The sequence below is a fragment of the Cohnella yongneupensis genome, from assembly GCF_042655785.1.
GTDB lineage: Bacteria > Bacillota > Bacilli > Paenibacillales > Paenibacillaceae > Cohnella > Cohnella yongneupensis.
Map to the genome: position 1 here is coordinate 1 of NZ_JBHSNC010000048.1, position 57,031 is coordinate 57,031.

General features: G+C 54.9%; 57 protein-coding genes, 1 rRNA gene and 1 riboswitch (1 of these 59 cut by a window edge). Of the genes, 12 read left to right on the plus strand and 46 right to left on the minus strand.

Features of this window, described 5'->3' with window-relative positions:
• Together ACFPQ4_RS15500 and ACFPQ4_RS15505 are read right to left on the minus strand one after the other, a co-directional pair.
• A 16S ribosomal RNA gene (locus ACFPQ4_RS15500) occupies positions 1-63 on the minus strand; the annotation flags it as partial.
• Positions 64-432: 369 nt separating this feature from the next.
• Complete coding sequence (locus ACFPQ4_RS15505) at positions 433-1,320, minus strand: nucleotidyltransferase-like protein (RefSeq protein WP_378112777.1); 888 nt, start codon at positions 1,318-1,320, stop codon at positions 433-435.
• A gap of 207 nt (positions 1,321-1,527) precedes the next feature.
• Between ACFPQ4_RS15505 and ACFPQ4_RS15510 the strand changes: the two genes are divergently transcribed.
• Positions 1,528-1,917 (plus strand): DUF2614 family zinc ribbon-containing protein, encoded by a 390-nt coding sequence (locus ACFPQ4_RS15510; RefSeq protein ID WP_378112778.1) that lies wholly within the window; start codon positions 1,528-1,530, stop codon positions 1,915-1,917.
• Between the two features lie 60 nt (positions 1,918-1,977).
• Here ACFPQ4_RS15510 and ACFPQ4_RS15515 read toward each other — a convergent pair whose 3' ends face one another.
• The 8 genes from ACFPQ4_RS15515 to gatC form a co-directional block, all read right to left on the minus strand.
• Positions 1,978-3,720: a glycosyl hydrolase family 18 protein gene (locus ACFPQ4_RS15515; RefSeq protein WP_378112779.1), complete on the minus strand. Its 1,743-nt coding sequence runs from the start codon at positions 3,718-3,720 to the stop codon at positions 1,978-1,980.
• A 131-nt stretch (positions 3,721-3,851) separates the two neighbouring features.
• On the minus strand, positions 3,852-4,283 hold the full coding sequence (locus ACFPQ4_RS15520; protein WP_378112780.1) for a Fur family transcriptional regulator: 432 nt from the start codon (positions 4,281-4,283) through the stop codon (positions 3,852-3,854).
• A gap of 85 nt (positions 4,284-4,368) precedes the next feature.
• A complete protein-coding gene (locus ACFPQ4_RS15525) occupies positions 4,369-4,962 on the minus strand; it encodes a DUF6677 family protein (RefSeq protein WP_378112781.1) in 594 nt (197 codons plus the stop codon).
• Between the two features lie 28 nt (positions 4,963-4,990).
• Positions 4,991-5,692 carry an MgtC/SapB family protein gene (locus ACFPQ4_RS15530; protein ID WP_378112782.1) on the minus strand — a complete coding sequence of 234 codons (702 nt, stop codon included), beginning with the start codon at positions 5,690-5,692 and terminating at the stop codon, positions 4,991-4,993.
• A 108-nt stretch (positions 5,693-5,800) separates the two neighbouring features.
• Complete coding sequence (locus tag ACFPQ4_RS15535; protein WP_378112783.1) at positions 5,801-6,259, minus strand: GNAT family N-acetyltransferase; 459 nt, start codon at positions 6,257-6,259, stop codon at positions 5,801-5,803.
• A 79-nt stretch (positions 6,260-6,338) separates the two neighbouring features.
• Complete coding sequence (gene gatB, locus ACFPQ4_RS15540; protein WP_378112784.1) at positions 6,339-7,772, minus strand: Asp-tRNA(Asn)/Glu-tRNA(Gln) amidotransferase subunit GatB; 1,434 nt, start codon at positions 7,770-7,772, stop codon at positions 6,339-6,341.
• 12 nt (positions 7,773-7,784) lie between these two features.
• A complete protein-coding gene (gene gatA, locus ACFPQ4_RS15545; protein ID WP_378112785.1) occupies positions 7,785-9,245 on the minus strand; it encodes an Asp-tRNA(Asn)/Glu-tRNA(Gln) amidotransferase subunit GatA in 1,461 nt (486 codons plus the stop codon).
• Between the two features lie 26 nt (positions 9,246-9,271).
• On the minus strand, positions 9,272-9,559 hold the full coding sequence (gatC, locus tag ACFPQ4_RS15550; protein WP_378112786.1) for an Asp-tRNA(Asn)/Glu-tRNA(Gln) amidotransferase subunit GatC: 288 nt from the start codon (positions 9,557-9,559) through the stop codon (positions 9,272-9,274).
• 96 nt (positions 9,560-9,655) lie between these two features.
• Here gatC and ACFPQ4_RS15555 point away from each other — a divergent pair, with 96 nt between their 5' ends.
• Complete coding sequence (locus ACFPQ4_RS15555) at positions 9,656-10,726, plus strand: EAL domain-containing protein (RefSeq protein WP_378112787.1); 1,071 nt, start codon at positions 9,656-9,658, stop codon at positions 10,724-10,726.
• Between the two features lie 310 nt (positions 10,727-11,036).
• Here the strand turns inward: ACFPQ4_RS15555 and ACFPQ4_RS15560 are convergent, their stop codons facing one another.
• The 14 genes from ACFPQ4_RS15560 to uptA form a co-directional block, all read right to left on the minus strand.
• A complete protein-coding gene (locus ACFPQ4_RS15560) occupies positions 11,037-11,420 on the minus strand; it encodes an ATPase (RefSeq protein ID WP_378112788.1) in 384 nt (127 codons plus the stop codon).
• Between the two features lie 146 nt (positions 11,421-11,566).
• The gene (locus ACFPQ4_RS15565; RefSeq protein ID WP_378112789.1) at positions 11,567-12,784 is read right to left on the minus strand and encodes a M24 family metallopeptidase; all 1,218 of its coding nucleotides are present in this window, start codon (positions 12,782-12,784) and stop codon (positions 11,567-11,569) included.
• A gap of 86 nt (positions 12,785-12,870) precedes the next feature.
• A complete protein-coding gene (locus tag ACFPQ4_RS15570) occupies positions 12,871-13,353 on the minus strand; it encodes a hypothetical protein (protein ID WP_378112790.1) in 483 nt (160 codons plus the stop codon).
• A 30-nt stretch (positions 13,354-13,383) separates the two neighbouring features.
• Positions 13,384-13,809, minus strand: a complete 426-nt coding sequence (locus ACFPQ4_RS15575) for a hypothetical protein (protein WP_378112791.1) — start codon at positions 13,807-13,809, stop codon at positions 13,384-13,386.
• The gene (locus ACFPQ4_RS15580; protein WP_378112792.1) at positions 13,806-13,952 is read right to left on the minus strand and encodes a hypothetical protein; all 147 of its coding nucleotides are present in this window, start codon (positions 13,950-13,952) and stop codon (positions 13,806-13,808) included. Before ACFPQ4_RS15580 ends, ACFPQ4_RS15575 begins: the two co-directional genes overlap by 4 nt.
• Positions 13,953-13,976: 24 nt before the next feature.
• Complete coding sequence (locus tag ACFPQ4_RS15585) at positions 13,977-14,126, minus strand: hypothetical protein (protein ID WP_378112793.1); 150 nt, start codon at positions 14,124-14,126, stop codon at positions 13,977-13,979.
• 23 nt (positions 14,127-14,149) lie between these two features.
• Positions 14,150-15,043 carry a hypothetical protein gene (locus ACFPQ4_RS15590; protein WP_378112794.1) on the minus strand — a complete coding sequence of 298 codons (894 nt, stop codon included), beginning with the start codon at positions 15,041-15,043 and terminating at the stop codon, positions 14,150-14,152.
• A 23-nt stretch (positions 15,044-15,066) separates the two neighbouring features.
• Entirely contained in the window at positions 15,067-16,002 is a 936-nt protein-coding gene (locus ACFPQ4_RS15595) for a hypothetical protein (RefSeq protein ID WP_378112795.1), read from the minus strand.
• Positions 15,996-17,405, minus strand: coding sequence for an ATPase, T2SS/T4P/T4SS family (locus ACFPQ4_RS15600; protein WP_378112796.1), 1,410 nt, complete (start codon positions 17,403-17,405; stop codon positions 15,996-15,998). Before ACFPQ4_RS15600 ends, ACFPQ4_RS15595 begins: the two co-directional genes overlap by 7 nt.
• The gene (locus ACFPQ4_RS15605; RefSeq protein WP_378112797.1) at positions 17,402-18,238 is read right to left on the minus strand and encodes a hypothetical protein; all 837 of its coding nucleotides are present in this window, start codon (positions 18,236-18,238) and stop codon (positions 17,402-17,404) included. Before ACFPQ4_RS15605 ends, ACFPQ4_RS15600 begins: the two co-directional genes overlap by 4 nt.
• Positions 18,235-18,954 carry an SAF domain-containing protein gene (locus ACFPQ4_RS15610; RefSeq protein ID WP_378112798.1) on the minus strand — a complete coding sequence of 240 codons (720 nt, stop codon included), beginning with the start codon at positions 18,952-18,954 and terminating at the stop codon, positions 18,235-18,237. The genes ACFPQ4_RS15605 and ACFPQ4_RS15610 overlap by 4 nt, the downstream gene beginning before the upstream one ends.
• A gap of 175 nt (positions 18,955-19,129) precedes the next feature.
• On the minus strand, positions 19,130-19,756 hold the full coding sequence (locus ACFPQ4_RS15615) for an MBL fold metallo-hydrolase (protein ID WP_378112799.1): 627 nt from the start codon (positions 19,754-19,756) through the stop codon (positions 19,130-19,132).
• Positions 19,757-19,769: 13 nt separating this feature from the next.
• Entirely contained in the window at positions 19,770-20,336 is a 567-nt protein-coding gene (locus ACFPQ4_RS15620) for a thioredoxin family protein (protein ID WP_378112800.1), read from the minus strand.
• A gap of 15 nt (positions 20,337-20,351) precedes the next feature.
• Positions 20,352-20,963, minus strand: coding sequence for an undecaprenyl phosphate transporter UptA (uptA, locus tag ACFPQ4_RS15625; protein WP_378112801.1), 612 nt, complete (start codon positions 20,961-20,963; stop codon positions 20,352-20,354).
• A 168-nt stretch (positions 20,964-21,131) separates the two neighbouring features.
• On the opposite strand from uptA, the gene ACFPQ4_RS15630 reads away from it, so the two are divergent.
• The 3 genes from ACFPQ4_RS15630 to ACFPQ4_RS15640 all read left to right on the plus strand — a co-directional run bounded on the left by ACFPQ4_RS15630 (position 21,132) and on the right by ACFPQ4_RS15640 (position 26,418).
• Positions 21,132-21,587: a cupredoxin domain-containing protein gene (locus ACFPQ4_RS15630; RefSeq protein ID WP_378112802.1), complete on the plus strand. Its 456-nt coding sequence runs from the start codon at positions 21,132-21,134 to the stop codon at positions 21,585-21,587.
• A gap of 148 nt (positions 21,588-21,735) precedes the next feature.
• Positions 21,736-22,041 carry a dehydrogenase gene (locus ACFPQ4_RS15635; RefSeq protein ID WP_378112909.1) on the plus strand — a complete coding sequence of 102 codons (306 nt, stop codon included), beginning with the start codon at positions 21,736-21,738 and terminating at the stop codon, positions 22,039-22,041.
• A gap of 378 nt (positions 22,042-22,419) precedes the next feature.
• Positions 22,420-26,418 (plus strand): endo-1,4-beta-xylanase, encoded by a 3,999-nt coding sequence (locus ACFPQ4_RS15640; protein ID WP_378112803.1) that lies wholly within the window; start codon positions 22,420-22,422, stop codon positions 26,416-26,418.
• A gap of 68 nt (positions 26,419-26,486) precedes the next feature.
• Here ACFPQ4_RS15640 and ACFPQ4_RS15645 read toward each other — a convergent pair whose 3' ends face one another.
• The 8 genes from ACFPQ4_RS15645 to yyaC form a co-directional block, all read right to left on the minus strand.
• On the minus strand, positions 26,487-26,669 hold the full coding sequence (locus tag ACFPQ4_RS15645; protein ID WP_378112804.1) for a hypothetical protein: 183 nt from the start codon (positions 26,667-26,669) through the stop codon (positions 26,487-26,489).
• Positions 26,670-26,830: 161 nt separating this feature from the next.
• Complete coding sequence (locus ACFPQ4_RS15650) at positions 26,831-29,065, minus strand: O-antigen ligase family protein (protein WP_378112805.1); 2,235 nt, start codon at positions 29,063-29,065, stop codon at positions 26,831-26,833.
• A gap of 137 nt (positions 29,066-29,202) precedes the next feature.
• Positions 29,203-29,904: a PilZ domain-containing protein gene (locus ACFPQ4_RS15655; protein ID WP_378112806.1), complete on the minus strand. Its 702-nt coding sequence runs from the start codon at positions 29,902-29,904 to the stop codon at positions 29,203-29,205.
• A 109-nt stretch (positions 29,905-30,013) separates the two neighbouring features.
• A riboswitch (cyclic di-GMP riboswitch) is annotated at positions 30,014-30,101 on the minus strand.
• A 96-nt stretch (positions 30,102-30,197) separates the two neighbouring features.
• On the minus strand, positions 30,198-31,853 hold the full coding sequence (locus ACFPQ4_RS15660) for a histidine kinase N-terminal 7TM domain-containing diguanylate cyclase (protein ID WP_378112807.1): 1,656 nt from the start codon (positions 31,851-31,853) through the stop codon (positions 30,198-30,200).
• Between the two features lie 160 nt (positions 31,854-32,013).
• Positions 32,014-33,201, minus strand: coding sequence for a class I SAM-dependent methyltransferase (locus ACFPQ4_RS15665; protein WP_378112808.1), 1,188 nt, complete (start codon positions 33,199-33,201; stop codon positions 32,014-32,016).
• On the minus strand, positions 33,198-33,860 hold the full coding sequence (locus tag ACFPQ4_RS15670) for a DUF6483 family protein (protein WP_378112809.1): 663 nt from the start codon (positions 33,858-33,860) through the stop codon (positions 33,198-33,200). Before ACFPQ4_RS15670 ends, ACFPQ4_RS15665 begins: the two co-directional genes overlap by 4 nt.
• Positions 33,861-33,862: 2 nt before the next feature.
• A complete protein-coding gene (locus ACFPQ4_RS15675) occupies positions 33,863-34,624 on the minus strand; it encodes an alpha/beta fold hydrolase (RefSeq protein ID WP_378112810.1) in 762 nt (253 codons plus the stop codon).
• 20 nt (positions 34,625-34,644) lie between these two features.
• Complete coding sequence (yyaC, locus tag ACFPQ4_RS15680; RefSeq protein WP_378112811.1) at positions 34,645-35,175, minus strand: spore protease YyaC; 531 nt, start codon at positions 35,173-35,175, stop codon at positions 34,645-34,647.
• Positions 35,176-35,334: 159 nt separating this feature from the next.
• On the opposite strand from yyaC, the gene ACFPQ4_RS15685 reads away from it, so the two are divergent.
• Positions 35,335-35,556, plus strand: a complete 222-nt coding sequence (locus ACFPQ4_RS15685; RefSeq protein WP_378112812.1) for a DUF1128 domain-containing protein — start codon at positions 35,335-35,337, stop codon at positions 35,554-35,556.
• Positions 35,557-35,780: 224 nt separating this feature from the next.
• Here the strand turns inward: ACFPQ4_RS15685 and ACFPQ4_RS15690 are convergent, their stop codons facing one another.
• From ACFPQ4_RS15690 to ACFPQ4_RS15705, 4 genes are read right to left on the minus strand one after another with little or no spacing between them, the layout of a single operon-like run.
• A complete protein-coding gene (locus ACFPQ4_RS15690) occupies positions 35,781-36,713 on the minus strand; it encodes a hypothetical protein (RefSeq protein WP_378112813.1) in 933 nt (310 codons plus the stop codon).
• 42 nt (positions 36,714-36,755) lie between these two features.
• On the minus strand, positions 36,756-38,315 hold the full coding sequence (locus tag ACFPQ4_RS15695) for a UDP-glucose--hexose-1-phosphate uridylyltransferase (RefSeq protein ID WP_378112814.1): 1,560 nt from the start codon (positions 38,313-38,315) through the stop codon (positions 36,756-36,758).
• An 11-nt stretch (positions 38,316-38,326) separates the two neighbouring features.
• On the minus strand, positions 38,327-39,316 hold the full coding sequence (gene galE, locus ACFPQ4_RS15700; RefSeq protein ID WP_378112815.1) for a UDP-glucose 4-epimerase GalE: 990 nt from the start codon (positions 39,314-39,316) through the stop codon (positions 38,327-38,329).
• 3 nt (positions 39,317-39,319) lie between these two features.
• Positions 39,320-40,495 carry a galactokinase gene (locus ACFPQ4_RS15705; RefSeq protein WP_378112816.1) on the minus strand — a complete coding sequence of 392 codons (1,176 nt, stop codon included), beginning with the start codon at positions 40,493-40,495 and terminating at the stop codon, positions 39,320-39,322.
• Positions 40,496-40,669: 174 nt separating this feature from the next.
• On the opposite strand from ACFPQ4_RS15705, the gene ACFPQ4_RS15710 reads away from it, so the two are divergent.
• The gene (locus tag ACFPQ4_RS15710) at positions 40,670-41,563 is read left to right on the plus strand and encodes an AraC family transcriptional regulator (RefSeq protein ID WP_378112817.1); all 894 of its coding nucleotides are present in this window, start codon (positions 40,670-40,672) and stop codon (positions 41,561-41,563) included.
• 418 nt (positions 41,564-41,981) lie between these two features.
• Here ACFPQ4_RS15710 and ACFPQ4_RS15715 read toward each other — a convergent pair whose 3' ends face one another.
• From ACFPQ4_RS15715 to ACFPQ4_RS15725, 3 genes are all read right to left on the minus strand, one after another.
• Positions 41,982-43,001 (minus strand): asparaginase, encoded by a 1,020-nt coding sequence (locus tag ACFPQ4_RS15715; RefSeq protein ID WP_378112818.1) that lies wholly within the window; start codon positions 42,999-43,001, stop codon positions 41,982-41,984.
• Between the two features lie 127 nt (positions 43,002-43,128).
• On the minus strand, positions 43,129-44,151 hold the full coding sequence (locus ACFPQ4_RS15720) for a glycosyltransferase family 2 protein (protein WP_378112819.1): 1,023 nt from the start codon (positions 44,149-44,151) through the stop codon (positions 43,129-43,131).
• A gap of 10 nt (positions 44,152-44,161) precedes the next feature.
• Positions 44,162-45,982 (minus strand): phospholipid carrier-dependent glycosyltransferase, encoded by a 1,821-nt coding sequence (locus ACFPQ4_RS15725; RefSeq protein WP_378112820.1) that lies wholly within the window; start codon positions 45,980-45,982, stop codon positions 44,162-44,164.
• Between the two features lie 229 nt (positions 45,983-46,211).
• On the opposite strand from ACFPQ4_RS15725, the gene ACFPQ4_RS15730 reads away from it, so the two are divergent.
• Complete coding sequence (locus tag ACFPQ4_RS15730) at positions 46,212-47,435, plus strand: NAD(P)/FAD-dependent oxidoreductase (RefSeq protein WP_378112821.1); 1,224 nt, start codon at positions 46,212-46,214, stop codon at positions 47,433-47,435.
• A gap of 74 nt (positions 47,436-47,509) precedes the next feature.
• Here ACFPQ4_RS15730 and ACFPQ4_RS15735 read toward each other — a convergent pair whose 3' ends face one another.
• Positions 47,510-47,965 carry a hypothetical protein gene (locus ACFPQ4_RS15735; RefSeq protein WP_378112822.1) on the minus strand — a complete coding sequence of 152 codons (456 nt, stop codon included), beginning with the start codon at positions 47,963-47,965 and terminating at the stop codon, positions 47,510-47,512.
• A gap of 372 nt (positions 47,966-48,337) precedes the next feature.
• Here ACFPQ4_RS15735 and ACFPQ4_RS15740 point away from each other — a divergent pair, with 372 nt between their 5' ends.
• From ACFPQ4_RS15740 to ACFPQ4_RS15750, 3 genes are read left to right on the plus strand one after another with little or no spacing between them, the layout of a single operon-like run.
• Positions 48,338-49,381: a nucleotidyltransferase family protein gene (locus tag ACFPQ4_RS15740; protein ID WP_378112823.1), complete on the plus strand. Its 1,044-nt coding sequence runs from the start codon at positions 48,338-48,340 to the stop codon at positions 49,379-49,381.
• Complete coding sequence (locus tag ACFPQ4_RS15745) at positions 49,378-50,559, plus strand: glycosyltransferase family 4 protein (protein ID WP_378112824.1); 1,182 nt, start codon at positions 49,378-49,380, stop codon at positions 50,557-50,559. The genes ACFPQ4_RS15740 and ACFPQ4_RS15745 overlap by 4 nt, the downstream gene beginning before the upstream one ends.
• Positions 50,549-51,799: a hypothetical protein gene (locus ACFPQ4_RS15750; RefSeq protein ID WP_378112825.1), complete on the plus strand. Its 1,251-nt coding sequence runs from the start codon at positions 50,549-50,551 to the stop codon at positions 51,797-51,799. Before ACFPQ4_RS15745 ends, ACFPQ4_RS15750 begins: the two co-directional genes overlap by 11 nt.
• Positions 51,800-52,275: 476 nt before the next feature.
• Here ACFPQ4_RS15750 and ACFPQ4_RS15755 read toward each other — a convergent pair whose 3' ends face one another.
• From ACFPQ4_RS15755 to ACFPQ4_RS15780, 6 genes are all read right to left on the minus strand, one after another.
• Positions 52,276-53,079 (minus strand): hypothetical protein, encoded by an 804-nt coding sequence (locus ACFPQ4_RS15755; protein WP_378112826.1) that lies wholly within the window; start codon positions 53,077-53,079, stop codon positions 52,276-52,278.
• A gap of 9 nt (positions 53,080-53,088) precedes the next feature.
• Positions 53,089-53,430, minus strand: coding sequence for a hypothetical protein (locus tag ACFPQ4_RS15760; protein WP_378112827.1), 342 nt, complete (start codon positions 53,428-53,430; stop codon positions 53,089-53,091).
• On the minus strand, positions 53,431-54,177 hold the full coding sequence (locus ACFPQ4_RS15765; RefSeq protein WP_378112828.1) for a hypothetical protein: 747 nt from the start codon (positions 54,175-54,177) through the stop codon (positions 53,431-53,433).
• Between the two features lie 99 nt (positions 54,178-54,276).
• Positions 54,277-54,771, minus strand: a complete 495-nt coding sequence (locus ACFPQ4_RS15770) for a hypothetical protein (protein WP_378112829.1) — start codon at positions 54,769-54,771, stop codon at positions 54,277-54,279.
• 358 nt (positions 54,772-55,129) lie between these two features.
• Positions 55,130-55,975 (minus strand): RluA family pseudouridine synthase, encoded by an 846-nt coding sequence (locus ACFPQ4_RS15775; RefSeq protein WP_378112830.1) that lies wholly within the window; start codon positions 55,973-55,975, stop codon positions 55,130-55,132.
• Positions 55,976-56,100: 125 nt separating this feature from the next.
• Positions 56,101-56,433 carry a hypothetical protein gene (locus ACFPQ4_RS15780; RefSeq protein ID WP_378112831.1) on the minus strand — a complete coding sequence of 111 codons (333 nt, stop codon included), beginning with the start codon at positions 56,431-56,433 and terminating at the stop codon, positions 56,101-56,103.
• 419 nt (positions 56,434-56,852) lie between these two features.
• Here ACFPQ4_RS15780 and ACFPQ4_RS15785 point away from each other — a divergent pair, with 419 nt between their 5' ends.
• Positions 56,853-57,031, plus strand: the start of a protein-coding gene (locus ACFPQ4_RS15785) for a hypothetical protein (RefSeq protein WP_378112832.1). The gene runs 184 nt beyond the window's last position; only the first 179 of its 363 coding nucleotides appear in the window; it begins with the start codon at positions 56,853-56,855; its stop codon lies off the right edge, out of view.

The following is a 57,031-nucleotide window of genomic DNA, read 5'->3' on the forward strand; positions in this document are numbered from 1 at the left end:
GACTTGCATGTATTAGGCACGCCGCCAGCGTTCGTCCTGAGCCAGGATCAAACTCTCCATAAAGGGATTCGACGTTAGTCGAGATCCAAGTATCGAAGAGCCTTTCGGCTCAATCTGTATTGCTGGTTTGTCTTCCTCGAACCGAGGTTCGTCTCAGACGTTTTATTACCGTAAATTTCGCTCGATGTTCAGTTTTCAAAGGGCAAGTTTGTTTTGTTTCTTTTTGTCATCCGCGCTAACGGCGACTTTTATAATATATCACAGCTGACTACTCGATTGCAACAGGTAATTTCTTACTTATTCTCAACCGGTTCGTTTCACCGCGTCCGCATTGCGTTTCTTTCGTAGCTCGTTTTCAGCGGCGAGAATTAATTTATCACAGATCGGTATGCGAAGTCAACGTTTAATTCGACATTTATTTCGATTGTTTTATTATCGGTCGGACGACTTATAACAAAGCTCCAAAAGCCCCGATCCGCGAGTGCGCAACGGTCTTGCGATTTCGAGCAGACAACCCCGCTTCGTTAGCTTCTGAAGTAGTAGAGAAATATCGATGGATAAGCCGACAAGATCAGGGTGCAGCAGCAATTGTGCCGGCAACCACGGCTCCTGACGCGACGAAATGATCCGAATGAGCAGCGCGCATGAGGACTCCATTTTCGTAAGGACCGAAAACTCGCACGCAAGCAGCACCAGCTGAACCCGTTGTTCGAGCGTCTCTTGACTGGTCGTCAGCTCTTCAAACAGCTTGTAAACGCCCGGGTTGACGCTACGCAATTGCTCCCAGACCGTTAGCTCCGGATGCATGCCCGCTTCGATGAGCGCGATATGCGCCCAATAATGAAGGGAAGATAAAATGTTCGAGTAGGCATCAAGCACTTGCCCGTCCCTGATATCCTGCTTCGCTTGCAAATACGTCCGCACGAACTTAGAAAATTCGCAAAGCAGCTTTTGTTCGCGTAACAGCGGAGACCACTCGATTAATCTGCTCCGCAAACCAGACAAATACTCGCCATGGTCTATGAGGATCTCCCCTTGTGAAAGTGCTTGCACGACATTATGGTTATCTCCGCTTAGCAGCCAGCCTTCGAATCGCGCAGGCGTAACCCGTCGAACTTGAATGCGGGCGCTATCGCGTAGCAGATGCTCGATCTCGTTTCCCGGCTCCACTTCGTTCATTATTAGGATGGCCAGCCGATCCATGCCGTCGATCATCGGCTGGTACGAAAAAGGATTAGTCAGGAGCAACAAACTTATTAACCCCTCTTCGTTGCCGAACCACTCTGTATAGAACAGCCCCTTATTATCCAATCGGACCATCTTATTCACGCCTCTCAAAGTGATTCGGACCCGCCCGACGCTAACCGTTGGCCTGTCCGCTCAATGTACGCTATAATAGAATATCGATATGGTCTAGTTCTACAACGCCCCTCTGGTTTCCTGCCTGCGGGACGGCAACGGACAAACTTCGCGTTAATGCGCGCGCATTACTGATTACGTTCTACTAATGGATGGGAGTTATTCGGGATGAAATGGAAAGCAAGCAAAATTTCGACGATGCGTACTTGGGGACTGCTACTCATACTAATTGGTATGGGCATAATGATTTTCGGCACGAGCGGTATTTTGTTGTTCGGTAGCGTCGGTAAAATTATCGCCGCCGTGTTCATGGTGTTCGGCATGATCAGTTGTTTCGGAAGCATGGCGGTTTACTTCTATGTAGGCATGCTTTCCACTAGCGCTCCCGTCATCGAGTGCCCGGAATGCGGCAAACGGACGAAGATGCTCGGCAAGGTCGATCGCTGCATGTATTGCCACACGATCCTATCCATCGATCCGGTGCACGCTAGCGATGAAGATTTGAATGAGCCGTCCGATCAAGCTCCGAACGCGGTGCCGTCTACGACTTCCTCTTAATGCTTAATAAACCCGCATAACGCAAAACCTCCGCCGATCGGCGGAGGTTTTCTTTATTCCTTAAGGACGGCTTTGCAGGCTTTCATCCAACGCGCCCCATATATCCGGCGTTTCGAATCCGCGGCGCCACGTCGCAATGCCTGCCAGATTGTATTTTTTCGCAATTTCGGCGCGCGCCCGAATCGATGTCGCATCCTCGATCCATATCCGCTTCAGCGCTTCGCCCTCCTTATACTCCACATAGTTCTGTCCCGTCTCTTCGTCAAGCCGAGGCTTAAGCTTATTATCTTTAATGATCTGTTGTACCGCGTCCATCCCTAACGCTTTGGAGCTCACCTTCGTATTGCCCTTGCCATCCGGCTCTTCCGTCCATAACCGCGCATAGAGCGGCGAGCCCATTATGATTTTTCGCGAGGGTACGCCGGCTTCTTCAATGATGCGTTCGATTGTATTTTCCGCCCACGGAAGCGAAGATACCGAACCCGAAGTCGGACTGGTAGCCCAATGCTCGTCGTACGACATGACCATCATGAAATCGACGGTTTCGCCAAGCCGCGCGCGGTCGAGGAACAGAGACCACATCTCGGTCGACGATATAGGCGTAACGTCGATCGATACAACGAGGTTATGCTCGTGCAAAAGCGGCGTCATCTCGCGCACGAATTGAACCAGATTGTCTTTATCCTTCGTGTAGACGTTCTCGAAATCGATGTTGATCCCTTGAAGTTTAAAAGACTGGGCATACGCGATGATCTGCTCGATCATAGCCAGTCGCGTCTCGTACGACGACAATGCCTCATGCGTTCGGATCGGCTCGAATCCGTTGCTGAACAGCCCCCACACTTGTACGCCGTTCGATCGTGCCCACGCGGAGTATCCCGCATCGGCCTTGCTGCGAATTTCCCCTTTGCCGTTAAGAAGCTCGAACCACGTCGGACTTACGACGTTCACGCCTTGAAGATCGCCGATTTTGCTCGTATCCGGATTAGCTGAATATACGGCTTCCCAAGTTAAATTGATTTTGCGGCCGTCGCTCTTCCAAGCGACGAACGGCTCCTCGATATCCGAGGCGTCCGAAACCGTCTCGATGCCGGAAAGCGCAACGTCTCTCTTGGCTACGTAACCTAGCTGCCCCGATGCGGACTGCGCAGCATACCAGCCTTCTTGTTCAGACCAAAGCCGCACTTTCGTACCCGCGGGAACATCTTCGACGATCGCAAACTTTTTGTTTGGCCCCGAGCGTAGTTTAATCGCTTTCTTCGCGGTTGCGGGTACTTCCGCCCCCTGAACCTTATCTCCGGGCATCATCAACGTTACGATGCCTGACGGTTCTCCGATTTCGGCTCTCAAGCCAAACAGCTTCGTGAGCGGAGCTAGCGGCAAATAAATTTCGTCCCCCGACTTTTCAGCCGCGAACGCTAACGAGAACGGTTTGCTATTAAGCGTGCCCTTCAATTCGCCCGTCCTAAAATGCAACACGTCGTTGTCCGTCGTCAGGATGATCGATTCGCTTGCTTGTTCATAACGAAGTCCATCGCCGATCAACTTCTGCGCAACCGACAACGGAATGCGCATGCCTTCCCCTTGTCCAAGCGCATAACTGCTTGTCCATTCGCCATGCCACATGATCGGACTAGGTTGAACCCTATACTCGGGAACGATCCGTTCCTTCGACGATGTATCGCGAATTCCGAACCAATAGATAACGGAAGCTGCGGCGAGTATAAATACGAATCCATATAAGAGCAACGGCCCTAACCGTCCGCGCTTGCGGCGACGATCTGCCGACATCCGATCCTGCAATGCATTCACTCCTCGTCTAGTTGTTTAGTTAAGAGAACGATGTTCATGACGATAAAGTTGCGTATCCGTCCTCGAAATAAAAAAGCGCGCTTAGACCTCAAGTCCCCGCGCGCCTGACTATTTATAATCGATTATGCATGCAACGTCTTGCAAGTCGGACATATTCCGTACACTTCCATTCGGTGACCGAACACGCTGAAGCCCGTTACCGTTGCGGCCGTCTCCTCTACTTCCTTGATCGGAGGGTGCTCGAAATCGACCATCGTCCTGCACTTCGTGCAAATCGCGTGATAATGATCCGACAGATCCGCGTCGAAACGGCTGGAGTCGTCCCCGTAGGTCAGCTCGCGCACGAGGCCCGCGTCGATGAACACCTTCAAGTTGTTGTATACGGTCGCCACGCTTAAGCTCGGATATTGCGGAGATAAAGCGCGGAAAATGTCGTCAGCCGTCGGATGATCTAGCGATTCCATTAAATATTGCAGTATGGCATACCGTTGTGGCGTCATCCGGACACCGCCGGATTTGAGCTGGTCCACGGCATGCTCGACCCTGGAGTCCATGCTCTTCACAGCCTTTCATGTCTGTTATAGCCTCATTTTACGTGCCTTGTTCAAAACTTGTCAATGGAAGAAGCATCCGAGGGCGTTATGGTTTAGGCCCTTGGGGTCCTCGAAGCTCCCAAATCCAGAGCGCTATGCCGCCTCCGATAAGCAGAACCGCGCCGATCATCGAGAAGGTGGAATCGAACTGCCATTCCGCCCAAGTTTGTTGCGCAAGCATGCATAAGACTAATCCGGCGACCGCAAATAACACGAATTTTTTCAGCGGAACGCCTCTTACCGTATGCGACGCGATAGGTTGAGGATTCGGATTTCCCGGATTCGCGTTCCATTCCGTCGCGGCAATCCGCTCATTGACTATCTCGGCGCTCTCGATCGCATCGAATAGGTTATAGAAGTAGATGATTGGCAAAAACAAGCTAAGAAGCACGATCGCGAGCACGCTAGATTCGTTTGCCGTCGCCACTTGCACGATCGCCGTAATATTGCCGGCGATAAGCAGCATGATCACGACCGCCTTGACCATTTTTCCTACGTACATGTGACCTGTACCCGGAACGAGAAAAGCCAATAGGCCGGCAATCCACTTGCTCCTCCTTCGCGCCGAACGCCCATACGGAGGGGGATAACCTGGGGGCATGCGATGGTTATTGTGATTCCATTGATCGGGTGCATTCATAGCCGATTCCTCCAACGTCTCTAACCTTCTATTCCGCGGTAACCGATTTTACGCCTTCTAATCGCCTGAACTGGTCCGCCACGACGATAAGCTGATCTCGATAGGGCAGCATGATAATCATATGAATGCGTTGCAACGGCAAGTTCGTATCAGCCGAGCTGTCGAGCTCTAGGAATTGAACCTGCGTAAGCTTCGCGCCGCGTTCGGTTAACAATTTCTGCAAGCTTTCGACGAGCTGCGCCCTCGCGTCCGCAGTAACCGTAATCGCGCACTCGCGCCGATGTCTGACGTATCTCTTCTCGACGATGTTCAGGCCCCACAGGATAAGCAGCACGAGCACCGCCGTAAGTACCGCAGGCATGTAGAATCCCGCGCCGACCGCGAGACCGATCGCCATTACGACCCAGACGGACGCAGCGGTCGTCAGCCCCGTTATCGATTTACCCGTAAACAAAATCGTTCCCGCGCCGAGAAAACCGACTCCCGTGATTACTTGCGCCGCGAGTCTCGCCGGATCCAGCCTGACGTTAGGCTCATCAGCGAAGGCCGCAAAGCCGTACATCGATAACAAAATGATCAAACACGAGCCCAGACAAACTAAAACATGCGTACGCAAGCCTGCAGCATGATTTTTCCGTTCCCTTTCAATGCCGACTAGTCCGCCGAGCAGCACGGACAACAACAGCCTTATCGCTAAATGCTCGTTTCCAATGATCCACGGATCGTGCATACGGTCATTCCTCGCTTAATTTTATCCATTGTAGCATGCATGAATTTGACCTTACAACGGTTGAAGGGCGGGTATTGTCCCGGTCTGAAGTCGAGGTGAAATTCGTACTTACATTGCCTCCAGCTCAAGCTCGATCAGCGTTATGCCGGGAGCCGGTTGCAATGTCCGCTTCCTTACGAAACCGGCTTTCTCGTATAGCGCGAGCGCCGGTAAATTCCGAATTTCGGCCGTCACCGACCAACGGACCGAAGGAAAACACCTTAGCAATCCATGAAGCAAGCTTGAACCGATCCCTTGACGAAAAAACGGCGGACTGACCATAAGACGACAGATAGCGTGTCGCCCTTCTCGCCCTATCTCGTACGAAATGACGCCTACGAGCTCGCCGTCAGCCTCGCGCAACCCGTAAAACCGTTCGTTGCTTGCGCGCAAGCTTTCTATCGTATCCCGCAGCGGCGGCAATTCGGCCACGCCGATCAATGATGCCTCTACGCGGTATGCCGCATGCTGCAACGCCCATACTTCTTCGGCGGCTTCCTTGTCTTCAATCGGAATGGCCTCGAGCACCGTCCCGTCACTCCTTCTGCGCAAATACACGAAACGACAAGCCGCCCGAGGGGGATTGCCGTTTCCGCGTGTAGGTTTATTATGCTTTTAAACGATCCATGAGCAGCTTGTTCACGAGCCCAGGGTTCGCTTTGCCTTTAGTCTCTTTCATGATTTGGCCGACTAGGAAGCCGATCGCTTTGTCTTTCCCGCCGCGGAAATCTTCCACCGATTGCGGGTTAGCCGCGATGACCGCATCAACGACCGCGATGATCGCGCCTTCGTCGCTGATCTGAACGAGGCCTTGCTCTTCGACGATTTGAGCCGGAGACTTGCCGGTTTCGACGATGCCCTTGAACACGGTCTTCGCGATTTTCGTGCTGATCGTGCCTTTCTCGATAAGCTGAATCATTTCTCCGAGGCCTTGTCCGGTAATCTTCACGTCTTCGAGCTCGAGGTTTCCCGCGTTAAGATAACCGAGCAGATCGCCCATAATCCAGTTCGCCGAAGCTTTCGCGTCGGAAGTGAACTTCAAGCTGTCTTCGAAGAAATTCGCCAGCTTCATCGAAGCGGTCAACACGCCCGCATCATAGGAGGAAAGCCCATATTCCGAAATATACCGCGCTTGGCGGGCGTCCGGAAGCTCGGGAATCGAAGCGCGCACGCGCGCTTTCCATTCGTCTTCGATATGAAGGCGTACGAGATCCGGATCGGGGAAGTAGCGGTAATCGTGCGCTTCTTCCTTGCTGCGCATGCTGAACGTCTTGCCCTGCGTTTCGTCCCAGCGGCGCGTCTCTTGAACGACTTTGCCTCCGCCGTCGAGAACGTCCGCCTGACGAAGCTCTTCGTATTCGAGCCCGCGCTGAACGCCGCGGAACGAATTCATGTTCTTCAGCTCCGCGCGCGTGCCGAACTTCTCTTGGCCATAAGGGCGAATGGAGATGTTCGCATCGCAGCGCATGCTTCCCTCTTCCATTTTGACGTCGGAGACGTCGCAATAGAGCATAATCGCCCGCAGCTTCTCGAGGTAGGCTTTCGCTTCCTCCGGCGAACGAATATCCGGTTCGGAGACGATCTCCACGAGAGGCGTTCCGACGCGGTTGAAGTCTGCGAGAGAGCCATGTCCGCCGTCGATATGCGTGAGTTTGCCCGCATCTTCCTCCAAGTGGAGGCGCGTGATGCCGATGCGCTTCGTCTTGCCGTTCACTTCGATATCGATCCAACCGTTCTGGCCGATCGGCTGGTCGAATTGCGAGATCTGATACGCTTTGGGCGAATCGGGGTAAAAATAGTTTTTACGGTCGAACTTGCACCATTCGGCAACCTCGCAGTTAATCGCCATCGCCGCTTTCATGGCGTACTCTACCGCTTGGCGGTTAAGCACCGGCAGGACGCCCGGGTGTCCAAGGCAGACCGGGCAAGTATGCGTATTAGGCGGCGCGCCGAAGGAAGTGGAGCACCCGCAAAAGATTTTGGATTTCGTATGCAGCTCGACGTGAACTTCAAGTCCGACGACTGTTTCGTATTTAGACATGTGGAACGCCTCCTAAGACAAAGCCGGACGCAGGTTATGGAACCCGGTTTGGCTTTCGAATGCGTGCGCGGCCCGCAGCACGGTCGTCTCGTCGAAATGCTTACCGATAATTTGCAAACCGACTGGCAGTCCGTCCGCGGTTCCGCATGGAATGCTGATCGCCGGCACGCCGGCCAAGCTGACCGGAATGGTGCAAATATCGTTTAAGTACATCGTAAGCGGATCGCCGACTTGCTCGCCGATTTTGAATGCCGCGGTCGGCGCCGTCGGTCCGATGATCAGATCGTACTTCTCGAAAGCTTGATCGAAGTCGCGCTTAATGAGCGTGCGCACTTGCTGCGCTTTCTTATAATAAGCGTCGTAATACCCGGAGCTTAGCGCGTACGTGCCGAGCATGATCCGGCGTTTCACTTCGGGTCCGAAGCCTTCGCTGCGGGAACGACGATAGAGATCGAGCAAATTAGCCGGATTGTCCGCGCGAACGCCATAGCGTACGCCGTCAAACCGGGAAAGGTTGGAGGATGCTTCGGACGATGCGAGCAAATAATAAGACGCAACGGCATAGTCCGTATGAGGCAGCGAAATTTCTTCCCACTGCGCACCCATCGATTCGAATACTTTCAAAGCTTCGAGCACGCGCTCTTTCACTTGCGGGTCGATGCCTTTGCCCATGTATTCTTTCGGAACGCCGATCTTGAGTCCTTTGACGTCGCCGGTCAACGCGGACAAATAATCGGGAATGTCCACTTTCGCGGAAGTCGAGTCGCGACCATCGTGTCCGGCGATCGCTTGCAGCACGTATGCGGAATCCTCTACGTTCTTCGTGATCGGACCGATTTGGTCAAGAGACGACGCGAATGCGACGAGTCCGAACCGCGATACGAGTCCATAGGTCGGCTTCAATCCGACAACGCCGCAATAAGCTGCCGGTTGGCGAATCGATCCGCCGGTATCGGAGCCAAGAGTGAAATACGCTTGTCCTGCCGCGACCGCCGCCGCCGAACCGCCGCTAGAGCCGCCCGGCACGCGATCAAGCGCCCAAGGATTACGAACCGGATGGTAGGCGGAGTTTTCGTTCGAGCCGCCCATCGCGAATTCGTCCATGTTCAGCTTGCCGACCGTAATCGACTGCGCGGCGCGCAGCTTCGTTACGACCGTCGCGTCGTAAATCGGATCGTAATTGTCCAGAAACTTGCTTCCGCAAGTCGTACGAAGGCCTTCGGTGACGATATTATCTTTAATTCCCGCAGGGATGCCGAATAGCAAGCCTCGTTCGCCGCCTTGCGCGAGCTGAGCGTCAAGCGCTGCCGCTTCGTTACGTGCGTTCTCTTCGTTTAATGTTAAAAATGCGCCAACCTTGCTATCGGTCGCGGCGATTCTCGCCAAAGACGCGTCCACCAATTCGGCGACGGATAATTGCTTCGTTGCCAGGCGATTATGTATATCGGATAGCCGTAAATCGAACAACGACATGGGGGTAAGCTCCTCCTTCGGTTTTCCTATTCCAGTACAGCCGGAACTTTGAATTGATCGTCTTCCTCTTCGGGAGCGTTAAGCATCGCTTTCTCGATCGTCAGCGAAGGCTTGACCTCGTCTTCCCGCATAACGTTCGCGAGCGGAAGCACATGGCTCGTCGGCTCGATATCGTCCGTATTCAATTCGTTCAATTTTTCCGCATATTTCAAAATCGCGTTAAGCTGTCCCGCGAACTGTTCCTTGTCCGCATCCGATAGCTCGAGACGGGCCAAATTAGCCACATGCTCAACGTCTTTGATACTGATGCTCATCTCGTCAGGTCCTCCCTAAATCCGTATTTCCGGTCATTCCTACCATTATATCGGACATGCTTGCGCTTAAGCAACAACATGAAACGGAGGGTTAACATGCCATTCGAGGAACGTTCCCGATTCGAACATTACCCGCTTCCTATTCGGGATAACGGCTACGTGGCATTCGCCGCGGACAATCCCGGAGCTCGTGCGCTCCTGCGCGACGCCATCTATGAAGTGTCTCCTTCCGAGCAAATGCCGCTCTCGATGCGGTACGACGACGAGCAGCAGCTTCTGCGACTATTAAGCAAGGTCCAAAGCCGGTTGCCTGCGGATCAAACCGAGGGAATACAATTCCGGATTACCGATGAGCGGGATCAGGAGGCTGACTGGTCCCCTTTACCCGCTATTTTCGGCGAAGTCGGAGGACGAGGCGTTGCCGATACGATTTTGCATAGGTTGTTTACTTCTTATATGCAGCCGATCGTGCAGAAGGGCGGAGAAGCTATCGGCTATGAGTTTCTATTGCGGCCGCTGCCGGAGTTGGCGCCTTTCCGTCCGGCGACATTGTTCGAAGCCGCACGGCGCATTGGCCAACATGCTTTTCTGGATCGCGCTGCGCGTAAATCCGCCATCCGCATGGGCGCAAGTCATCTGCCTAACGGTACGAAGCGATTCATTAACTTCCTCCCCTCGTCGCTTCGTCAACCGGACGCGTGCCTTCAATGCACGTTTGAATTGATGCGCGAGACGGGAACAGAGGCGGAGGATTACGTCTTCGAGGTGATGGAAACGGAGCGCCTCGACAACCCTTCGATGGAGCATGTGTTCGATGTCGCGAGATCGCGAGGCGTTCGATTAGCCTTGGACGATGTCGGCGCGGGATTCGCCACGCTTGATACGGTCGACCGGCTACAACCCGATTACGTGAAAATGGATCGAAAATGGGTGAGCGGCTGCGATACGGACGATACGAAACAACGGTACATCGACCGCCTGCTGAATCGCGTATCGAAGTTCCGCGGCACCTTGCTGGCCGAGGGCGTCGAAAGGGAAGAAGAATGGAGCTATTTGCGCCGGATCGGCATTCCGTTGTTTCAAGGCTATCTGTTCGGACGTGCGTCTCCGGTCCCGGCAGGGAACGGACTAATGGGAACGAGTGATTTAGCGGGAGTTATGCGCTGATGATGGTTGGAGATTCAGCGCTGTAGCGGTGTGTAGCACCGTTAAATCATGAATCGGCGGCAATTCAGCGCTGTAGCGGTGTGTGGCAACGTTAAATCATGAATCGGCGGCAATTCGGCGCTGTAGCGGTGTGTGGCAACGTTAAATCATGAATCGGTGGCATTTCGACGCTGTAGCGGTGTGTGGCAACGTTACATCATGAATCGGCGGCAATTCGGCGCTGTAGCGGTGTGTGGCAACGTTACAGCGCGATTAAATAAAGAGATCACCCTTCGTCTGACGACGAATAGGTGATCTCTTTATTTGCCTATTAGATCCAAGCTTTCAAGTTGACCTGTTTAATGAACGCCTCCGGAGTTAGAGGCTCCGAACTCGACTCTTCTTCCTCAACGGCTTCAACCTCGCCGCCGTTCATAATTCGCTTGAACAACTCTTCGTTGCGCGTCGCGAGCGCATAATCGATGAGCGCCTCGCGTTCGATTCGCTCCGCTTCCAATTGCAGCAACGTAACTTCTAATTCAATATCGGTAGCAGGCACGTAAAACTGCCTGTTCGCTTTCGGAACGCGAATAATATAATCGAACGCACTGTCGTTGTTGCGGTCATAAGCGATAATGAAGCCATACTCGCCTACGGGCATATTTTGCTCGAAGCGGTCTTCCACGATTACGATCTTTTCCCCAAGCTTCAGCATCTCCATACCCCCTACTGTTGCAAAAGCATATTAACTAACAACCTAGTTCTATTGATATATCCTACTAAAATGTAAACCAGTATGCAAATCTATTGAAACAAAAGGGCACCTCCACCAGGAAGCGCCCGTACTTCGAATCTATTAAGTTACGGCAACTCAAACAATCGCTCTGGCGACTGCGTCAACGGACGGTAGCCCGTCTCGGTCACGACGTAAGTGTTCTCGATCCCAACGACGCCCCACTCTGGGAACGTAAACTTCGGCTCGATGGCGATAACCATACCCGCTTCGAGCGCAGATCGAAATCCGCGTGCCAATACCGGCCATTCATCGATCTCGAGTCCGATACCGTGTCCGAGAAACTTGACCTGGTCTTTGCCGAACCCCATGAAGTGCTTGGACAGTCCCGCTTCCGACGCCATTCGGAGCGCTTCCGCATACAAATCTTCCGGTATAGCACCCGGTTTAAGCCATTGTTCGCTTCTTCTAATGATGGCGACGGCAGTGTCGTAAGCCGACTGCAGCTCGGGCCGCAATGCACCGATGACGGCCGTGCGCGTCTGATCGATCGTATAGCCGTCGATGCAGCAACCGATATCGATCAAAATCGGCTCGCCCCGTCCGATCGGACGTAAGCTCGCGCTCTGCGGCGCCGCTTCGGACAATCCTCTTCCTCCAGCCGGTCCGTCGAAGTAAGTCGGTTCCGCCGCAGCTTCGCCCGCGGCGACGACGCCGGTCATAATTTCCTGGTTGTATCCGCGCATCCGCATCAATCCGACATGTCCGCGAAGACGCATGGCGTTCTCTATGACAGCCATAAGCTCAAGCTCGGTCATGCCTTCCTTCAAAGCCTCAAGCCCTTCGGATAGCGCATCTGCTGCCACGTTAGCTGCTACCGAAATGCAGTCAATCTCGTAAGCGGACTTAACGCTACGCGCCTCTCGCAGCAATGACGAGCTATCCGTTAAGGACACTTGCGGAACCGCCTCAGCCAATCGTAAATACAGCTGTGCCGGCATGACGTCCAGGTCCGCGCCAACGGCCGGCTTTGCTTGTCCCGACGCAGACTGCCCAAGCCAAGGATAATCCGCCGCCAACTGCTCGCCGAAATTCCGAAAAGAAACGAGCTCTACCGCACGGACTTTGGATTCCCGCTCTGCGCGCGCTACGCTTCTGCGAACGTAATAAGTCGGATCTCCTTCCGCCGGCACAAACAAGTAACCGGTCTGCATGGCGCCGGTGTAATAGTAAATCCCGACGTTCTGCGTAACGAGACAACCTTGCAAACCCGCTTCACGAAGCCTCTTCTGAAGCTTTTCCGTTCGATTCGACCATTCCTCAAGCTGCGCTTGTAGGTGCGTCATGATGATGATTCCCCTTCCGAGTAAACCGCTATGGAACCATTAGAGCAAACGAGGGAAGGTTCGTCAAATCGAAGCAAAAACGCAACCTAATAGACTAATTCCGATGAGCCTCTTACATCCCATTCGATAGGTGCAAGTACGCCGAATAGCAATGGATAGCGCACGTGCACGATGAGCACGACCCCCGGCCGATCAAAGGTGACCTCGTAATCGTACTGAGCATTCCGATACGTATAGGGATAGGCGAGATGTTCGTCCAATACTTCGAATACGCGGACTTCCACCGGATCTCTAAGAAAGCTCTCGGGTAGCGGATTCAAATTGCCATCGAGCGATAAGTTGTCCATCAAGTAAGTAGCGACAGTCTGTTCCGCTCGCTCTTCTTCGATGGATAACAAGCCCACCTCGAGCTTATCCCGATCCAACTGCTGAGCGGCGGCATGCGCGGCGCTATTAACCGCTTGCTTTACGTCGTATACCGTTCCCATCGCTACTTCCTCGTCCAATTGGAGCGCATGAAGCATCCACCAGATTACCGTCATTAGAATGCCGAATAGCAGCTTGGCCATCTTAGCCGACAGCTCCTTCCGTCAGCTTCATCAAGGAACATACTCGCTCATCCGGATGCCGCGACCGCCGATTCGCGCTTCCGCGGAAGGCGGGTCGATTCCTATCAAACGATCGATATCGAGCAGCCGTTCATACGGATAAGCTAACCGAAGAAGAAGTCCCTCGCCTCTCGGGAGCGGCGCTGCCGCATTTCCTCCCTCGGCGCCGTTCGTAGCGCTTACCTCGTATTCGAGCAAGGAAGGATTAAAGCCGTAAGCGGCGAGCCGCTGTCTCGATTGCGCGATCATATCCCCATCTATGTAGCCGTATTGACCGCTCGCGCCGATCTCCAGCATATAATTGACTTCCTGCTGAAGCAGCGCCTGTCTGATGACAAGCACGTGCTTATAGATCGGCGAAAACATCAGCCAGCAGAAAATCGCCGCGAACAAGATGAATACAAGCAGTTGTTTCACGGGCTCATCTTGGCGATTCTAATCGCCATATGAGTGCTGGAAGACGATAGCTGAGCTTTCGTTCCTCCTTCGCCGCTTACGAGATTCGTATAAAGGCCGACTACCGTTAAGAGCAAAAGAACAGTCATCAACAATTGCCGCATGTTAACCCTCCTTCCCCTATCAAGTTATGGCGTAATGCTTCCAAGCGTCGTATTCGCCGTCGTGCCATGCTTTTCGATCTGAGCACGCGTCCCCGTAGTATCGTTGGCAATGATGCTATTGAACATCAAGGCGACTACTATGAGCATCATGACCGTTATTAAAATATTGCGCATTCCGGTACCTCCCTTCGCGAGAATTATGGATTCAAGGCTTCGAACAGCTTGGCGGCTTCTTGCACCCAAGGGTATAAAAAGAGTTGGAACATATACAAAATCGGTAAACCAGCAAGTACGAACAGCAAGTAAGACGTCGTCTCTTTCCTGCTGTTCTTCGCAAGCTCGATTTTGTTCTTATACTCCCGGACGACTTCGCGCAGCAGCTCGTAAATCTGCTCGCTTTCGTCCAAGCGCAAGGACCGCATCGTTTCCGCGAAGCCGTAAGCTTCGTCCGTGCCTAGCCGCTCCTTGAACTTCTTCAAAGCCACATCGGCATCCTGGTACCATTCGTTGAGCAGAAGACTCATCTCCGCACGAATGCTCCGCGTAAGCGGCAAACACTTCATCAGCTTGGCATGAATATGAAGTCTAGATCCGACGTAATAGAGCAATTGATTGCTGACGGTTACGATTTCCTTGCGAATACGGTCGGTTCGATACCTTCTGAAGGCATACAGCCATGCGTGATCGTATACGGCAACGACGAGACAAACGACGATCGTTAACACGGCGTTCCAAGTCGAGAAGGCAGATATCGTATCAATGCGGCCGAGCCCATAAGCACCGCCGCTTGCAAGAACAAGCAGGCAAATCGCGAAGCGGCGATGCGCCAAGTAGGCTTCCGGCTGATAACGAATGCCGCAACCGGCCAACAATACCCGCCTTTCTTGCAACGCTGTACTCTCCTGGCTCGTTCGCCAAAACGCAAGCCACCATTGCGGCGTTCGATGAAGCCGCCAGTCGCGAAGATGGATGCGCCATCGGTTGCGCGATGCGGTCAATGCTTTCAACAAAGCCGCGATGCTAATAAAAATGACGACGAATTGCAGTACCCACCCGATTACCGCGGTTATTCCTTGGCTATAGCCCGTCATCGCAGCCACTCCCTAAACAACTTTCATAACTTCCGCCGAGATAAATACAAGCCCATAAGCAGCGAGACGAAAAGCAATACGACCGCATTCAGCAACATGCCGCGACCGCCCGGCTCCGAAATGTAATAGCGATAGCTTCCTTCCGGATTCAGTCGGAAGTTAATGCCGAGGAACAAAGCCAAGAACACGATCGGCGTGAAGTTGGCCAACCGAATTTCCAGCAGGCGGTAACGCTCGGCCTGATTGTCCATCTGGGACTTGCGCATATCCGCGATCAATTCCTTAAGGTTGCCGGAAATATCGTTGCCCTCCTCTAACGAAACTCGCAGGATGTTCCCGAAGTATTCCGACCACACATGCCCGAACGATAACGTGAACCTTCGAATACTGCTCTCGTCTTCGGTTCGGACGGATAAATTCCGGCACAGCTGATCGAACACGAACTGAACGTGGCCGCCTAGCCTTCTCTCCTCCACCGTCTTTTGCAGCGCGATCCGGACATGGCGTCGTCCCGTGACCAGGTAACATTGATAAAACAGCTCGACGGCGGGCAGAAACTCTAACCGGGTCGCCATCTGTCTGTTCACGAGCGACATCCTTAATATGACGTACGGCAGGCAACCTAGCATGAAGAGTAGAAGCAAGGCCGAACGAACGGACTGGAAAAGCATTGCGCCGATTACGGCCCCGAGCAGTCCCATCATCAAACCTAGCAACGCGAAACCGTTCGGTCCGATCTTCCATCCGAGCGCCAGCAGCATATCCGAAATATGCTCATACGGCTTGCCAAACTTCGTTAATAGCCGCTTGAACCTTATGCTCCAGAACGCGTCCCGATAAGCTTTCAGCCTCCGCTTGCGGGATTGCTCCGCGGACCATGCGCTCATTCCGAATGTCAGGCTAATGTAGAAGAGCACAAACAAGAGCGCGATAAGTGCAACTATAGTGAAGGTCAGCATGTCGACACCGCGCTTAACCGACGAACCGTCTCGTATCCGGCGGGATCCATTCTTGCAATTCGTAGCCTCGCTTTCTCGGAGAACGGCTCCGGGTATTTCCAAAGTCCTTCGGCTTCTTCATATCGCATGAGGTTCCTCACCCTGATTTCGCCCTCCAGCCATTCGTACTCACCGATTCGCACTAGCTTGCGAACGCCACCTACCATTCGCATTTCCAACCCGATCTGCGTGACGTGCTCCGTAATTCGCCTAGTCATGCGCGCCGGATTCATGCCCCGGCCATCCAGCATGCACATGTCCGTAATCGTGTCCGGCACATCCTCTAGTCCGTTCGCGTGAACCGAAGTTAAACTGCCTTCATGTCCCCTCGTGCAAGCGCGCACATAAATATTGGCGTCCTCGTCCCGAATTTCCGCATGACAGATGCGCTGCGGCGATTGACGTAGTGCCAGCTTGAACGCTTGCCTTGGCCCGTGCTGCGGATCGTCTTCTTCCGACTCGTATTCCACGACGTTCTTGTCCGGGAAGTCCCGCGACAGCATAAGCTCGAACCGGCTTTCGATCGTAACGAGGCGCTCCTCGTCGGGCATGGCGCCGATAAGCGCTTTGATCAGATGGGTTTTCCCTGTATTCGTCGCCCCGATAATGACCATATTGAATCGGCAACGAACGATCGCCAGTAACATTTGCCTTACGTTATCGTCGATCGTTCGGTATTCTGGCCGACATAACGTCTCCAGCCCGAATCGCTTAACCGTGTACATGCGGATCGTCAGCGTTGGCTGCGCCGTAAATCCGAAGCCCGTAAGCGTTACCCGCGAGCCGTCCTGCAGCAGCACTTCCGCCCATCTTTTGCGCGGATTGATTCGGTCGTTATTGAACAACACTAGATTTTGCTGGATGCGTTCGACGTCGACTACGTGCTCGAACCGATAAGGCGAAGCCGTCGCGCGTCCATCCCGCACCTCGAAAATACGGGTTCCTACGACCTGTACTTCCTCCAGCCCTTCCCGATTGCGCAACACTAGCTCGAGCACGTTGAGCCCGATCACCTCCGCGAACATCGCCTCCGCTAGAGACATGTACTGCGATTGAACGATCGGCACATGCTGCAACCGCTTCTTGATAATCCAGTCCGATATAATCGCCAGCATCTCGGCCCGCTCTTGCGGGAACCCGATAACCGCGCGATTCAGCTTCTCGGTATATTGCCTTCGCTCTTCTTCGCTATGTCCCCGTGGCGTTGCCAGCATGTGCCGGACTTCTTCCGCGTACGCGCGAAGATCGGATGCGCCGTCGCGTTGCGTCCCGCTTATATGCTCTCCCGAAGCAAGCGTCCCGCTCTGCAAATCGGCGGCATAGGCAGAAGGCGAGAACCGCTTCGGCGCCGTCGATCCGCTCATTTCCTCGTCCGCCTATGCAGCATAAGTCTGCGCAGCCAGGGACGCTCGGTCTTTTGCAGCCGTTCCGTCCAGTTCATGCGGTGCAGCAACGTATCCGCCACCGGATCGAAGGAAGCCGCGTTCCGCTCCTGCTCGTTCAACCATTCGTCCAATCGGCCGCTATCCAGCTGCAGATGAACGCTTTCGACAAGCTTCATCTCGGTAAACGCGATGCATCCGGTTTCTTTGCGAATCTCTCTCATGCGATATCCTCCCGACATTCGTTCGTTTCCATGCAGCAATACCAAATCGAATTGCTCGGGCACGATCCCGAACATCGAGCCCACCTGTCCTGTCCAGCGATGGACGTCCTCTTGGAAATGGCTGAGGCGATCGGTCGTCACCAGAAACTTGTCGTCCGCCTCGCGCATCGCGCATATCGTCGCTGCGTTGTCCCAATACGCGCTTACGTCTGCGATTGTCAAATCATAGGCATCTCTCGCCGCCGCAAGCAATTGGTTCATATCCTCCGGCTCGTAATACTCCGCCTGCTCTCTCGCCATGTTGCCGAACAAAACGTGCAATCCGCCAAGCTTAGGGGATCGAAATGCGTATTGCCGCAGCTTCTCGCCAGTCAACGTGCGTGCCCTTAGCTCCGGCCTAACTCCCTCGAGCGTCACCTCGGGCTTGTCCACGCCCAAATATAAATGCGTCTTGGCGCTCTTCAAGTTCAAACATAAGTAACCGACGCGAAGCCCCGTAGTTGCCGCGATCCGGTACGCCGTTCCGATCGCCGTCAGCGACGTCCCGATGTTCGGCGTAGACCCTGCGAACGCAGCCAATCTGCCCGTCATGATCCTTCCCCCTTCTCCCCTATGGATGAAGCTTGAAACGCGATGATCAGCTTAGCGGTCCCTCCTTTGCAGACGGTATCCAGCGTAAGCCACTCCGACTCCGTCAAATTCAAGTTAATCGAATCGATCGCTCCGTTAGCGTCGCGCCGCGAAGCATACATGCTTTCCTTATCCCCTTGCGCCATAGACAGCAGATTCGGGTTTTTGGGATCGTCGATTTCCAGATTCGCCGCCGTTTTAACCGCAGCCACGACGATTTCCCCTTCGAACAACCGATGCGAAGGGGCGAGCTCCGATTCGCCCGAGAGATACACCAACACTTCGTCGCCCGCACGGATCCCGTTCGAGATCGACTTCACGTACGCTCGCGGAATTTGGAACGTCGCTTCGTCCGCCTGCGGAAGCAGTCTATACTTGTCCAGCTTCCAACTAAGCAGCGGCTCTTCCCCGCCAAGCGGTACCGCCGCTTCCATTCCGACCGCTTCCGCGACGGACGTTACCGTCTGCGCGCCCACCGCTCCTCGCGGCAGCGAAATCGTCTTCAAGTCGTCCGCCGTCAAAATCGTGCCGACCGGCACGAAACGCTTCGGAACGACGACCTTAACGGTCTCTTCCAGCTTGATCTGCTTCAACTGCAGCAGGTATACGCCGTAGACGAGCAGCCCCGACATTACCGCGGCGCATAAACTGATCGCCAATTGCTTCCGCCGATTCACCCTCATCACCTCGTCTTGGATCAACGCGAAAAAAACGCAGGCGTAGGAGACTTCTCCTTCGCCTGCGTTCTTCGCAGCGAACATACAGCCTATAATGGCTTGGTCACGCTCAATATATCAAATACTGGAACTAGTGTAAAGCCCTTATTTTTACATTAAACGATTTCGGTCGTCTTTATCTGACGAACGGGTTGCCGCTCTTCTCTTCTCCGATCGTCGTGTCCGGCCCATGCCCCGGCAATACGATAACCGACTCGGGCAACGTATACAGCTTCTCGCGAATGGCGCGGAATAGCTGATCCTGATTGCCGCCCGGCAAATCCGTACGCCCGACGGAACGGCGGAACAGCGCGTCGCCCGCGAACAGCAAGTCGCCGACGAGGTAACCTACGCTGCCGGGGGAATGCCCTGGCGTATGCAGCACCTTGAACGTCTCGCCGCAGAACGTTAGCGATTGGCCATCCGTCACGTAATGCTCCGCCGGATCCGTCGTAATCGGCGGCGTCACTTGCGCCCAGCGAAGCGATCCGTTCTTGCTCGCGTCCGTCAGCCAGTCCTTTTCCAGCGAATGAATGTATACCGGACATCCGTATCGTTTGCGAAGCGCGTCTACGCCCCCGATATGATCGAAGTGCGCATGCGTAAGCAGGATCGCCTCGACCTTAAGTCCGTCCAGCTTGCGCATAAGCGCGCCGTCAGCCGTACCCGGATCGATAACGACGGCATGCGTTCGCTCCGCGTTCACGACGACGTAGGCATTAGTCTCGAGCGCGCCAAGACTGTAAGTATGAAATGTCAGCATCTACGTTCCCACCTTATACGCCGGACAAAATATCGCGCAGTTCTTCCAGAATAAGCGTCTGATAGCCGGTGCCTTCGCCGTAGCGCGCCATGATCTCTTGACGGGCCGCCGCGAGCTTCTCCTGATAGTCCGCCGCTTCGCGGTCCGGGTTATCACGTTTGAACGCTACCATCGGCTCCTGAATGTAGGTCGGACGAGGACCCCATTTGCCTAGCAAATGCCCGCCCGTGTCCGTGATCAGAACGACCGGAATGGAGCGTCCTCCCATGACCAGAAACTGATCGACCAATTCAAGATGCTCCTCCATGATGAACACTTCGGTAGGAATGCCAGCTTTCTCCATCGCCGTGAATACGACCGGTACGTTGCGCACGACGTCGCCGCACCATTCGGCCGCGATGATCATGCAGCGAAGGTCGTCGCGATTGTTTTGCGATTCGAAGAAATATTCGAGATCCGCGTCGTTCCACTCGAATTTAGATTGCCAGGAACGGAACGCCTCTTGATTTTTGGCCATGCCGTCGACGAATTGCTTCGGCGAAATTCCTTTTCTCAAGTAATTGCTTAGTTGCTGACTCATCCTGCCCATCTCCCTTTAAATATTTTTGCCCCGCTTGCGCAAGTATTGATAAATGAAATAAGCGATCAACAGCGCCAGCGCGATCAAAATGATCGGCTGAACGTACTTCGAAGCTTTGTCGTCGATATTTTCCCAATTGTCCCCGAGCGACTTTCCTAACCATACGAACAGGATCGACCATGGAATCGAAGCCAATACCGTAAGCAGCGTGAACAATTTCAAGTTCATTCGCGCCATGCCCGCCGGGATCGATACGACCTGCCGCATGACCGGCACGAACCGTCCCGTAAAGACGATAATCGTCCCGTACTTCTCGAACCAACGCTCCGCGATATCGATATGCTTCGGCTTCAAATGCAGAAACTTGCCGAACTTATCGAGGAACGGCCGACCGCCGAACCGTCCGATCGCGTAAAGCAGCCATTGTTGCAAAATCGCGCCGATGACGCCGCAAATGACGGCAATGGGGAACGAGATCTCTCCCTTGAACACGAGATACCCCGCGTAAGCAAGTACGATTTCGCTCGGAATGACCTCGATAGCAAGACCGATGATGATACCCCAATAACCTAAATCCTCGATCCATATGAGCAGTTGATCCACCCATTGATGCAACGTGTCCATCATCGCCGATACCCGCTTTCTCTACCATAATGACCGTTACTATTCTAGCACAGTGCAGGTCGCTTCTTCCAGTTAACGACTTGTCTAAAAGTTAAGACGGGCTTGTCATGTCGGGACGGGCTAGCGCATACACATTCGGTAGGTGGACAAAGTTGAAGAGGAGAGAGCGGCATGAGCAAAATCGTATTGCTTGATCGAAAAAAGCTTCAGTTTTACGGAATTTTGGCGCTCGTCGTTATTTTAGCGGGGGCTTACATCGGTTGGCAGCAGTCACGGAGTCCTAGCGTCGCGTCTTCGACATCGAGCGACGTGCAAGTGTTCCACTTGGTTACGGGCGAATTCACGTCGAAGTCGGACAGCGGACAGACGCTGGAGTCCTATCGCTTCGATCCGGGCTCCATCACGGTCAATCGCAACCAACCGGTCGAGCTCCGCATCTCGGGCATCAACGGCCAATCGCATCCGTTCGTCATCGAAGGCCTCGGCATTTCCGGCACGGTGAACAAAGGCAAAACGACGATCGTGCGGTTCACGCCTAAAGTCGCGGGCACCTACATGATCATTTGCACGACACACTCCGAGCAAAACTCGGGCGCGCCGATGATCGGTTACTTGAACGTAGTTTAATCCAGCTTGTCCGAACTTCGAAGAACGCTCTATTATGGGCGTTCTTTTTGTTATGCCTCCTCCGTTGGTCTATCGCCCATCCCGGTGACGCCTCCCTTCGCCCTCGCATAGGGTATCGAAAGAGAGGCATGGTGATGCACGCGTGAAAATGCACCAAGAGAAGCATACCTCCCCGCTTCCGTCCCCGCGAAGCATTCGCAGGGCATGCGGCAACGAGTTGTACCGGACAGTCAAACGATTGAAACAGCATATCCCCGCCCCGCTAGTCGCGCAAGCCGAGGAACTGTACGTGCGCAAAGTGATCGGCAACCTGCTGTGGATCGCGGAACATCGCAGCAACCGCAAGGCGCTCGCCGACTGGTGGGACGAACACGTGAGCGAAGAAATCGCGCAATTATGGAACGTCGACCTCGAGCGTCTGCGGTACGCGTTCCGGGCGGCTTTCGGGGGGTAGAGCGTTTGTAAAATACTTTTCTAACGGATGAGGCGAAAAATATCGCTTCATCTTCTTTTATGTCACGCCTTGTCCAAGCATGAAAGCGTATCCCAAAAAAACTTTATTTTCTATAGCATATTCTATAGTTTGCTCGGTGTTAGCGCTTTCAAACTCGCGTTAGTATGAAGGTTATGGAAGGAGGAATCTTTTCTAGTTTACCGGTGTAAGCGCCTTACCGATGGGATGACACTTTTTTAAGGGGGATCCAACATGTCCAAAAAGGATTTTGGCGCTGCTTTGCAGCCTATTGCTGGTCGTTGCGCCGATACCCTTTGTTCCGCAAGCCTCGGCTAATGCCGAGAGGCTTTATTATATTTTTGGAGGGGAAGTAACACGATGAACAAACGGTTGAAACAGCTTTTGATGATAGTGTTTGCGGTTGCATTGTTTTTGCCGCAGTTTGGGATCGCGCAAAAGGCAAGCGCGGCCAGTACGAACGGAACTTATGCTTTAAAAGTTCAAACCACAGGCGGGCACCAGTGGGATGGCGCGCAAATAGCCACAGGGGCAGGCGGCTTGAACCTGGAGGTCGGCAAAGCCTACACCTTCTCCTATGACGTATACACACCTGACAAAGACGTCGCCGGCATTGTTCTACAAACTAGCGGCTACAACTGGATTAAAAATACGGGAACTTTAAGCGCGGCAAGCCCAGCTTGGACTTCCTATTCAGAGACATATACTTATACGGCCACAAGCGGCTCCTATATTCAGTTTGTTAAAACCGGTGATCAAGGAAATACGGATGTAAAGAATATAACTTACTACATCGACAACTTTGTTGTTAAAGACGCAAGCGATGCTGTCGTTTACACGGCTAACTTTGACAACCAAACGACGGGCGGATTTATAAGCAGCGGGGATGCTACTTTGACTGCCGGATTACCTGGTTATTTCTTAAAGGTTCAAACCACAGGCGGGCACCAGTGGGATGGCGCGCAAATAGCCACAGGGGCAGGCGGCTTGAACCTGGAGGTCGGCAAAGCCTACACCTTCTCATATGACGTATACACACCCGACCAAGATGTGGCAGGCATTGTTCTACAAACTAGCGGCTACAACTGGATTAAAAACACAGGAGCTTTAAGCGCGGCAAGCCCAGCTTGGACTTCCTATTCAGAGACGTATACTTATACGGCCACAAGCGGCTCCTATATTCAGTTTGTTAAAACCGGTGATAGCGGAGCTACGGATGCTAAGAATATAACTTACTACATCGACAACTTTGTTGTTAGAGACGCAAACGATGCTGTCGTTTACACGGCTAACTTTGAAAACCAAACGACGGGCGGATTTATAAGCAGCGGGGATGCTACATTAACTCCTGTTAATAGTATTAGTGGTGCAACAACACCAACCTTTAACCCGGATGTACTCACTTTGCCAAGCATTAAGAATACTCCGCGTTACACGGGTTATTTGATGGGCAGCATCTTCGGCCCAAATTACATGCAAGACCCAATCTTGTCCGTCCTGAAAGCCCAGTTCGGCGTTGTGACGCCTGAAAACGCGACGAAGCCAGACTCACTAAAAGGTACAAGCGCCTCTACGCATAACGTCGCGGATCTGGACTTTAACGAAGCGGACACGGAGCTCCAGAGCGCGATCGACAACGGCCTAAAAATACATGGGCATACGCTCGTCTGGGAAAGCCAGTCGATTCCGTGGCTGAACAACGCTAAGATCTCCGACTCCGACCCGACTCCGTCCAACCCAGGACTGACCGCGGCTCAGGCGTATACGAACATGAACGACTATATCAATGCGGTTCTCACGCATTTTGACACCAAGTTCAACGCGAGCACGCAGAACATCATCTCGTGGGACGTCGTCAACGAAGCGTTCGGGGGCACCGTTCGCGATAGCAGTCTGCCGAAGAACGACTGGCATAGCTATTTGAAAGCCACCCCATGGCTGAAGGCGACGGACGCGAACTACGTCGAACAGGCGTTCAAGGACGCCCGTGCAGCGGAGCCGAATTACGACGTCCTGTTGTACTACAACGACTATAGCATGGACGATCAGAACAAGGCCGCGGCAGTTCGCGACATGGTGAAAGACGTCAATGACCGTTGGGCTGTGGGTCACCCTGGCAAGCAGCTCATTCAGGGAGTCGGCTTGCAAGAGCATAACGGCCTCGGCACCAACCCTAGCAATACGCGCAAAACGATCCAGATGTTCAAGGATATTGGCGTCAAAGTCTCTATCAGCGAGTTAGACATCTCCGCTGGCACGGGCGGAACGCAGACTGCGGATCAGAAAACAGCCCAAGCCGCACAGTACGCGCGGTTGATGCAAGTTTATACCGATCCCGCCTTCAAGGATACGGTTCAGCGCATCACATTCTGGGGGCTGACAGACACCGCAAGCTGGTTGGCTTCCGGTAGCCCGTTGCTGTTCGACGGCAAACTGTACCCGAAAGACTCGTTTAACGCCGTGATTGACCCGGTCGGATACCTTGCGAATTACCACGCTCCGACAAAGCCTGCTGGGGGCAAAACCTCAACAGCCGCGAAGGGAACGCCGAACGTCGACGGTACGATGGACGACATTTGGAATACAACATCGCCAATCGCAATCGATGTTACGCAGGCAGGTAACACGAAAGCAGGCACAATTATGCCGGCAGCTACCGCTCGCATGTTGTGGGACGACGCGAACCTGTACGTATTCGCGCAGGTGACCAAAGATCCGTCCGAACCGTTGGACAAAGGGAACGCAAACCCTTGGGAGCAGGATTCAGTCGAAGTGGTTGTAGACCTGACGAACGGCTCCACCGCCATGTACTCGAACGCTTCCGGGCATTACCGCGTTCGGTATGACGGCTTTGCGTCGGTAGACGCGGGCATGACGGACAATCAGGGCAAATCGACAACGGTGACCTCAGCGACATCCGTTAACGAGGCAACGTACACCTACACTGTCGAGATGAAGATTCCGTTTATTCAGATTACGCCTGCGGTTGGCACTCAGATGGGCTTTGACGTTCAGGTAAACGACGCGAAAGCCGGTGTGCGCATTGGCGCGTTCGCTTGGAATGACGCTACCGGAACGGCTTATCAGGATCTATTCAAGATCGGTACGTTGCAGCTTGCGGCCGCAGGGTCGACTAGCGGTGGCGGTGGTGGCGATGCAACGCCAATCGTTGGCGGAACCACGATAGAGACGAAAGAAGGCCAAGTGACCATTAAGACAGTCGTCACAACGGAGAATGGCGTCTCTACCGCTAACGTATCGAAAGACATGCTGACGTCGGCGTTGCAACAAGCCCCTGCAAATGCAGACGGCAAAAAGCAAGTTACTTTAGAGGTTCCTGCCCAGGCAGGCGCAACGGCTTACGGAGTACAAATTCCGGTTGCTAACCTGAAGGATTCGAATTCAACCGTACTCTCGATCAAGACGGAGAACGGCACGATCGATCTTCCGGGCAACATGCTCTCTAATACGGACGTCGGAACTTCCGACAAAGTGACAATTCGCTTATCCGATACCCCTACGACAGGGCTTAGCGATGCGATCCGCGAACAAATCGGCGACCGTCCGGTTCTTAACCTCGAAGCGATGGTTGGCGGCAAAGTTATCGCTTGGAACAATCCGAGCGCACCGGTAACGGTATCCGTACCGTACACGCCGACGGCGGAGGAACTGAACAATCCCGATAATATCGTCATTTGGTACATTGACGGGAATGGCAAAGCTACTCCGGTAACGAACGCTCATTACGATGCGAAGACCGGTACGGTTCAATTCAAAACGACGCACTTCAGCAACTATGCGGTCGCATACGTCGTGAAAACGTTTGAAGATCTTGCTTCCGTGCCATGGGCACAAAAAGCGATCGAAGCGATGGCCGCACACGGCATCATTAACGGCACTTCCGCAACGACTTACGCTCCTAACGCTTCCATCAAGAGAGCCGACTTCCTCTTGTTGCTCGTTCGCGCATTAGAGCTACGCGGCACGGATGAAGCGGCAACGATGTTCGACGATGTGAACGATTCGGACTACTATTACGACGCGGTTCGAATCGCTAAGCAACTCGGCATTATCCAAGGCACTGGCGACAACCTGTTCCTACCTGACAGCAAAATTTCTCGTCAGGATATGATGGTAATCGCAGCACGCGCAGCGAAAGCCGCCGGCAAAACATTGCCGGTTGCAGATTCGCTGGCAGCATTCAGCGACGCGGCATCCGTATCGCCGTACGCACGAGATAGCGTGAGCGCGCTCGTAGGCGCCGGCATCGTTCAAGGTACGAACGGCAAGCTCGAGCCGCAAGGCTTCCTCACTCGCGCTGAAGCTGCAGTCATTCTGAAAAGGCTTTGGAGCAAATAATTGACTCACGTATGTAAAGAAGGCATCCCTACATTTGTAGGGATGCCTTCTTGCCGTTGTTTAGCCGATTAGCCGATGATCGCGAACGTTTCGACGCCGGCCGGAATCGTCCGCGTACGGAACAACACGCCCGCCGGGCTGAACAGGCGAAGCGTATACGAGATCGTCGTTAACGTTCCGATATTATTAAACCGGGCAACGCCGAAGCGGTCGAAATCCGCGGTCGAGACAAGCGTGCCGCCTCTGGACAAACGAGCGAAAAAGCCGGTCGGACGATTCGGGATTTGCCGGAATCGGGCATGGGCGGCTTTGGACGTTTGACGGCCATGGAATCACTCCTTGTCGCTATTTGCTTCAATGTATGTGATTCAGCGACAAGCCACTACGGACAATCTCCTATCCGCCCATCCATTTATTCGTCCAAAAGCTTAAGCGCCCTCTCCCGCCAGTCGCCGTCGTCGAGGCGGACGATTTCTCGGAGCAACACGTCGGCTTCATCGCGTCTGTTCAAAATCAGCAGGCATCTGGCGGCATGAAAATTCGCGGCGATCGTGAGCGCGAATTGCCGGTCGTTCGCCGGATGCTTCATTGCGGCGACTTGCCGGGCGAGCTCGCGATAGCGCGCGTAGAACGCCGCCCCGGCGGCCGCGGCTTCGTTGGCCGCGTTAGCGTCGCCGGCTTCCTGGCGGAATGCCGCCAGGTTCGCCATCGCCGCGAGCGCGGCGGTCTGCCCTTCGCGGCTGAAACGATCCAGCCGCACCGCCTCGCGCAAGCTATCGCTTGCTTGCGCGACGTCTCCCAGCTCGGCATAAGCTATGCCGAGCTGCAAGTGCAGCGGCGCGGACTGCGGCTCATACCGCAGTCCCGCCGCCAGCAGGCTCGCCCGCTCCCGCAACGGCAGGAGCGGCGCGAGCCCCAGGCGAATCCCGGCATAGGCCGGATTCGCTTCAAGCGCCGCGCGCAGATGCGCGGCGCGTGCTTCCGGCGATGCCGCGATCGCGGCATTGCCGTACGCGGTGGCGGCGGCGTCCGATCGCGACGCCGCCCACAGCCCTGCCGCCGCGCCTGCGGCCAGCAGCGCGGGCAAGCATGCGCAGCCTAGGCGCCGAGTCCAGACGCCGGGGCTGCGCATCTTCCTTGGCACCAACACACCGGCTGTACTCCACGTATGGCTCGCATCTATCGAATGGCCCACAGCTCCCGCATCTCTCGCATTCCCCCTGCCACCCGCATGAACTTGAAACCATGCGATCAACAATAACCAGACGAACGCATAGGACCAATCGAAATCGATCAGCGCATGGACAAGCAATAAAGCAGCCGGCGCGATCGCCGCCTTCTCTTTGCGCCATAACGTTCGCACACCAAACCCGAACATGACGAGCATTAACGCCAAGCCAACGATGCCAGTGTCCAGTATCAACGATAGATAGCCGCTATGGACTTCGTTTCCGACGTAAGGCTCGCTCTGATACAAGCCAAGCATTTCGCGCCAGCTATCCCCGCCAAAACCCAACCACGGCCGATCCAAAAACATCCCCCACGCGTCCTTATAGAACAACCAGCGAGACGCAGCCGTCTGGAAATGGCCGGACAGCCGTTCGCCTTCCGAGCTTATCCAAAGCCAGCATAAAGCAGCGGCTCCGATCAGCGATGTCGCCCATGGAAGCCATCTCGGCAATGGTCCTTTGGCAGCCTTTCCTTCACCGGCTGTAAGCCTTCCGCGTACGCGTGCGAACGCTGCTCCGCCTAATAAACCGCATACCGTTACCCCGACCATTCCTGCACAGGATGGATGTGCTCCCCCGCCTTCCGCCGACGGCATCCAGTGCCACGCGAGAAGCGCCAGCAGCGTGGAGCCCGCGGCGGTCATGCTTACGGCAAGCACCCATTTGACCCGGCTGCCAGCCTTCGCGCTCCCGAATGCTATCGCAAGTCCGAGCACCAACGCGGCATACGCGCCTCGCGACTCGGTTAGCAGTAAGGCCCCGCCATAAAAAACGGCAGTCCAAGCGGCAAGCCGGCTTTGCCAACGCTTACTGTCAACGGCGGTCCAAGCTTGCAGCTGCATGAGCAGGAACGTCGCCAATAGGGCGCCGTACGCGTTCGGATATTGAAAGAAGCCCGCGAGCCGCGTTCCCGTAGCCGAAAGCTCGGGATCGTTGAACCTGAGCACGATTTCGGGATGCGCGTACGCGCCGAACCAGCCTAACCAACCGCTGACAAGCACGAATACACCCGTCGCTTGAATAGCCGCCTTGCCCCATTGACGGTTGCTTTCCTTGCGCCAGATCGCCGCCAGCAGCATTGCCCAGCACGCATAAGCTAACCAGCGAAGCGCGGCGTCCGTCGATCCTTGAACGGAAACCGGATTAGCCAGCAGCGTTAAGGCATATAGCGCGGATAAACTAAGCGGGAAAATCATCCCCGGCATAACGTCCAACGTTCTTCCCCTGATCGGTACGAACAAGGCCCACAATAACCCGCCGATGAATAGCATTCGCGCGAGACCGTAAAGATCGCTATCGAAAAATAACCCTGACCGATAAGCCGCCCAGCCGAGCGTAATAACGACGAACCCGAATCCAAGGGGCGCGGCTAGCCGCTGCAGTCCCCGTATTCCGTCCTCCAAACGCGACTTTCTCACGCTATCCCTCCGAGTAACCTTGCTCTCTAGTCTTAAGAATAGACGTTATTCCTCTAGGTTAAGGTGCGCAATCAATTAAAAAAAGGCCCGCTAGGGGCCTTTCGTTCCTTATTATAGCGATGCCAATCGACCGTTCGTCACTTAATGAACCGTTTTTTCTGAGATTCCCGGCGAAGCTCCGCATGCTTTTCCACTTGATGCCGCAAGATCATCGCCCTGAGCGGACGCATCATATCCGGCTCTATAACGTGCATTTTCGCCCCGAGAAGCACTTTGTCTTCCTGTCTCTCGCGACGAATGATTTCTAGCTCGCAGCTGAAGCCGAAGCCGATTTCCACAATCGCCTTAAGCTTCATGTTGCGGTTAATTTGAGTTGCATCCGGTCCCGAGAATCCGATACCGGAAAGGCTGATGTCATGAACCGTGAGCTCTAGCGGTTGTTCCAACCGAATTTCCTCGCCCGTCTCCGCTACGGCGCTAAACACTTGCGCGTTGCCGTTAATCGAGATGCGCGGATGCTCGCGTCTTTCCTTGAATCGCTTTTGCAAATTCGGCGGTTGGAGCAGCGCGATCGCGCCTTCGTATTTTGCGAATACGATGGACTGGATGGACTGCAATCCTGCTGGAGAATAAACGGTAATCTTAACCGTCTCGCCCAATTCGAATTGTTCGAAATCGTGCAATTCGACTTCGAACAGCTCGCCTTCGACGTGAGTCATTACGCCCGTCGTGACGACGTTCGCGCTCTCTACGACGGTCCGGCAGTGTAACAGTACGTTTAAGGGCAGAAGATCTCTATCATCCGCTGCTACCGGTTTCGAATTTTCAGCTTGAGACATCCGCTAACCACCTCTCCGATTCCGCAGAATCTCGTTTCGATCTAAAAAAAAGGCGGCCTCCGTAAGGGAAGCTGCCTGATATACCTAATAATCCCCGCGTACGGGACTCATCGGCAGCCAGGCTGTCATCGTTCTCGCGAACATTAGACCCTGTAGCTTTGCGTCCTTGCCTTTCAGCAAGTTTGCCATTATCGTAGCCACTTCTATCGCTTATATCTTGGAAATGATTGTAACACAATTGCGAGACCTAAGTAACTATTATTTCTAAAAAAACGCTATTTTTCGCGCTGGTATTAATAGGCAGTTACTACGCGATTTCGACCTTCGTTTTTGGCTTTGTACAGTGCCGCGTCCACCCGACTGAACAGATCTCGTAAGTACTCTTTCGGGTCTTCGATACTGACTTCTTCGCTATATTCGGAGACGACGCCCATGCTGATCGTCACTTGTACCTGCTCATCTCCAGCCATAACTATGTTCGAGCTTACCGCATGCATGATCCGGTCGGCCAAAAGCTCCGCCTGTTCGCGATTCGTATGCGGCAAATAGACCGTGAACTCTTCGCCGCCATATCTAGCCAATATATCCGTCCTGCGAAGCTTCGAGCGTACAATATCGGCGATGCTTCGGAGCACTTCGTCACCGACCAAATGCCCATGGCGATCGTTGATTTGCTTGAAGAAATCGATATCGAACAAAAATACCGAGAACGGGATTTGATAACGAACGTTGAGCAGTACTTCGTGCTCCATCTGCTGCAATAAATACCTTCGGTTATAGCATCCCGTAAGAACGTCCGTAATCGCCATCTGCTCCAGCTTCGTATTGACCCGGAACAGCTCCTCTTGAATCGTGATCAGCTCCAAGTTCCGCTCGTGCAGCGCCTCGTTCTTGCGGTTCATCTCATCGACTAGCTTGCGTAGCTCCGAAACGTCGTGGAACGTAATCATGCGTCCGAGCAACGACTTGCGCTCGTCCAATATCGGCGAAATTTGAATCGACACGTGCCTGCCGGCAGCGTCCTGGATCGCATATTCCATTTGAATTCTTTCGTATGGATGATGGTTATAGCGATACAGAAATTCGTATACTTCGCCTTGCGTTTGCATCGGCGACAGAAACTTGTCCATCTCGAACACTTCGCCTTTGGATGTCTGGACGAACGGAGATACGCCCCGATTGATTTCGAGCACTTTGCAGTTGTCGTCGATTACGATAATGCCCGTCGTCATATGTTCGATTAAATCCCGCTGCGCCATGCTGAGAAGATCGAGCATGCCGAAACGGTAAATCGCGATGACGAAGCACAAATCCGACAGCAAAATACCGGATGCCGTCAACCCCGGCACGACGGGCAACCAACGATCTAGAAGCACATTGACGAGCACGTCGAGCAAGCCGAAGCCCGTGAGCACGAACATCCCGATCAGCGCCAAAGCCAGCTGCTTGCGCTGATAGACCGCGGTCACAGCCTTCATCGCCTGGAACATATTCATGAGCGCGGTAAAGAAATAGGCGAACTGCACGAGGACTAACAACCAGAACATCGGTCCGTACATTCGTTCCAGATAGCTGCCGCTCACCGGCGACATGAAAATATGGTCCGGATTCCACATGGAAACGATAATGCATAAGATCGAAGGGGAAATGTAGAGCAACAACTTGCTAGGCTTCAACTGAGAGCCTCTTCCTGTCAGGAAAAACACGAAAACCAACCAGCCGGGTCCGAGCATGCCCATCGCGACGAAGGACATATTGATAAAGAAAAGCTGATACTCGGGAATATCCGTCATTCTGACGGAAAATTGGCCGAGCGGCCACATCATCATAATAAAATGGAAGGCCAAATATACTTTGTGCGTCGACGTAATACGATTAAACGCGATAACGCCGACGAATAGGCAAAACAAAAACGCGAATAAAATAAAGTCGGGCCTAATAAACGCCAAGGCATTCACTCTTCCATCAACCGTAATGTGAATACAAGCCCAATTTTACCATATCGCGCTATATTGCGACAGCGTAGATTCCAGTTTTAGCCATTAATTTATGCGAATTTTATCGTTTTTTCGGGACTTTTCGCCTTGTTGTATGGATCAATAGCCTTATTTATTTCAATAACTCTTCCATGAAAGGGGTTATTCCCAATAATTCTTTAAATGCTCTATATTCTTGAATCGATTCCGCGGAATCCGTTTTACGACCTTTGACCGCTCGGATGAGGATGTTTTTAGGCGTATGCTCCATGTCGATGAATTCAAGCAACTGGGTACGATACCCGGCGACTTCCAAGAGGTTCGCGCGGACGGCATCGGTAACGAGCGCGGCGAACCGCTCTTTGAGAATGCCGTGCTTCAAGAGCGGCTTCAGCAGCGGCTGAGACAACTGGCGGAACAACTCATGCTGGCAACAAGGCACGGATAAAATTACGCTCGCGTTCCAGCCGATCGCTTTAAGCAGCGCGGCATCGGTTGCAGTGTCGCAAGCATGAAGCGTCACGACCATGTCTACGCTGTCCAACCCTTCGTACTTCGAAATATCGCCCACGGAGAACGCAAGCTTGTCCCATTGAAGACGTTCGGCTAGTTTGGCGCAATCCGCGATTACGTCTTCTTTCAGGTCCAGACCTATGATGCGAACGGGCAACTGCTCCTTGATCGCCAAGAGGTAGTACAGCGCGAACGTTAAATACGACTTGCCGCAGCCGAAATCGACGATCGTTAGCTCCTTGCCCTTAGGCAATTCCGGGATTACGTCGGACACCATTTCGAGAAACCGGTTGATCTGCCGAAACTTATCGTACTTGGCTTTAACGACTTTGCCGTCCTGCGTCATGACGCCCAGGGCAATCAGGAACGCGACCGGTTCGCCATCCGGAATGACGTAAGATTTGCTGCGGTTATGCGCGAGGGGCCCTTCCGTCGCCTTTGCCGTTGGTTTGTTAGCGAGAAGGGACAATGCCCCCTTCTTGTTCGCGAGCACTTGAACGTCGGCATCCGGCGTCTTGATCAACGCTTGCTTATACTGCGACATAGCGGCTTGGAGTTGCTCCTTAAGGCGCTCCGCGGGGACGTTATCGTGATACGCCTTGTTGTTCAACTGACTTTCGAATTGATAAAACAAGCCGTTCTTCAGCTTGATCGGGCGAACCGTCAGCTTGCGGGATCGTTCGAGGCTTTTGTCGCGCGGACCGCTGAACGAAGCCTGCAACAGCTTGCCTTCGGAAACAAGCTCGTCCAGGAAGTCTTCCCATTCCGCCGAACGAGTACGGCTTGCGCTCGTCTTTATGTCATTCATCCGATATTCTCCTTCACCAGCGCCTGCCATTGCCTGCGCCCTTCCTCTAATTCGTTCCGCGGCATGCCCCCGGCAATTAAGCCATCGTCCGGAATGGCGGATAACCGCGCATAAAATTCTTCGCCTTCTCGGGCAGTGACGCCCGTTTCCTCGAATAACTCGTACAACAAATCCTCCGCGTCCGCGAAGCTGGCGTTCGATTCGTGCCATGACCAGATGGCACGCTTCGTCTCGACGTCGAGCCGATAAGGAGACAGAGCCTCCAGCAACTCCTCCGCTCGGGCTCCGAGATTCCAGCCTTCGATCTCTACGTTTTCCCGCAGCAAGTACAAATTCAATCTAAGCGCCTTCGCATAACGCGGAATCGCTTGATCGGCTTGGCCGAGATCGGCCAGCAAAATCGCTTCCTCTTGCAGACAAGCGGCGATTACCGCAACCGATTCCGCGTTCGGAACGCCGCCGACGGTCAGCATTTGCAGCAATTGTTCGTCCGTTAACCCCATAGCCAACCGAGATCGAAGTCGCAGCTCCTTGCTAAGGAACTCATCGATCATCTCGAGCGCTTCTTGCTGCTTCATATGCTCCCTTAAGCCCATCGATCGGCCGAGTACCGACGCAGCCTGCGAAATCAATCGCATCAAATAATCTCTTTCCAGCATCTTCAGTTCCCCGTCCCTTGAACGAAAGATACGATCGCTTCGGCGAATGCTTTCGGATGCTCCATCATGCCCATGTGGCCCACGTTCGATAGCGTAACCGGCGTTATGGTGGCGCCGGACGCCGGGAATCTTCTATCCGCGGGAATGACTTCATCTTCCTCGCCGGCAAGAAGGAGTACCGGCACCTCCGTTGTCTCGAGCACGGTCGTGCGGTCCGGTCTGTCCCGCATGCCTAACGCGCAACCGATCGCCCCTTGCGGCGAAGTTCCGTAGCCGATTTCGAGCGCCTTCTTGACGCTCGCGTTCTGCTCGCTTCGATGCTCCGGCGCGAACAGCTTCGGAATGAGCCCGTTCACGAACGGCTCGATGCCGTCTTTGCCTATGGCGTCAGCCGCTTTGTCCCGGTTTGCTTTGGCCTCTTCCGTGTCCGGATACGAAGTCGAATGGACTAATCCGAAGCCGATGAGCCTCTGCGCGTACCGTTCGGCGAACGCCAACGTCGCATAACCGCCCAAGGAGTGACCGAACAGGAACGTTTTCGCTACGCCAAGGCTATCCAATAATTGCACCGTATCCTCCGCTAGCATTTCCATGGCGTAAGCGCCATCGGATGCGGCCGAATCGCCATGTCCTCGCAAATCCGGCGTAATGACGCGATAACGCTGTGCGAGGATCGGCACGACTTCGTCCCAATAACGATGGCTTCCGCAAAATCCATGCAGCAATACGAGCGGCACGCCGCTCCCGGTTTCTTTGACGAACATGATCGCGCACATCCTTTGTTTTATAAATGCGTTTTGATTGTCGTTATGGCATCCGCGATTTCCTTAGCCATCCCGATTACCCGATTCAAGGACGTCGTCTGCAACGTCCAGTACGGCTTCGGACTTGTCGCGTTTACGATTGCCGCGATGCTGTAGGCTCCGATCGGCGGAAACCCTCTGCCTACGGATTGCGCCGGTACGAGCGGCCCGCTTGAGACAAGATACGCGCCGACGCTCTCGGGACGACCCAGGCAAGCGTCTATCGCGATATGGATCAGACCTTCCGCCGCTTCGATCGCGAATCTCTCGGCTAGCAGCGGCAACCGGTCCGCGTCGCATGGCTCGCGCAGCGTTCCGATGACGTTGTTAATGCCCCGTTCCTCCAGCATCGTGCCTACGATCGGTCCCAAGCTGTCTCCGGTGGAACGGTCCGTGCCTATGCACACGAAAGCGAGCCCGGTCAACGAATGATTGCGGCCGATCCGCCCCATGAAATCCGCGACGCCGGCAGCGTCGACCCGCCCTGCCGCATGCGTCATCCGATCGGTCATAACACTCTCTTCCTTCATCCTTGCAAGATAAATACAGGTTACCATTCCCGCTGGCGGATTGCTACCGCGCGGCAAGCGGTTCATCCTCTTCATGGCGGGCCCGCGTCACTCTATGATACAATGTCAGCATCCCTATTTACCGGAGAGGAAGTTACGAAGATGGACCTTAACGTACCTAGTCAACAAAACGTAGAATATATGATCGAAGCGATCAAAACGAAGCTCCGCATGGCGACAGGCGCGGCGATGCAAGCATCCAGCTTTGCCGTCGAGAAATACGAAGACCTTAAAGATATTTACGATATGGTTAACTCCAAAGACCGCTTCAGCATTAGCGAAGTGGAAGCGCTCGTCTCCGAGCTCGGCAAGCTGCGGGGCTAAATCGCGCAGGACAAATGCATTAAAGTCATGTGTGCTTAATTCGATGATAGACACACCGCGTGTGCTTATTTCGCCGATAGACGTACCACAATCGCATTTAGAGCCACCGCGTGTGCTTATTTCGCCGATAGACGTACCACAATCGCATTTAGAGCCACCGCGTGCGCTTAATTCGCAAAAAACCTCCGACCGTAACGGTCGGAGGTTTCTTTTTTTTGCATCGGTTATTTGGCTACGTAAGGCTGAAGCTTCGCGACCGCTTGTTGCTCGGTGCCTTGCTTCAAGTCCAAGCCCTTCACGACCTGCCACGTCTCCACGTGCGTCGCGGTCGCGCCGGATTCTACCTCTTGCAGTTCGCCGAGCGTCTCGAGCTCTAGCATGAGACTGTTCGTGTACAGCTCGAACGATACGCCGAAGTCCGGATACGTTCCACCCACGACAGGGTTATAACGTTTAATGAACGTATCGCCGTGGTTGCTGTACGCCGCCCATCCGGCTTCGTTATCGCTGCCGAATTTATAAGGTGTCGGTCCTTCGCCTTGGTTAACGACGAGCTCCGATTCCGTGAATACAATCCGCGGATCGTTCAAGCGGGCATACGGCCACAGGATAAACCGGCGATTCGGCAGCAAGCCCGTATTCGTGCCGCTCATCGGCACGACGGCTCTGCCGCCCGCTCCCATAACGGACAGCGCCCACGGCGCGAAAGTGATTGGCCAAGCGCCTTTGTTCGTTACCCGGTGCGTTACCGTAAGTCCGCCTCCCGAACCGTCCAATTGGATTTCGATTTCTTTGGCGATTTGATTCCAACGCTCTTCCGAAGGACGCAGCACGATTCCACTGTCTCCGGCTTGGGCCCACTCGACCGGTTCATTGTCCGGATACGTCGTGCGCGGTATGCGCTCCGGGCTCGTCCATAGGCGGTGACCGCCGTAAATATGCCATTTGCCGCCTCCGACGGAATCGAAAGCATCGCCTTCGTTCGTCAATGCGTCCGCCTTGTCTTCCAAGAACAAGTTGGATCCGCCTTGAGAAGACAGGTGAATAATGCGCGGCCCGAAGTCCAACGTTGCCAGCAATTCCACGCTATCGTTCGACAGCGATACGCACCGGCCCCATTGTTCGTGCTGAATAACTTTAATCGTTGCTACCGACATTTGTCCAAGCGCTCCCCTACGACAAGATTCCAACCTATTGTATCAAATTATACCGGACGCCGTTAAGAAGCGTTTGAAAGACTCGCGTCCCGCCGCATCCGTCTTGTATACGCCTGCGTCCTTCAGCACCGCGGCGAATTTATCGCCGACGGCTTCTTGAAGCACGCGCTGCGCGTTATCGGCGGTATGCGAAGTTCCGTGCTTGGCGACGAGCTCGCCGATCCAACGGGCATGCAAGCGAAGCGGATGATCCGAGCCTTCAAGCGACGAAGCATCATACGTTGCCGCTCCCGTAAGCAACTCGGCAATTTGCGCGAGCTCGCCCTGCAGGCGTCCCGGAAGGACGGCTAATCCCATAACCTCGATCAGACCGATATTTTCGCGCTTAATGTGATGAAGTTCCCGATGCGGGTGGAAAATACCGTCCGGATGCGCGTCGCTCGTACGGTTGTTGCGCAGCACCAAGTCCAGTTCGTAGGTGCCGTCGTCCTTGCAACGCGCGATCGGGGTAATCGTGTTGTGCGGAACGCGATCGCCGCCGGCTTCGCTGAACGCGAAGATGTCCGCTTGCGGATCGCTGTAGCTTCTCCACTTCGCCAGGATGTCCGTTGCCATGCGCATTAGCGCTTTCCGATCGGTCGAACGGAGCCGCAGCACCGACATCGGCCACTCTACGATTCCGATCCGCACTTCCGGTTCCGAAGCGCATGCTCTCCACTCGGTGACGTTCGCCGTCTCCATCGGAAACACGTGGCGCCCGCCCTGGAAATGATCATGGTTCAAAATCGATCCGCCTACGATCGGCAAATCCGCATTGGATCCGACGAAGTAATGCGGGAACTGTTCGACGAAATCAAGCAAGCGCTCGAAAGTCGTAGGCGAAATAACCATCGGCTCATGCTCGCCCTTGAAAACGATACAATGTTCGTTGTAGTACACGTAAGGCGAATACTGGAAAAACCAAGGTTCGCCTTGCAACGTCATCGGCAGAACGCGCAAGTTTTGACGCGCGGGATGATCGATCCGGCCGGCATAGCCTACGTTGTCCTTGCATAGCAAGCATTTAGGGTAATGGGCTTGAGGCATCGTTTTGAGCAGCGCGATTTCCTTCGGGTCTTTTTCCGGCTTCGAAAGATTGATCGTAATTTCAATATTGCCGAAAGGAGTTTCGTGTTTCCAATAGCCGTTCTTGCGGATTCGGTCCATCCGAATGTAATTAACGTCGATGTTCATTCGGTAAAACCAGTCGGTCGCGCCGGCGATCCCGCGCTCGGCGGCGAGATTACGGAAAAGACGGTTCGTCTCCGAAGGTCGCGGCATAAGCAGTCCCATAATACGCGCGTCGAACAAATCGCGGTAAGCCAGCAAGTTATCTTGAAGCAGCCCTTTGGCGGCCGCCTCGTCTAATAAAGGCTCAAGCAGCGGAACCGGGCTATCCGGTAGCGCTTCTATTTCGACGGTATAGCGGGCTTCGGGCTCCGCAAGTCCGAACAAATCGAGCAGCGCGTTGCGCGCGGATTCCGTGTCCATAGCATCTATGAGTCCATGCTTCAGCGCAAAGGAGACTAGTCTCTCGATGTGCATTCCGGTCGTAAGCGACATTTCGTTCCTCCTTAGCGGCCGCCGTAGCCTTTCGGATTCCGGCTGTGCCATTGCCACGCGCTAGCGATTATGTCCTCCAAGCGATCGTGCTTTGGCGTCCAGCCAAGCTCAAGTCTCGCCCGATCCGATGAGGCGACGAGCGTCGCCGGATCGCCCGCGCGACGCGGTTCGATCTTCGCGGGAATGGCATGCCCCGTCACTTGGCGCGAAACCTCGATCACTTGCTTAACGGAATAACCTTGCCCGTTGCCAAGGTTGTAAATGTTACTCTCTCCGCCCTGCCGCAGCCGGTCGAGCGCTAGCAGATGCGCGTCCGCCAAGTCGCTGACATGAATGTAATCGCGAATGCACGAACCGTCTTCCGTCGGATAATCGTCGCCGAATACCGAAATATGAGGGCGTTGACCGAGCGCGACTTGCAGCACGAGCGGCACGAGATGGGACTCGGGACTATGGTCTTCGCCGATTTGTCCGCCTTCATGGGCGCCGGCCGCATTGAAGTAGCGCAGCGATACGAACTTAATGCCGTGGGCGACGTCGAACCAACGAATCATTCGCTCCATCGCGAGCTTCGTCTCCCCATACGTGTTCGTCGGCAGCGTCCGGTCGAATTCGCCGATCGGCACGCGTTCCGGTTCGCCGTAGGTTGCCGCCGTGGAAGAGAAGACGATCGATTTTACGCCGGCTTTATTCATCTGCTCGAGCAGGCACAACGTGCCGTAAACGTTATTGTGATAATATTTGGCCGGGTCCTGCATGCTCTCGCCGACGAGCGAGTTCGCCGCAAAATGGATGACGCCGTCGATGTCGTTCTCCGCGAACACTTTCGCCATGAATTCCGCGTCGCGTAAATCGCCGACGTACAGCTTGCCGCCGAGCACCGCTTCCTTGTGTCCTTGCTGCAGGTTATCGACTACGACGACCTGCTCACCCTTTTCCAACAAAGCCGCAACCGCGTGCGACCCGATATAACCCGCGCCACCCGTTACAAGTACCGCCATGGCTTACGCCTCCCCCGTTATTTCGCGTACTCCGTCGCCGATGTCGCATACGTAGAAGTCGGCTTTTAATCCCGTTTCGGACTCATACTCCGAGCCCACTTCCGAGATGAACCGCTCGACCGCATCCTGATGTACGAGCGACACGGTGCAACCGCCGAAGCCTGCGCCCGTCATCCGCGATCCGAGCACGCCCGGAACTTTGCGAGCCGCTGCTACCATCGCATCCAATTCGTTGCCGGTTACTTCGTAAAGGTCGCGGAGCGAATCGTGGGATGCATTCATAAGGACGCCGAATGCCGCCAAATCGTCTTTGCTTAATACGACCATCGATTGCTGGACGCGATCGATTTCCTCGATGACGTGGCGCGCGCGGCGACGAACCGTATCGTTCTTGATTAAATGGTCGTTCACGTTGAATTGAGACGGCGTCAATTGACCGAGCAACGTAAGCTCCGGGAACACCGTTTGCAGATCGCTCACCGCTTGATCGCATTCGGAACGGCGCTCGTTGTACTTGGAGTCGACTAAACCACGGCGCTTGTTCGTATTACCGATAACGATCTTGTATTCGCCGGAGCGGAAAGGCACGAGCGTATATTTCAACGTATCGCAGTCTAGTAAAATCGCATGATCTTTGCGGCCGTTAGCAACTGCGAACTGGTCCATGATGCCGCATTTGACGCCTACGAATTCATTCTCCGCATGCTGCGACCAGCGAGCGATTTGCACCGTATCCGTCGGTTGGCCTTCCAGCGTTAACAAAGCGAATGCCGTTACGACCTCGACCGATGCGGAAGAGGACAACCCGGAGCCGTTCGGAATTTCGCCGTGATACAGGAAGTTATACCCCTGGCTCAGGCCGATTCCTTGCTGCGCCAGCTCCCATACGATGCCTTTGGGATAATTCGTCCAGTCGTCCTCTTCGAACGACACGTCGGCGGATACGACCTTCGATTGCGGAAAATTCGTCGAAGCAAAGCCGAGCTTGTCGTCATCCCGAGGGGCGATGAGCAAGGTCGTGCCGAACGTGAGCGCCGCTGGGAACACCGCGCCGCCGTTGTAATCCGTGTGTTCGCCGATCAGATTCACGCGACCCGGCGCTTGAAATACGGAAATGCCGGAGCCGTCTCCGCCGAATTGCTGGATGAATCGCTGCTTAAGAGAAGATATTTGAACCATTGAAATAATCTCTCCTTGGACGTCTAGTTTTGCTATCAGTATAGCGGAATCGCAACGTCTTACCAATGGCTTGATATGCTTTATACATGGAGAAATGTGACTTTTGGCGAGGCAGGATTGCGGTAATCGTGCTACAATCAAAAGCATATCGTATGCGGAACCAAGGAGTGAACGATGCCGATGACTACCACGGCGGCTTATACGTATCGCGTAGTATCCAATCCCGTTAACATGCAGGCGACCGGACTAACGGTGCTGTTCGCGGGAGAGAGCCAAACGAAGCCTAACCATCGCATAGGACCGAAGGTCGTCGACTACTACTTATTGCATCACGTGCTTTCGGGCAAAGGGCGATTTCATAGCGGGGAATACGAGGGGGAGCTAACGGCGGGCTCTAGCTTTCTTATTCATCCTCGGCAGCTGTTCGAGTATGTTTCGGATGAAGCCGAGCCGTGGAGGTATCGCTGGATCGGATTCACGGGAGCGAACGCCGATGAATTGGTCGTCGCTGCCGGCTTCGGACCGTCGCAGCCCGTCATCGATACCGGGGAGAACCGCGCGCCACGAGACCGTTGCCGCGCGATATTCGAATGTTTTCGTACGCGCGGCGGTTCCGCTTCGTTGGAAGCAACCGGGCACCTGCATTTGCTGTGCGCGGATTTGCTCGGCGCCACCGCAGGCAACGCCGTCCAGCAGCCCATTCGGCCGGACTCGCATAACGACGAGCTCGTCCAGCTCGTCATCGGTTACTTGTCCACTCAATACGCCGAGCCGATCACGATCGAAGCGATGGCGGAGACGCTCGGCTACAACCGCGCCTACCTCTCGCGCTTGTTCAAGAAAATTTCCGGACTATCTCCGATCACTTTCTTGACTAAGCTGCGCATCGATCACGGGAAGCGCCTGCTCCGGGAGCGCCCGGAGCTGACCGTCGAGCAAATCGCTTCTTCCGTCGGCATTCAGGATGCGCTGTATTTCTCCAAGCAGTTCCGCCGATGGTTCGGGCTGTCTCCGACGGAATACCGGGCCGAAGTGGGGCACGGGATACAAACCGAGAGTGAGGGGTGAACCCGGGGTTCGCGCAATAAAGGCATATTTGCCTCTATTCGCATAGTAGCCACGGAATCTCACGCAATAGGGGCATATTTGCCTCTATTTGTATCGAGGTCACAGAATTTCACGAGATAGGGGCATGTGTGCCTCTATTTGCATCGAATTCACGGAATCTCGCGAGCTAGAGGCATTATTGCCTCTATTTGTATCGAAGTCACAGAGTTACACGAAATAGGGGCATTATTGCCTCAATATGCGCTGCAACTTAAGTTACGGCGATTTAACATCACACGGTGTCTCTAAATGTGTCGGACTTCAGAGTTACGGTGTTTTAAGATCACACGGTGTCTCTAAATGCGTCGGACTTCAGGGTTGCGGCGATTTAACATCACACGGTGTCTCTAATCGCTTCAGAGCGCCGGATTTCCGCGTCTTACGGCAACATAACTTCCCACTTGCCCGCTTTCTCCCGCGCGTCGTTCAGGAACTCGGCCGGGAACGTGTCCGCGAGGCGCTGCCTCGTTTCGGCCGATACGCCGCCGAACTTGTCGAGCAGCGCCATCGCGACGTAAGGCCACGCGATTTCCGTTCCGTTCGACACCGTGAACGCGACGCCCAACTGCTCGCGCCGAAGCCCGAACGTGAACACGCCATGCGCGCCGCTCTTGGCGACGACGTTCGGGTCCGCCAGCAACAAGCTCGCTAATCGCCGATCCCCTTCTACGAGCAGAGGATGCGCGTTCATCGCCTGCGTCACCGCGGTTGCCGCACCTACGTCAGCTGCACTCACCCCTCCAGCCAAAGCCAGTTCCGGACTAGCCAGACGCCCGTAACCGAACGCCAGCCTCCGCAGCGGCATCGCCGCGACCGGGAAGCCGCATCCGTCGCGCCCGACCGTAACTTGCGAGGCATCCTCGCCCGTCCAGCGCGCGATCGCGCCGAGCACTTCCCGTTGCGCCGGATGATCGGGATGGATATAACCTTCAAGAGGCCAACCCTTCAGCTTGCTCCATGCCAGCACACCCAGATGTTTGCCCGCGCACGTATGGAACAACTTCCGGGGACGCCCGCCTGCCGCCACGTATTTATCGCGATTTCGGCTGCCGACAGGTAACGTCGCTCCTACGGCGAGCGCGTCTTCAGGCACACCCGTTAAAGCCAATATCTCTTCTAAAACGGCTATTTGTTCAGGGCTTCCCCGATGGGACGCTCCCATAAGCGCGAGGTGCCTGGACTCGAAGCCGTACGCCTCCGCCATTCCATCCCCTAACGAAGCGATCGCTTGCATCGGCTTTGCCGTCGATCTCACGTAAGTCGGAACATCTACGTCGCCGACCGTATATACTTCACGGCCATCGATAGCCGAAACGACGCTTATCCGTCCCCGATGCTCGTTCTCGGAAATACCGCCGCGGGTCATCACGACTAATGTCTGATCTTGAGGTGCTTTCATCGCGTTTCATCCCATCCCTTGTTTTCTTCTTCCTAGCGTTGCTCTCTTGTTCAGTTCTATGCGGGAGCAAGCACGCAAGAGACGACCAACCCGCTCGTTGGTCGTCTCCTTCTTGCTAATCGCCGATTCAGTCTCGCGCTCCCGCGCCGACCGGTTGCGCTTGCCTGGTCACTTGCGCTTCGCCGGGAAAATTCACTTTATCCGATACGAGATATAGCGGGCGCCCTTTCGTCTCTTCATAGATGCGGCCGATATACTCTCCGAGCACGCCGAGCAAAGAAAGCGTAATGCCGTTGAACAACAAGCTGATCGCGATCAACGAAGTCCAGCCCGGCTCGGTCGAATTCGTGAAGAAATGCTGGAACAATACGACTAATAAATAAATAAATCCGACCGCGGATAATACGAAACCGAGAATCCCGGCGATCTTAAGCGGCTTCGTCGAGAACGACGTGATCGCGTCCAGGGACAAGCGAACCATTTTGCGAAGCGGATACTTCGTCTCTCCTGCGAACCGCTCTTCCCTGACGTACTCCACGGACGTCTGCTTAAAGCCCGCCCAGCTCACCATCCCGCGGATAAAACGGCTCCGTTCCCGCATTTGGGTAAGCGCGTCGCATACTTTACGGTCCATGAGGCGGAAGTCGCCCGTATCGACGGGAATGTTCACGGACGTCATCGAACGCAGCAACCGGTAGAACATCGCCGCGGTCGCTTTTTTGAACCACGATTCGCCTTTGCGCTCGATCCGCTTGCCGTATACGACATCGTAGCCTTCCCGCCACTTCGCGACCATATCGGCGATCAGCTCGGGCGGATCCTGCAAATCCGCGTCGATCAGGACGACTACCCGACCGCTCGCGTGATCCATTCCTGCCGTAACGGCGATCTGGTGCCCGAAATTGCGCGAGAAATCGACCAGCTTGACCGTACGGTCGCGCGCGCAAATATTCCGAACGATCGACGCGGTCCGATCGCGGCTGCCATCGTTCACGAATACGATTTCGAACGATTCCCCGATCGTCTGCAGTACCGCCCTCAGACGGTTATAAGTCACTTCAATGACTTCTTCCTCGTTATACATCGGAACGATAACGGAAAGGAAGATTGGCTCGTTCACGGTTATAGCCCCTTTCTGTTGCCAACACATACCTACAAACTTAGAAATCCCAGGTGGAGAACCAACGGATCGCGATGTTCATCCAATCTTTGTCGATCGTGATGCCGACGTACACCGGATAAAACCAGACGAACAAGATCGCCGTTATGAATAAGAAAGCGTACGTAATCCTTCGGCCAAGCTCGCTTCTTTCCTCAAGCCATTTGAACACCCAGACGAGGAACAAAATAAGCAGCGGAACCATCGGAAAATAATGATACAAAAACGTGACGCTGCGCGGAGCGACTATCCACGGGACGTAAAACGACAGATAGGCGACCGTAAGCGTTAGGACGATCCGGTCCCTGCGCAGCCATCCGCGGATCCAAGCGATGATCGATAAAATCCATGAGACTATCATCGCCGCCAGTCCGCCCCACCAGATGGCCGGATTTCCCATCGCCACGATGCTTTGCTTCGTATCCGGCGCAAGATCCTTGCCTCCGTAATACCATACCGGTCTCATCATGAACGGCCACGTGTACCATTTCGAGGAGAACGGATGCTTCTCCTTGACGCCTTTGTGGTACTTATATATGTTCTTTTGCTGCTGCCATAAATCCTTGTAGTTTACGCCGTCGTCGGCTTTCGTCGCTTTGAAGAACGGAATGTAGGATGCCGAATAAATGCCGACGGGTACGGCAACGTATAAAATAACGCAAGCCAGCAACGTCAGCAGCAGTTTGGAAGCAAAGCCCCAATCGCCATCCAACCTAGACTCGCGCCAGCGCCGGACGAGCGCGAATAGCAGCAGTAACGCAAGTCCCGCTCCGCCGTACATATAGTTCCATTTTACGGCAGCGGCGGCCCCGAAGAAGATACCGCCAAGCGCCAGCCAGCCGAAGCTTCGCCGGAAGTCGCCTTTGCGCCACGCCGTTTCCCCGTACCGGTACATCGCGTAAAACATGATGATCGTAAACGTTACGCCGATAATATCGACGTTGGCGCTTCTCGAATGCACGAGATGGAAACCTTCGAGCACCATTAGCGCGGTCGCGATAACCGCATAGCGCGTACGTTTGAACATTCCTCGCGCCACGGCGTAGAAAACAGGAATCATCAGCGTACCGAATACGCCGGCCATGAACCGCCAACCGTACGGGGTCATGTCGAACAGCTTTACGCCGATCGCGAGAATGACTTTGCCGAGCGGCGGGTGCGTCCATTCGTAAGGCTCCATGCCTTGAATGAATTCGTACGCGGTTCTGCCGTGATAGATCTCGTCGAAGTACATGCTATTGCGGTAATCCGGGCGATACGGGGCGAACTCCTGCTCGTCGAATACGTTCAGCCCGCTGCCTTCGGTATCGGTACCTGTAACGCCTGACGGTTGGATGTCCGTGAACGGGATCGGCACCGATACGCCTTTCGTGTAGAAGGCCGCTTCATAAAGCCGATATCCCGTGCTTACGACCGTAAAGCGCATATATCTGGCTTCGACCGGCTTGTCCTCTAGCTTCCATGTAAAGACGCGGTTCGTCTTATGCTCGACTTCTATGTAGGGTAACCATTTTTGGCCATCCGCCGACGATTCGATGCGAGTCTTGCCTTTGGCGCCCGGGCCTTCGTACAAATTCAGCCGATCGACATGGCGCATCTCGCCGAAATCGACGACGAAAGCCTCTCCGATCTGGCTTGGTTTCCAGAACGTCTGCGGAGCGGAGCGATTGCCTAAATCCGTGAACGTCATAATGGCGGATATTACGGTAAGCAGCAGCACCCATACGAGATCCGCGCGCGTCCAGCGACTGTTCTCGCGGGGCGAATCGGGGACTAGCTCCCTCATCGCGATATCGCTGCCGGCATAGTTATCTGATTGCATGTCCGTCCTCACTCTCTTGCACGTAGTCTTTCCTATTGTAGTCGAAAGCGCTCTCGTCGGAAAGTACGATTCAACCGGCGCCTTTAGCTTCTACAGCGAAAGACGTCGGGACGGCGCCATAAGTTGCACGGACCTCGATCGTTGCCGCGGCACACGCCCGACTGTATATCCCGCCGCCGTTTTTGGCATATTACTTACTCGTTAATAATAGACGGAGGAACAGTTGCGCATGAGCCTTCACTTTGGATCGTTATATTGGCCGGGAACCTATGCGGACCCTTTAAAATACCGCGCGCTCGAAGGCTGCGTTAGATCGCGCGTCGCCATTATCGGAGGAGGGATGTCCGGCGTCACGTGCGGGTACGTGCTTGCCGGATCCGGAATCGACGCCGTGCTCATCGAGCAAGGCCGTATCGCGGACGGAAGCACGTCTGCCAATACCGGTCTGCTGCAATTCGCCAACGATACGATGCTGAGCGATTTCGCGCGCACGATCGGAGAACGCGACGCGGCGTCTTTCTATCATGCTTGCAGGCAAGCTTCGGAGCAATTGCATGCGATCGCGGAACGGTTGCCCCGCGACGTGCAATTCAAAAGACGCCGCAGCCTGTACTATGCCTCAACGCCGGCAGACGCTCCGGCTTTGCGCAAAGAGTACGAGTATTGGCACCGCCATGGCTTCAGTGCGGAGTGGTGGGATGGACAACGGATTTCGAGACATTATCCGTTTCGCAAAGAAGCCGCCATCTTAACGAACGGCGACGCGGAAATCAACCCTTACTTGTTCGTTCATGCGCTGGCCGAAGAAGCAAACCGACTCGGCCTTACTATCTACGAGCATACGCCGATGCTGTCCGTTCAGCCGGCCGACGCCGGCTCGGGCTATATCGTCCAAACTCCGGACGGAGCGCTGCAAGTCGATCATGTCGTATATGCGGTCGGATACGCGCCAGAGCAAGCCGGGGGCCGTTGGATCCAAGCTAAGCTATGCCGCTCCTATGCCATCGTAACGAATCCGATGCCCAGCCTTGCGGAATGGCCGGAGCGGTGCCTGCTATGGGAAACCGCAAGGTCTTATCTATACGCGCGGACGACGCCGGACAACCGTATCGTGGTCGGCGGGCTCGACGAGAACGTTCGTGTGCCGGTCATCACGCAACGCGAGCTTCGCGTGCATTCTATGCGGTTGCTGTCCGAATTCAAGCTGTTGTTCCCGATGTGGGAACCGGAAATCCGCTACGAGTGGTGCGCCACGTTCGGCGAATCGACGGACGGCCTCCCATGGATCGGCGAAGATCCGGATCGGCCCAGACAACATTATTTACTCGGTTACGGAGGCAACGGGACGATTTATAGCATGCTAGGCGCCGATATTATTCGGGATAAACTGCTCGGCATCGACCATCCTATCGCAAGCCTCGTTCGGCCCGATCGCCCGGTTATCGTTCCTTGAGCCGAGAATTATACCCCATGAAACGCGAAAAGAGCTGCTCGGACCCGCTAGGTCCGGCAGCTCTTTTCGCCGTATTATTCGCTTCCCAAGCCGATCACGTCCGCTGCTCCCGCCCGAGAGAGCAACGCTTCGGCGTTAATGCCTACTTCGGTATCCGTAACGAGAACATATCGCCCATTCTCGATCGCCTTGGCGCAGCGTCCCGCCGCATCTCCCGGAATGCCCATCTCTTGAAGCAAATCCGCGCTCGCCTGGAATTCGCCATTGAAATCGGAGGATAAAACTACGCCCAGCGGGCCGCCTCCGGTCGTCGAAATGCCTACCGGCAAAGCGGCGTTCCCCGCAATCGTCGTAAGCAAAGTATCTCTGTCCGTGTCGTCGCCGCGCGTCAATTGAATCTCGTACAGCTCCTCGATCCGGATGTCGCCTTCGGAAGACAGCCGGGGCGCGCCTTCCCGGTTGTTCACGATAACCCGGAGATCATCCGCCTCCGCGCCTGCTTCCCGCAGCATGCGAATGGCGTCGAGCACGCCTTCTTCCCTTTCGAATATCGCAATGTTTTCCGTAATGCAGCACCCTCCATTCACAATTCCCCTATAAAAGCTTGCAACATTGGTATACCCAGAATGCGAAGCTTTGAAACCGTTCTTCTAGCTACGGACAGGCTGGATGGACAATAGCCGAAGCATAATCCTATTTCAAGCCAAGTATATTTCAAATAATCGACGCATCGCCGTAGCTATGTTTGCTTCACATTCGATATAGACGCTTCCCTCCGCTTCGCCGCGATGGAAGCGTCGTTCTTTTTCGCGGGAGGTGATGACAACCAAGGTGATCGCGTTAATAGGTCGTCAATGGACCCAGCGGAAAAGCAGATTAAAAAAAAGGGAGGTTGATCCCGCATGAAAGCATTATTTCTAGCCGGCGGACTTGGAACCAGATTACGGCCCCTGACGGAACATCTTCCGAAACCGATGGCATTGGTTGGCAATCGACCTTGGCTGGAGCATCTGCTGCTTAACTACAAGGCACAAGGCATTTACGAGTTCGTCGTCGCCGTCAAACATTACCGCGAGCTGATCGAGAGCCATCTAGGCGACGGTTCCAAGTACGGGGTTCGCATAGACTATGCGGTCGAAAGGGAGCTGCTCGGAACCGCTGGCGCGATCAAAAACGCGGAGCATCTGCTTAGCGATCGGTTCATCGTCGTCAACGCGGATATTATTCATCAGGTAGACCTAGCTTCCGCATTGAAATTTCATGAGGCGCACAGAGGCGTAGCGACGATCTGCCTGACGGACGTCGACGATCCCTCGCACTACGGCGTCGTAGTGCAAACGGATGGCGGGCGAATCGTCGACTTCGTCGAGAAACCGAAAAAAGAAGCGGCGCCGTCAAATCGGATCAATGCGGGCATTTACATCATGGAGCGCAGAGCGCTTGCTTTCGTTCCGGCGGGTAAGGCGGTATCGATCGAGAGGGAGACGTTCCCGCTCCTTATCGACAACGGGAGCGGCGTATACGGCCATCCGATCGGCGGCTATTGGATGGACATGGGAACGACGGAGCGCTATCGGCAGCTGCATTGGGATTTGCTCGATCGCCGGTTTCCGGTCGCCATCGGCGGCCAAGACATGGACAATAAGGGAATCTGGCTCGGCGACAACGTCCGTGTCGGCCAGGGCGTCTTGTTCGTTCCCCCCGTCATGATCGGGGACGACGTCACGATCGGCGACCGCGCGATTATCGGCCCGTATGCCGTTATCGGCAACGGCAGCAGAATCGGCAGACAAGCGCGCCTGTCCTACTCGATCTTGTGGGACCGTTGCAGGGTGAGCGCCGGCGCTCAGCTTAACGCGTGCATTTTCGGCGCCGGCATGCAAGCCGGCCCCCATATTCTGCACGAAGCCGTATGCAATCGTAACCTGGAGGTGCATCGCCGTTGAACGAACGCAATCCTCAGATCGCCTATATTAGCACCTACGTACCGAAAAAATGCGGGTTGGCCACGTACACGCACCATTTGCGGGAAGCCGTTATGAATGCCAAAGGATATCCGTCTCTCGATCCCGTAGTCACTTTATGCAATCCGGATGAACGTTCGGAGTACACGGAGCCGTGGATGCTTCCGCTCATCAAGCAGGATCAGGACGATTACCGCGCCGTCGCCGATCTCATTAACCATAGTTCTATCGACGTCGTATCGCTGCAGCACGAGTTCGGTATTTTCGGCGGAGACGCCGGCAGCCATGTCATCGAACTTATCCGGCGATTGAAGAAGCCGGTCGTTACGACGTTCCATACCGTTTTCGAGAACCCCGTCGCCCCATACTCGGACGTACAGAAGCAAATCGCCCACTGGAGCGATCATCTTATCGTCATGAACCGTAAAGGCGTCGGTTATTTGCAGGATAATTTCGGTCTGGCGGCCGAGAAAATATCGTTCTTTCCGCACGGCTCGCCGGTTCCGAGCCGGGCCGATCGCGCGAACGTACGGCGCGAAGCCGGCTGGGAGCATCGCAAAGTGCTGTTCACGTTCGGTCTGCTCGGACGGAGCAAGGGCATCGAGTTGATATTGAAAGCGATGACCCGCGCCGTTCAGGCGGTGCCCGAGCTGTTGTACGTGATCGCGGGTCAAACCCATCCGGAAGTTCGGAAGCACGAAGGCGAAGCCTACCGTAACGAACTGAAGACACTCATCGGTGCGCTCGGTCTCGAGCATCACGTGCAGTGGATCGATCAGTACGTTCCCGAAGACCAGCTCGTCTCTCTCATTTCCGCATGCGACCTGTACGTCACACCGTACCCCGGAATGGCGCAAATTACGAGCGGAACGCTTGCTTATGCAGCCGGCTTAGGTCGTCCAATCTTGTCGACGCCTTATATTTATGCAAGAGACCTCGTTCAAGGGCACGAGGAGATGTTGCTACCTTACGGAGATCCCCATGCGTGGGGATGCAAAATGATCGAGCTGTTCACGTATCCCGGCATGCTGACGGAATGGGAGCATACGATGGCCGACATCGGGCGGGGCATGCACTGGCCGCAAGTGGGGGCGCAGCATTTGCGGCTATTCCGGCAAGTCGTTCAAGGGCAAGGCGACGGAATTGCCGATGTCGTGTGAAGCAAACCAGGCGGTTCGTCCCGATGCTCCGCCTTCGTTCGTCCACTTGCGCCGACTGACGGACGACACCGGAATGCTGGAGCATGCGCAGGGACGTATCCCCCGCCGCAAAGAAGGCTACACCGCGGACGACAACGCCCGCGCGTTATGGACGGTCACCGAGTGGTTGAACTTAGACGGTTATGGCGAGGCGAAAATGCCCGAAAGCGATCGAACGGAGCTTATGCGGCTTGCCGATACTTATATCGCTTATTTGCTTTGGAGCCAGCACGACAATGGCTGGATACACAACAATATCGCTTACGATCGCACGCCGGAACACGAGGAACGTTCGCACGATTGCCAGGGCCGCACGATCTGGGCTTGTGCGGACGCTTGGGTTCGGCTGGCGCAACCTGCGCGCGCGACGGCTAGATTTCTAATCGAACGCGCCATGCCGACGCTCGGGCACATCGATTCGCACCGGGGGCAAGCGTTCGCGATGGCCGCGTGCGCGCATTTGCTGGATGCCTCGGACTGCGGCGTCGTCTCGTTGCCAAGCGACGTGCGATCCGAGCTGCAGCACCATATGCTGCGATTCGAGGCGGTGCTTACCCGAGCGTTCGACCATTTCGACGACGGAAGATGGAGATGGTTCGAGCCCGCCATGACTTACGGCAACGGCGTGCTCCCTTGGGCGATGCTGAGGACGTACCGCTACACCCGCCGTTCAGGTACACTGGCTATCGGTCTGGAGAGCTTGGTCTTCTTGCTGGAGAGAATGACGGCCGAGGGAGGCTGGCTGCGACCGATCGGCAACGAAAGCTGGTGCACGCACGATCGTTCGAGCCGATGGGACCAGCAACCGCTCGAGATGTTCAAGCTGGCGCTGGCCTTGGAGGAAGCCGCGCTTATCGCACAACCACCCTCGCGCGGTCTAGGCGAGGCGCTTGTCGGAGCCTCGTCTGCTGCAACGGGCATCGAGGGTAATCCGGCTCACGCACATCCCCCTGGTAATGGGGGTGAAAAAGGTCCTCGCGAGAACGGATTTTATCCGCTCGGGGACGCCTCGACGCATTACCGTGCCATCCGTGATCTGTGCAGAGACTGGTATTACGGAAATAACGACTTGCGCGCCCCGCTCGTCGACCCGTCGGACGGAAGCTGCTGCGACGGGCTTACCCGCTACGGGCCGAATTTGAACTGCGGCGCCGAAGCGACGATCTCTTACTTAATGACGGAAGCTTTATGCCGGCGATAGGAGTACCGCGATGTTTTTTCTCAGAACAAAAAAATCCCCTCCAAGTGAGAGGATTTAAGAGTATCGCTATTAATTTAATTTTTTTGCCACGACAGATGCATTAACGTTTGTTGCAATACCTCCAGCTAGCGTCTGCAACGTCACCGCTGCAGCGGAAGTATGATTGCGCAAAGTTAAGATATCGTTAACCGCAATTTGGATTATCGCCTGTCCGTTGTTCTGCTGCGTGCCTGCACCAGAACCGTATACCGTGTTCAGTACCGGATTGCCGTTAATGAACAGCGCAAACTGGCTGGATTCAAAAGTAGAAGCAGAGAATGTGACCTCATAAACGCCTGCAGTTGTAAAAACAATATCTGAGGATCCGGGAGCATGAGTGATTCCAGGTGTGATTAAACCTGTTGAATCAAAGAGAACCGCGGCCTCTATTGCAACCGGTGCTTGAGCAGTTAAATTATAGACGTACGCGTATTCGGCTAGCCCTGCTCCTGTTGCTCCGGTGGCACCCGTACTGCCTGTTGCTCCCGTAGCACCAGTTGCACCTGCATCGCCTGTTGCTCCCGTTGCGCCCGCATCGCCTGTTGCTCCCGTTGCTCCCGCGTCACCTGTTGCTCCTGTTGCTCCCGCATCGCCTGTTGCTCCTGTTGCCCCAGTTGCTCCCGTGGCACCCGCGTCACCTGTTGCTCCTGTTGCTCCTGTTGCTCCTGTTGCTCCTGTTGCTCCTGTTGCTCCTGTTGCTCCTGTTGCTCCTGTTGCTCCCGTTGCTCCCGTGGCGCCAGTATCGCCTGTTGCTCCCGTTGCTCCCGTTGCTCCCGTTGCTCCCGTTGCGCCTGTTGCACCTGTTGCTCCCGTTGCACCTGTTGCTCCTGTTTCACCCGTTGCACCCGGTGCACCTGTTGCACCTGTTTCACCCGTTGCACCTGTTGCTCCAGTGGCGCCTGTATCGCCTGTTGCTCCTGTTGCTCCTGTTGCTCCCGTTGCACCCGTATCACCTGTGGCGCCTGTAGCTCCTGTTGCTCCCGTAGCGCCCGTATCACCTGTTGCACCTGTATCGCCTGTTGCACCCGTTGCACCCGCTGCACCTGTTGCTCCTGTTTCACCCGTTGCACCTGTTGCTCCAGTGGCGCCTGTATCACCTGTTGCTCCTGTTGCTCCTGTTGCTCCCGTTGCACCTGTTGCGCCTGTTGCTCCCGTAGCGCCCGTATCACCCGTTGCGCCCGTGGCACCCGTATCACCTGTGGCGCCTGTAGCTCCTGTTGCTCCCGTAGCGCCCGTATCACCTGTGGCGCCTATGGCGCCTGTAGCTCCTGTTGCTCCTGTTGCTCCTGTTGCCCCAGTTGCACCTGTATCGCCTGTTGCACCTGTTGCTCCCGTTGCGCCCGTGGCACCCGTATCACCCGTATCACCTGTGGCGCCTGTGGCGCCTGTGGCGCCTGTAGCTCCTGTTGCTCCCGTAGCGCCCGTATCACCTGTGGCGCCTGTAGCTCCTGTTGCTCCTGTTGCCCCAGTTGCACCTGTATCGCCTGTTGCACCTGTTGCTCCCGTTGCTCCCGTTGCACCTGTTGCGCCTGTTGCACCTGTTGCTCCCGTTGCACCTGTTGCACCTGTTGCTCCTGTTGCACCTGTTGCACCTATTTCACCCGTTGCACCTGTTGCTCCCGTGGCGCCTGTAACGCCTGTTGCTCCCGTTGCACCTGTTGCACCTGTTGCACCTGTTGCACCTGTTGCTCCTGTTGCTCCTGTTGCTCCCGTAGCACCCGTTGCTCCTGTTGCTCCCGTAGCACCCGTTGCTCCTGTTGCTCCCGTAGCACCCGTTGCTCCTGTTGCTCCTGTTGCACCAGTTGCTCCTGTTGCACCTGTTGCGCCTGTTGCGCCTGTTGCTCCTGTTGCGCCTGTTGCGCCTGTTGCGCCTGTTGCGCCTGTTGCGCCTGTTGCGCCTGTTGCGCCTGTTGCTCCTGTTGCGCCCGTTGGACCTGTTGGACCTGTTGCACCTGTTGCTCCTGTTGCTCCTGTTGCTCCTGTTGCTCCTGTTGCTCCTGTTGCTCCTGTTGCTCCTGTTGCTCCTGTTGCTCCCGTTGCTCCTGTTGCTCCTGTTGCTCCCGTAGCACCTGTTGCTCCTGTTGCTCCTGTTGCTCCTGTTGCTCCTGTTGCTCCCGTAGCACCTGTTGCTCCTGTTGCACCTGTTGCACCTGTTGCTCCTGTTGCTCCCGTTGCACCTGTTGCACCTGTTGCACCTGTTGCACCTGTTGCTCCTGTTGCTCCTGTTGCTCCTGTTGCTCCCGTTGCTCCTGTTGCTCCTGTTGCGCCTGTTGCGCCTGTTGCTCCTGTTGCGCCTGTTGCTCCTGGTGCTCCTGTTGCGCCTGTTGCTCCCGTAGCACCTGTTACTCCAGTTGCTCCTGTTACACCAGCACCCGTTGCTCCAGTTGCTCCTGGTGCTCCCGTTGCTCCCATAGCACCCGTTGCTCCAGTTGCTCCTGTTACACCAGCACCCGTTGCTCCAGTTGCTCCTGGTGCTCCTGGTGCTCCTGGTGTTCCCGGTGCTCCCGGTGCTCCCGGTGCTCCCGGTGCTCCTGGTGCTCCCGGTGCTCCAGGTGCTCCTTGTGCTCCCGGTGCTCCTGGTGCTCCTTGTGCTCCCGGTGCTCCCGGTGCTCCTGGCGCTCCTTGTGCGCCCGGTGCTCCTCTTGCTCCAGTAGCCCCTTTTGGTCCTCGTCGTCCTCGTGGTCCACGTTGTCCTCGTTTACAAGTGCAATCGCATGTTTTCTCCTTACAATCGGAGCATCGTTCTTTATCGCATTTACAATCCTTGTTACCACAATGATGGCATCGTTCTTTGTCGCATTTGCAATCCTTGCAACCACAATGATGGCATCGTTCTTTTTCGCATTTGCAATTCTGGCGACCACAATGATGGCATCGTTTTTTTTCGCATTTGCAATTCTGGCGACCACAATGATGGCATCGTTTTTTGTCATCTTTGGTATTATTATTCCCCATAAACCATCCTCCTTTTATTGTAAAATATTAGGAATAATGCGAGAGTGACACGGCTAGTCCCGTACAGTTTTCAAAATTTCCGCGCGTTTTTACCTTGCAGAAATAAAAATATGCTAGCATCTATAAGTAGAAGAGATAGACTGCCCAGTTAAGCGATCCCATGCTCCCTAAGCACGCGAAGACGGGTACGCGCTAATTCCACTTACTTCGATTGCCGCAAAAGTAACCTACCGCGAATCCGCTGGTCGAAATTCTTGCACGCCTACGCAGAGCGAAAAACGAAAAAACCGATTGCATCAGCAATCGGTTTTTCATTATGGATATTGTTTTTCCTAATTAATCTTGACGCAGCTTGTCCAGCGCTTCGTTGAAATCGTCCGGCAACGGCGCGCGGACCGATTGTTGCTCACCCGTCCACGGATGGCTCCAAATCAACCGATCGCCATGAAGCGCCTGCCTAGACATAATGCCGCGCTTACCGCCGTACATGCCGTCCCCGGCAAGCGGATGATTGATCGAAGACAGATGCACCCGGATTTGATGCGTTCTGCCCGTCTCCAGCCGCAGCCGCACGAGCGTATGATCGCGAAGCCGTTCGACGACCTCGAAGTGGGTGACCGCGGGATCGCCCGTATCGCTTACGCGCCGTCTAGTCGAGTGATGACGGTCTTGTCCGATCGGCTTGTCGATCTTGCCTTTGTTGCCTTCCACGTAACCTTCCGCTAACGCGAGGTACAACCGCTCGATCTTCTTCTCCCGCATCGCCTTATCATATTGATAATGGGCAAACTCGTTTTTCGCGTAGAGGACAGGTCCCGTCGTATCCTTATCGATGCGGTGGATGTGTCGTACCCGTATTTCCTGGCCCGACATTTCGTAGTAAGCGGCGACCGCATGCGCGAGCGTCTTCCGTTGGCCGTGCTCGCTCGGATGCACCTCGATCCCCGCCGGCTTGTTCACGACGAGCGTGAATTCATCCTCGTATAAAATATTCAGTTCCATCCAGTCCGGCGGAAAGTCGCGCTGTTCCCGAGGGAACAAGTGCAAGCGCAAGTTCGGTCCTTGTACGAGCAATCCGCGCGTCTGCAGCAGCTTCGATATGAGCTTTGGCGCTAGCGGCAAATAAGCCGTCAGCTTGGATAACGGCGCGCCGGTCAAGTGATCCGGCAACCGAATTTCCATCCATTCTCCTTTGATGCGTCCCATCTTAAGAAGCGACGACGGATCAACCTTCGCCGCTGGCGCTACCGATCTCGGATGCCCCGAAGCTTGCGTATCTCTAATCGAACCGCCGCGCGAACCGCGAGCTACCCCTTCGCTTCGTCCAGCGCGTCCCGCGTTCTCGCTACGTCCCCCGAGTACCGGGCTTTCACTTCGTCCCGCGCGAAACGGACCTTCACCGCGCGAACCGCGGTTCGCCGATTCGTTTCTTCCGCCGCGACCGACGCCTTCGTTCCGCGTCCCGCGTCCGGTGCTATCGCTGCGACCTCCGCGACTCGCATTCTCGTTGCGACCACCGCGTCCTGCGCCGTCGTTACGACCGCTTCGTCCCGTGAATTCGCCGCGTCCACCACGGCCAGCGTTGCCGCTCCCGCGTCCGCCGCGATCGGATCCTCCCGACCGGCCTCTGCCTGCTCCACTCATCTCTATAAACCTCCGAACTGTTCCCGTGCGCGCTCGGCTTTGCCAGCCGAATCACGAACAATATACGGGAACTAGACCCGCTTTGTCAAACGCCGGAGCCCTGCCGCGAATGTTCGCTCTATCTACTCCGGCGGCTATTTTTTTGCTCTCCCATGCCATTATTCGTCGCCGTACGGTGTTGAAAACCGCCGTCTTTGCCATGCGCAGACAGCGTCGCCCTAAATCCACGAAGCTTCAACCTTTCGACCTTCATAGGAACATCTGACGTTAATTAAGAGAAAACCGCGAGTCCTCCCGCTTTCGATCAAAGGCGTCAATAATATACAAAATAACACCGTTGCCAGATTTTGACTAACGCGATAACTTTGATCTTAGGGGATTGTCCCCATAATCACTTCTCGGGAGGGAATTCGAAATGGATTTGAATGAAGAAGTAGTAGCGGTTGAAGGATTGGAAGCGGCTTCAGAAGAAGCTGAAGTCGAAGCAGTAGCCGAGGAAGCGGAACTCAGCTCTCAAGCCGAGGAAGTCGAAGCATCGGAAGAGGCTGCGGAGGAAGTTGTCGCCGAAGCGGAAGCTGAAGCTGTCGAAGCCGA

Bases quoted from the DNA above. Each gene is read 5' to 3' on its own strand.
- ACFPQ4_RS15505 (WP_378112777.1), bottom strand. From the start codon at position 1,320: ATGGTCCGATTGGATAATAAGGGGCTGTTCTATACAGAGTGGTTCGGC.
- ACFPQ4_RS15510 (WP_378112778.1), top strand. From the start codon at position 1,528: ATGAAATGGAAAGCAAGCAAAATTTCGACGATGCGTACTTGGGGACTG.
- ACFPQ4_RS15520 (WP_378112780.1), bottom strand. From the start codon at position 4,283: ATGGACTCCAGGGTCGAGCATGCCGTGGACCAGCTCAAATCCGGCGGT.
- ACFPQ4_RS15525 (WP_378112781.1), bottom strand. From the start codon at position 4,962: ATGAATGCACCCGATCAATGGAATCACAATAACCATCGCATGCCCCCA.
- ACFPQ4_RS15530 (WP_378112782.1), bottom strand. From the start codon at position 5,692: ATGCACGATCCGTGGATCATTGGAAACGAGCATTTAGCGATAAGGCTG.
- gatB (WP_378112784.1), bottom strand. From the start codon at position 7,772: ATGTCTAAATACGAAACAGTCGTCGGACTTGAAGTTCACGTCGAGCTG.
- gatA (WP_378112785.1), bottom strand. From the start codon at position 9,245: ATGTCGTTGTTCGATTTACGGCTATCCGATATACATAATCGCCTGGCA.
- gatC (WP_378112786.1), bottom strand. From the start codon at position 9,559: ATGAGCATCAGTATCAAAGACGTTGAGCATGTGGCTAATTTGGCCCGT.
- ACFPQ4_RS15555 (WP_378112787.1), top strand. From the start codon at position 9,656: ATGCCATTCGAGGAACGTTCCCGATTCGAACATTACCCGCTTCCTATT.
- ACFPQ4_RS15560 (WP_378112788.1), bottom strand. From the start codon at position 11,420: ATGCTGAAGCTTGGGGAAAAGATCGTAATCGTGGAAGACCGCTTCGAG.
- ACFPQ4_RS15565 (WP_378112789.1), bottom strand. From the start codon at position 12,784: ATGACGCACCTACAAGCGCAGCTTGAGGAATGGTCGAATCGAACGGAA.
- ACFPQ4_RS15570 (WP_378112790.1), bottom strand. From the start codon at position 13,353: ATGGCCAAGCTGCTATTCGGCATTCTAATGACGGTAATCTGGTGGATG.
- ACFPQ4_RS15580 (WP_378112792.1), bottom strand. From the start codon at position 13,952: ATGCGGCAATTGTTGATGACTGTTCTTTTGCTCTTAACGGTAGTCGGC.
- ACFPQ4_RS15585 (WP_378112793.1), bottom strand. From the start codon at position 14,126: ATGCGCAATATTTTAATAACGGTCATGATGCTCATAGTAGTCGCCTTG.
- ACFPQ4_RS15590 (WP_378112794.1), bottom strand. From the start codon at position 15,043: ATGACGGGCTATAGCCAAGGAATAACCGCGGTAATCGGGTGGGTACTG.
- ACFPQ4_RS15595 (WP_378112795.1), bottom strand. From the start codon at position 16,002: ATGCTGACCTTCACTATAGTTGCACTTATCGCGCTCTTGTTTGTGCTC.
- ACFPQ4_RS15600 (WP_378112796.1), bottom strand. From the start codon at position 17,405: ATGAGCGGATCGACGGCGCCGAAGCGGTTCTCGCCTTCTGCCTATGCC.
- ACFPQ4_RS15605 (WP_378112797.1), bottom strand. From the start codon at position 18,238: ATGACGGGCAGATTGGCTGCGTTCGCAGGGTCTACGCCGAACATCGGG.
- ACFPQ4_RS15615 (WP_378112799.1), bottom strand. From the start codon at position 19,756: ATGCTGACATTTCATACTTACAGTCTTGGCGCGCTCGAGACTAATGCC.
- ACFPQ4_RS15620 (WP_378112800.1), bottom strand. From the start codon at position 20,336: ATGAGTCAGCAACTAAGCAATTACTTGAGAAAAGGAATTTCGCCGAAG.
- uptA (WP_378112801.1), bottom strand. From the start codon at position 20,963: ATGATGGACACGTTGCATCAATGGGTGGATCAACTGCTCATATGGATC.
- ACFPQ4_RS15630 (WP_378112802.1), top strand. From the start codon at position 21,132: ATGAGCAAAATCGTATTGCTTGATCGAAAAAAGCTTCAGTTTTACGGA.
- ACFPQ4_RS15635 (WP_378112909.1), top strand. From the start codon at position 21,736: ATGCACCAAGAGAAGCATACCTCCCCGCTTCCGTCCCCGCGAAGCATT.
- ACFPQ4_RS15640 (WP_378112803.1), top strand. From the start codon at position 22,420: ATGAACAAACGGTTGAAACAGCTTTTGATGATAGTGTTTGCGGTTGCA.
- ACFPQ4_RS15655 (WP_378112806.1), bottom strand. From the start codon at position 29,904: ATGTCTCAAGCTGAAAATTCGAAACCGGTAGCAGCGGATGATAGAGAT.
- ACFPQ4_RS15665 (WP_378112808.1), bottom strand. From the start codon at position 33,201: ATGAATGACATAAAGACGAGCGCAAGCCGTACTCGTTCGGCGGAATGG.
- ACFPQ4_RS15670 (WP_378112809.1), bottom strand. From the start codon at position 33,860: ATGCTGGAAAGAGATTATTTGATGCGATTGATTTCGCAGGCTGCGTCG.
- ACFPQ4_RS15675 (WP_378112810.1), bottom strand. From the start codon at position 34,624: ATGTTCGTCAAAGAAACCGGGAGCGGCGTGCCGCTCGTATTGCTGCAT.
- yyaC (WP_378112811.1), bottom strand. From the start codon at position 35,175: ATGACCGATCGGATGACGCATGCGGCAGGGCGGGTCGACGCTGCCGGC.
- ACFPQ4_RS15685 (WP_378112812.1), top strand. From the start codon at position 35,335: ATGGACCTTAACGTACCTAGTCAACAAAACGTAGAATATATGATCGAA.
- ACFPQ4_RS15690 (WP_378112813.1), bottom strand. From the start codon at position 36,713: ATGTCGGTAGCAACGATTAAAGTTATTCAGCACGAACAATGGGGCCGG.
- ACFPQ4_RS15695 (WP_378112814.1), bottom strand. From the start codon at position 38,315: ATGTCGCTTACGACCGGAATGCACATCGAGAGACTAGTCTCCTTTGCG.
- galE (WP_378112815.1), bottom strand. From the start codon at position 39,316: ATGGCGGTACTTGTAACGGGTGGCGCGGGTTATATCGGGTCGCACGCG.
- ACFPQ4_RS15705 (WP_378112816.1), bottom strand. From the start codon at position 40,495: ATGGTTCAAATATCTTCTCTTAAGCAGCGATTCATCCAGCAATTCGGC.
- ACFPQ4_RS15710 (WP_378112817.1), top strand. From the start codon at position 40,670: ATGCCGATGACTACCACGGCGGCTTATACGTATCGCGTAGTATCCAAT.
- ACFPQ4_RS15715 (WP_378112818.1), bottom strand. From the start codon at position 43,001: ATGAAAGCACCTCAAGATCAGACATTAGTCGTGATGACCCGCGGCGGT.
- ACFPQ4_RS15720 (WP_378112819.1), bottom strand. From the start codon at position 44,151: ATGTGTTGGCAACAGAAAGGGGCTATAACCGTGAACGAGCCAATCTTC.
- ACFPQ4_RS15725 (WP_378112820.1), bottom strand. From the start codon at position 45,982: ATGCAATCAGATAACTATGCCGGCAGCGATATCGCGATGAGGGAGCTA.
- ACFPQ4_RS15730 (WP_378112821.1), top strand. From the start codon at position 46,212: ATGAGCCTTCACTTTGGATCGTTATATTGGCCGGGAACCTATGCGGAC.
- ACFPQ4_RS15740 (WP_378112823.1), top strand. From the start codon at position 48,338: ATGAAAGCATTATTTCTAGCCGGCGGACTTGGAACCAGATTACGGCCC.
- ACFPQ4_RS15750 (WP_378112825.1), top strand. From the start codon at position 50,549: ATGTCGTGTGAAGCAAACCAGGCGGTTCGTCCCGATGCTCCGCCTTCG.
- ACFPQ4_RS15770 (WP_378112829.1), bottom strand. From the start codon at position 54,771: ATGACAAAAAACGATGCCATCATTGTGGTCGCCAGAATTGCAAATGCG.
- ACFPQ4_RS15775 (WP_378112830.1), bottom strand. From the start codon at position 55,975: ATGGAAATTCGGTTGCCGGATCACTTGACCGGCGCGCCGTTATCCAAG.